Annotated in this window: 53 protein-coding genes, 1 tRNA gene and 1 pseudogene (2 of these 55 running past the window's edge); 19 read left to right on the top strand and 36 right to left on the bottom strand. The window is 68.0% G+C overall.

The window, feature by feature from the left end:
• The 4 genes from J2X20_RS20290 to J2X20_RS20305 form a co-directional block, all read left to right on the top strand.
• Positions 1-228, top strand: partial view of an ExeA family protein gene (locus J2X20_RS20290; RefSeq protein ID WP_310268573.1) — the final stretch only. The gene continues 1434 nt to the left of window position 1, outside the view; only the last 228 of its 1662 coding nucleotides appear in the window; its start codon lies off the left edge, out of view; it ends in the stop codon at positions 226-228.
• Between the two features lie 6 nt (positions 229-234).
• A complete protein-coding gene (locus J2X20_RS20295; RefSeq protein WP_310268575.1) occupies positions 235-924 on the top strand; it encodes a general secretion pathway protein GspB in 690 nt (229 codons plus the stop codon).
• Between the two features lie 115 nt (positions 925-1039).
• Positions 1040-1507: a hypothetical protein gene (locus J2X20_RS20300; protein ID WP_310268579.1), complete on the top strand. Its 468-nt coding sequence runs from the start codon at positions 1040-1042 to the stop codon at positions 1505-1507.
• 8 nt (positions 1508-1515) lie between these two features.
• Positions 1516-2142, top strand: a complete 627-nt coding sequence (locus J2X20_RS20305) for a LysE family translocator (protein WP_310268583.1) — start codon at positions 1516-1518, stop codon at positions 2140-2142.
• A 19-nt stretch (positions 2143-2161) separates the two neighbouring features.
• On the opposite strand, the gene J2X20_RS20310 is transcribed toward J2X20_RS20305, so the two are convergent.
• From J2X20_RS20310 to J2X20_RS20320, 3 genes are all read right to left on the bottom strand, one after another.
• Positions 2162-2917, bottom strand: a complete 756-nt coding sequence (locus J2X20_RS20310; RefSeq protein ID WP_310268586.1) for a hypothetical protein — start codon at positions 2915-2917, stop codon at positions 2162-2164.
• Between the two features lie 139 nt (positions 2918-3056).
• Positions 3057-3923 (bottom strand): DMT family transporter, encoded by an 867-nt coding sequence (locus J2X20_RS20315; RefSeq protein WP_310268589.1) that lies wholly within the window; start codon positions 3921-3923, stop codon positions 3057-3059.
• 66 nt (positions 3924-3989) lie between these two features.
• Positions 3990-4679, bottom strand: coding sequence for a helix-turn-helix domain-containing protein (locus J2X20_RS20320; RefSeq protein ID WP_310268592.1), 690 nt, complete (start codon positions 4677-4679; stop codon positions 3990-3992).
• Between the two features lie 180 nt (positions 4680-4859).
• Here J2X20_RS20320 and J2X20_RS20325 point away from each other — a divergent pair, with 180 nt between their 5' ends.
• Positions 4860-5648, top strand: coding sequence for a carbonic anhydrase (locus tag J2X20_RS20325; RefSeq protein WP_310268594.1), 789 nt, complete (start codon positions 4860-4862; stop codon positions 5646-5648).
• 59 nt (positions 5649-5707) lie between these two features.
• On the opposite strand, the gene J2X20_RS20330 is transcribed toward J2X20_RS20325, so the two are convergent.
• Positions 5708-7561 carry a M3 family oligoendopeptidase gene (locus J2X20_RS20330; protein WP_310268597.1) on the bottom strand — a complete coding sequence of 618 codons (1854 nt, stop codon included), beginning with the start codon at positions 7559-7561 and terminating at the stop codon, positions 5708-5710.
• 268 nt (positions 7562-7829) lie between these two features.
• On the opposite strand from J2X20_RS20330, the gene J2X20_RS20335 reads away from it, so the two are divergent.
• On the top strand, positions 7830-8156 hold the full coding sequence (locus J2X20_RS20335) for a hypothetical protein (protein ID WP_310268600.1): 327 nt from the start codon (positions 7830-7832) through the stop codon (positions 8154-8156).
• Positions 8153-9172 (top strand): hypothetical protein, encoded by a 1020-nt coding sequence (locus J2X20_RS20340; protein WP_310268603.1) that lies wholly within the window; start codon positions 8153-8155, stop codon positions 9170-9172. The genes J2X20_RS20335 and J2X20_RS20340 overlap by 4 nt, the downstream gene beginning before the upstream one ends.
• A 383-nt stretch (positions 9173-9555) precedes the next feature.
• Here the strand turns inward: J2X20_RS20340 and J2X20_RS20345 are convergent, their stop codons facing one another.
• From J2X20_RS20345 to J2X20_RS20360, 4 genes and pseudogenes are all read right to left on the bottom strand, one after another.
• Positions 9556-10467, bottom strand: a complete 912-nt coding sequence (locus J2X20_RS20345) for a PEP-CTERM sorting domain-containing protein (RefSeq protein ID WP_310268606.1) — start codon at positions 10465-10467, stop codon at positions 9556-9558.
• 142 nt (positions 10468-10609) lie between these two features.
• Complete coding sequence (locus tag J2X20_RS20350; protein WP_310268608.1) at positions 10610-12181, bottom strand: M20/M25/M40 family metallo-hydrolase; 1572 nt, start codon at positions 12179-12181, stop codon at positions 10610-10612.
• A gap of 169 nt (positions 12182-12350) precedes the next feature.
• Positions 12351-13415 (bottom strand): hypothetical protein, encoded by a 1065-nt coding sequence (locus tag J2X20_RS20355; RefSeq protein ID WP_310268611.1) that lies wholly within the window; start codon positions 13413-13415, stop codon positions 12351-12353.
• Between the two features lie 259 nt (positions 13416-13674).
• Positions 13675-13945: pseudogene (locus J2X20_RS20360) on the bottom strand (CoA transferase); the annotation flags it as partial.
• A 223-nt stretch (positions 13946-14168) separates the two neighbouring features.
• Between J2X20_RS20360 and J2X20_RS20365 the strand changes: the two are divergent.
• From J2X20_RS20365 to J2X20_RS20380, 4 genes are read left to right on the top strand one after another with little or no spacing between them, the layout of a single operon-like run.
• Entirely contained in the window at positions 14169-14684 is a 516-nt protein-coding gene (locus J2X20_RS20365; RefSeq protein WP_310268614.1) for a hypothetical protein, read from the top strand.
• Positions 14623-15006: a hypothetical protein gene (locus J2X20_RS20370; protein WP_310268617.1), complete on the top strand. Its 384-nt coding sequence runs from the start codon at positions 14623-14625 to the stop codon at positions 15004-15006. Before J2X20_RS20365 ends, J2X20_RS20370 begins: the two co-directional genes overlap by 62 nt.
• A complete protein-coding gene (locus tag J2X20_RS20375) occupies positions 14999-15466 on the top strand; it encodes a protein kinase domain-containing protein (RefSeq protein ID WP_310269980.1) in 468 nt (155 codons plus the stop codon). Before J2X20_RS20370 ends, J2X20_RS20375 begins: the two co-directional genes overlap by 8 nt.
• A gap of 9 nt (positions 15467-15475) precedes the next feature.
• Positions 15476-16630 carry a hypothetical protein gene (locus J2X20_RS20380; RefSeq protein WP_310268620.1) on the top strand — a complete coding sequence of 385 codons (1155 nt, stop codon included), beginning with the start codon at positions 15476-15478 and terminating at the stop codon, positions 16628-16630.
• Between the two features lie 75 nt (positions 16631-16705).
• On the opposite strand, the gene ureC is transcribed toward J2X20_RS20380, so the two are convergent.
• From ureC to apbC, 19 genes are all read right to left on the bottom strand, one after another.
• Complete coding sequence (gene ureC, locus J2X20_RS20385) at positions 16706-18424, bottom strand: urease subunit alpha (protein WP_310268623.1); 1719 nt, start codon at positions 18422-18424, stop codon at positions 16706-16708.
• Positions 18421-18726, bottom strand: coding sequence for an urease subunit beta (locus J2X20_RS20390; RefSeq protein ID WP_310269984.1), 306 nt, complete (start codon positions 18724-18726; stop codon positions 18421-18423). Before J2X20_RS20390 ends, ureC begins: the two co-directional genes overlap by 4 nt.
• The gene (locus tag J2X20_RS20395; RefSeq protein ID WP_310268625.1) at positions 18726-18893 is read right to left on the bottom strand and encodes a hypothetical protein; all 168 of its coding nucleotides are present in this window, start codon (positions 18891-18893) and stop codon (positions 18726-18728) included. The genes J2X20_RS20390 and J2X20_RS20395 overlap by 1 nt, the downstream gene beginning before the upstream one ends.
• A 7-nt stretch (positions 18894-18900) precedes the next feature.
• Positions 18901-19203 (bottom strand): urease subunit gamma, encoded by a 303-nt coding sequence (gene ureA / locus J2X20_RS20400; protein WP_310268629.1) that lies wholly within the window; start codon positions 19201-19203, stop codon positions 18901-18903.
• An 84-nt stretch (positions 19204-19287) separates the two neighbouring features.
• The gene (locus tag J2X20_RS20405; RefSeq protein ID WP_310268632.1) at positions 19288-19869 is read right to left on the bottom strand and encodes a nitroreductase family protein; all 582 of its coding nucleotides are present in this window, start codon (positions 19867-19869) and stop codon (positions 19288-19290) included.
• Positions 19866-20621 (bottom strand): phosphonate ABC transporter, permease protein PhnE, encoded by a 756-nt coding sequence (phnE, locus tag J2X20_RS20410; protein WP_310268635.1) that lies wholly within the window; start codon positions 20619-20621, stop codon positions 19866-19868. Before phnE (J2X20_RS20410) ends, J2X20_RS20405 begins: the two co-directional genes overlap by 4 nt.
• Positions 20622-20795: 174 nt before the next feature.
• Positions 20796-21605: a phosphonate ABC transporter, permease protein PhnE gene (gene phnE / locus J2X20_RS20415; RefSeq protein ID WP_310268639.1), complete on the bottom strand. Its 810-nt coding sequence runs from the start codon at positions 21603-21605 to the stop codon at positions 20796-20798.
• A complete protein-coding gene (locus J2X20_RS20420; RefSeq protein ID WP_310268642.1) occupies positions 21602-22408 on the bottom strand; it encodes a phosphonate ABC transporter ATP-binding protein in 807 nt (268 codons plus the stop codon). The genes phnE (J2X20_RS20415) and J2X20_RS20420 overlap by 4 nt, the downstream gene beginning before the upstream one ends.
• Positions 22405-23274 (bottom strand): putative selenate ABC transporter substrate-binding protein, encoded by an 870-nt coding sequence (locus J2X20_RS20425; protein WP_310268644.1) that lies wholly within the window; start codon positions 23272-23274, stop codon positions 22405-22407. Before J2X20_RS20425 ends, J2X20_RS20420 begins: the two co-directional genes overlap by 4 nt.
• Before the next feature lie 19 nt (positions 23275-23293).
• The gene (locus tag J2X20_RS20430) at positions 23294-23674 is read right to left on the bottom strand and encodes a DsrE family protein (protein ID WP_310268648.1); all 381 of its coding nucleotides are present in this window, start codon (positions 23672-23674) and stop codon (positions 23294-23296) included.
• Positions 23671-24108, bottom strand: coding sequence for a glycine cleavage system protein H (locus J2X20_RS20435; RefSeq protein WP_310268651.1), 438 nt, complete (start codon positions 24106-24108; stop codon positions 23671-23673). Before J2X20_RS20435 ends, J2X20_RS20430 begins: the two co-directional genes overlap by 4 nt.
• 12 nt (positions 24109-24120) lie before the next feature.
• Positions 24121-24216, bottom strand: a tRNA-Sec gene (locus J2X20_RS20440).
• 4 nt (positions 24217-24220) lie between these two features.
• Positions 24221-26089 carry a selenocysteine-specific translation elongation factor gene (gene selB / locus J2X20_RS20445; RefSeq protein WP_310268654.1) on the bottom strand — a complete coding sequence of 623 codons (1869 nt, stop codon included), beginning with the start codon at positions 26087-26089 and terminating at the stop codon, positions 24221-24223.
• A complete protein-coding gene (selA, locus tag J2X20_RS20450) occupies positions 26086-27522 on the bottom strand; it encodes an L-seryl-tRNA(Sec) selenium transferase (protein ID WP_310268657.1) in 1437 nt (478 codons plus the stop codon). The genes selB and selA overlap by 4 nt, the downstream gene beginning before the upstream one ends.
• On the bottom strand, positions 27522-28520 hold the full coding sequence (fdhE, locus tag J2X20_RS20455) for a formate dehydrogenase accessory protein FdhE (RefSeq protein ID WP_310268660.1): 999 nt from the start codon (positions 28518-28520) through the stop codon (positions 27522-27524). Before fdhE ends, selA begins: the two co-directional genes overlap by 1 nt.
• Positions 28517-29140: a formate dehydrogenase subunit gamma gene (locus tag J2X20_RS20460; RefSeq protein WP_310268663.1), complete on the bottom strand. Its 624-nt coding sequence runs from the start codon at positions 29138-29140 to the stop codon at positions 28517-28519. The genes fdhE and J2X20_RS20460 overlap by 4 nt, the downstream gene beginning before the upstream one ends.
• Before the next feature lie 12 nt (positions 29141-29152).
• Positions 29153-30079 (bottom strand): formate dehydrogenase subunit beta, encoded by a 927-nt coding sequence (fdxH, locus tag J2X20_RS20465; RefSeq protein ID WP_310268666.1) that lies wholly within the window; start codon positions 30077-30079, stop codon positions 29153-29155.
• A 115-nt stretch (positions 30080-30194) separates the two neighbouring features.
• Positions 30195-33266 (bottom strand): formate dehydrogenase-N subunit alpha, encoded by a 3072-nt coding sequence (fdnG, locus tag J2X20_RS20470; protein ID WP_310268670.1) that lies wholly within the window; start codon positions 33264-33266, stop codon positions 30195-30197.
• Positions 33267-33410: 144 nt separating this feature from the next.
• The gene (gene apbC / locus J2X20_RS20475) at positions 33411-34505 is read right to left on the bottom strand and encodes an iron-sulfur cluster carrier protein ApbC (protein ID WP_310268673.1); all 1095 of its coding nucleotides are present in this window, start codon (positions 34503-34505) and stop codon (positions 33411-33413) included.
• Between the two features lie 116 nt (positions 34506-34621).
• Here apbC and J2X20_RS20480 point away from each other — a divergent pair, with 116 nt between their 5' ends.
• The 3 genes from J2X20_RS20480 to J2X20_RS20490 all read left to right on the top strand — a co-directional run bounded on the left by J2X20_RS20480 (position 34622) and on the right by J2X20_RS20490 (position 38289).
• Positions 34622-35515: a DUF3034 family protein gene (locus J2X20_RS20480; protein ID WP_310268675.1), complete on the top strand. Its 894-nt coding sequence runs from the start codon at positions 34622-34624 to the stop codon at positions 35513-35515.
• Positions 35516-35536: 21 nt separating this feature from the next.
• Entirely contained in the window at positions 35537-35983 is a 447-nt protein-coding gene (locus J2X20_RS20485; protein ID WP_310268677.1) for a group I truncated hemoglobin, read from the top strand.
• Between the two features lie 62 nt (positions 35984-36045).
• Complete coding sequence (locus J2X20_RS20490) at positions 36046-38289, top strand: TonB-dependent receptor plug domain-containing protein (protein ID WP_310268680.1); 2244 nt, start codon at positions 36046-36048, stop codon at positions 38287-38289.
• 646 nt (positions 38290-38935) lie between these two features.
• Here the strand turns inward: J2X20_RS20490 and J2X20_RS20495 are convergent.
• Both J2X20_RS20495 and J2X20_RS20500 read right to left on the bottom strand, forming a co-directional pair.
• Positions 38936-40855, bottom strand: a complete 1920-nt coding sequence (locus J2X20_RS20495; protein ID WP_310268683.1) for a bifunctional diguanylate cyclase/phosphodiesterase — start codon at positions 40853-40855, stop codon at positions 38936-38938.
• Between the two features lie 13 nt (positions 40856-40868).
• Positions 40869-41456, bottom strand: a complete 588-nt coding sequence (locus J2X20_RS20500; RefSeq protein WP_310268685.1) for a transglutaminase-like cysteine peptidase — start codon at positions 41454-41456, stop codon at positions 40869-40871.
• Between the two features lie 253 nt (positions 41457-41709).
• On the opposite strand from J2X20_RS20500, the gene J2X20_RS20505 reads away from it, so the two are divergent.
• Positions 41710-42606, top strand: coding sequence for an HDOD domain-containing protein (locus J2X20_RS20505; protein ID WP_310268688.1), 897 nt, complete (start codon positions 41710-41712; stop codon positions 42604-42606).
• Positions 42596-43168 carry a hypothetical protein gene (locus J2X20_RS20510; RefSeq protein ID WP_310268692.1) on the top strand — a complete coding sequence of 191 codons (573 nt, stop codon included), beginning with the start codon at positions 42596-42598 and terminating at the stop codon, positions 43166-43168. The genes J2X20_RS20505 and J2X20_RS20510 overlap by 11 nt, the downstream gene beginning before the upstream one ends.
• On the opposite strand, the gene J2X20_RS20515 is transcribed toward J2X20_RS20510, so the two are convergent.
• The 3 genes from J2X20_RS20515 to J2X20_RS20525 all read right to left on the bottom strand — a co-directional run bounded on the left by J2X20_RS20515 (position 43165) and on the right by J2X20_RS20525 (position 45887).
• Positions 43165-43377 (bottom strand): hypothetical protein, encoded by a 213-nt coding sequence (locus tag J2X20_RS20515; protein ID WP_310268693.1) that lies wholly within the window; start codon positions 43375-43377, stop codon positions 43165-43167. The genes J2X20_RS20510 and J2X20_RS20515 overlap by 4 nt on opposite strands.
• Positions 43378-43461: 84 nt before the next feature.
• Positions 43462-44568 (bottom strand): NAD-dependent epimerase/dehydratase family protein, encoded by a 1107-nt coding sequence (locus tag J2X20_RS20520; protein ID WP_310268696.1) that lies wholly within the window; start codon positions 44566-44568, stop codon positions 43462-43464.
• Positions 44565-45887 (bottom strand): NTP/NDP exchange transporter, encoded by a 1323-nt coding sequence (locus tag J2X20_RS20525; RefSeq protein WP_310268699.1) that lies wholly within the window; start codon positions 45885-45887, stop codon positions 44565-44567. The genes J2X20_RS20520 and J2X20_RS20525 overlap by 4 nt, the downstream gene beginning before the upstream one ends.
• Positions 45888-46145: 258 nt before the next feature.
• On the opposite strand from J2X20_RS20525, the gene J2X20_RS20530 reads away from it, so the two are divergent.
• The gene (locus tag J2X20_RS20530; RefSeq protein ID WP_310268702.1) at positions 46146-47495 is read left to right on the top strand and encodes a YXWGXW repeat-containing protein; all 1350 of its coding nucleotides are present in this window, start codon (positions 46146-46148) and stop codon (positions 47493-47495) included.
• Between the two features lie 28 nt (positions 47496-47523).
• On the opposite strand, the gene J2X20_RS20535 is transcribed toward J2X20_RS20530, so the two are convergent.
• Complete coding sequence (locus J2X20_RS20535; RefSeq protein WP_310268705.1) at positions 47524-48453, bottom strand: LysR family transcriptional regulator; 930 nt, start codon at positions 48451-48453, stop codon at positions 47524-47526.
• 97 nt (positions 48454-48550) lie between these two features.
• Here J2X20_RS20535 and J2X20_RS20540 point away from each other — a divergent pair, with 97 nt between their 5' ends.
• Complete coding sequence (locus J2X20_RS20540) at positions 48551-49186, top strand: FMN-binding negative transcriptional regulator (protein ID WP_310268709.1); 636 nt, start codon at positions 48551-48553, stop codon at positions 49184-49186.
• A gap of 43 nt (positions 49187-49229) precedes the next feature.
• On the opposite strand, the gene lpdA is transcribed toward J2X20_RS20540, so the two are convergent.
• From lpdA to aceE, 3 genes are read right to left on the bottom strand one after another with little or no spacing between them, the layout of a single operon-like run.
• A complete protein-coding gene (gene lpdA, locus J2X20_RS20545; protein ID WP_310268712.1) occupies positions 49230-51026 on the bottom strand; it encodes a dihydrolipoyl dehydrogenase in 1797 nt (598 codons plus the stop codon).
• 12 nt (positions 51027-51038) lie between these two features.
• Entirely contained in the window at positions 51039-52697 is a 1659-nt protein-coding gene (aceF, locus tag J2X20_RS20550) for a dihydrolipoyllysine-residue acetyltransferase (protein WP_310268716.1), read from the bottom strand.
• Positions 52698-52717: 20 nt separating this feature from the next.
• On the bottom strand, positions 52718-55429 hold the full coding sequence (gene aceE, locus J2X20_RS20555; protein ID WP_310268718.1) for a pyruvate dehydrogenase (acetyl-transferring), homodimeric type: 2712 nt from the start codon (positions 55427-55429) through the stop codon (positions 52718-52720).
• A 183-nt stretch (positions 55430-55612) separates the two neighbouring features.
• Here aceE and J2X20_RS20560 point away from each other — a divergent pair, with 183 nt between their 5' ends.
• On the top strand, positions 55613-55881 hold the 5' end (the start) of the coding sequence (locus tag J2X20_RS20560; RefSeq protein ID WP_310268720.1) for a PAS domain S-box protein. It continues 2332 nt past the right edge of the window; 269 of the gene's 2601 nt are visible here — the first part of the coding sequence; the start codon lies at positions 55613-55615; its stop codon lies off the right edge, out of view.

Below are 55881 nucleotides of genomic sequence, written 5' to 3' on the forward strand. Positions count from 1 at the left end.
AACATCGGCCCGCTGCGCAGCTGGCTGGCCACCCAACTGGCCCAGGCGCAGGGCGGCACCGCGGCCTCCGCCGTGCCGGGCTGGCCCGAACTGAGCCGCCAGGTCCAGGCCTTCCAGGCCAGCCAGGGCCTGCAGCCGGACGGCCGCGTCGGCCCCATCACGCTGATGCAGATCAACCGGGCCACCGGTGTGGCCGAGCCGCGCCTGGACGCGCTATCGACCGACTGAACCGCCATGTCCTACATCCTCGACGCCCTGCGCCGTGCCGAAGCCGACCGCGAACGCGAGCGCGGCCAGGTGCCGGGCCTGCATACCCAGCCCCTGTCCGCCAGTGAGGCCTCCGGGCCGCGCCGCTGGTTGCCCTGGGCCGGTGGCGGCCTGCTGCTGCTGGCCGGCATCGGCGCCGGCAGCTGGTGGGCAAGCGGCCAGCACGACACCGCCTCGCCAGTGCCGCAAGCAGCATCCGCTCCGCTGACCGCCGCGCCAGCGCCGATCGCCTCGGCGCCGGTGGCCGTGCCGCCGGCAGTCAGCGCGACGACGCCGCAGCCGGCGTCGTCCGGCTCGCCTTATCTGCCGCCCGCGCCGCCACCGGCCGCGGTGGTTGCCGCCCCGGCGCCCGCGCCCGTGGCGGCCGCGATGCCGGCACCGCCGCCCGCTGCAGCGCCCACCCCGGCCCCCGCGCCGGCGGCCGAAGCGCCCCTCCCGCGCCTGGCCGAGCTGCCCGAAAGCATCCGCCGCGACGTGCCCCGGCTGGTCATCAGCGGCTCGGTCTATTCGGAGGAGCCGTCCGGCCGCTTCGCCATGATCAATGGCGAGGTGCTGCGCGAGGGCGCCCAGCTGGGCCCCGACTTCGTGCTGGAGCAGATCCGCCCGCGCGAGCTGGTGCTGCGCTTCAGGGGCCAGCGCTACCGGCAGCCGGTCTGAGGCAAGGCTGAAAGCCGTCCGGGCGTCACGCCCCTGCCAAGGGCATCCCCGGGTATGACATCCAAGGCGGCTTCATAAGATCCTGCGCTTTCCTCACCCGGCCCTTGGGAGGCGCATGCGCAGGATCCAGACCGTCATCCTGGCCGGACTCGTGTCCGGCGCCCTGGACATCCTGGCCGCGTTTGCCAGCTATGCCTCCCAGGGCGCCACCGCCGAAGGCATCCTGAAATACATCGCCAGCGGGCTGCTGGGCGCAGCGGCCATGCAGGGAGGCATGGGGACGGCAGGGCTGGGCCTGCTGTTCCACTTCCTTCTCACCACCGGCATGGCCGCGGTCTTCCTGCTGGCGGCGCTGAAGCTCCCGGCCCTCACCCTGCGTCCCTGGCTCTGGGGCGCCCTCTACGGCGTGCTGACCTGGGTGGCCATGGTCTATATCGTCGTGCCGCTGTCCGGCGTGACGGGCTGGAAGCTGCCGCAGGGCTGGAACATCGTCAGCGGCCTGCTGTCGCACATCTTCTACGTCGGCGTCCCCATCGCCCACATCACGCAATACGGACTGCGCGGCAGGCCGCGATTTGACTGACCCGAAACATGCTGACCACGCCCCAGATCCTCGCCTTCCTCGCCACCGCCCTGGTGCTGACCGCCACACCCGGGCCCGACAACCTGATGGTGCTCAGCATGGGCATGTCGCGCGGCCGCCGCGCCGGCATGGCCTTCGGCCTGGGCTGCGCCCTCGGCTGCCTGAGCCACACCCTGCTGGCCGTCATCGGCATCAGCGCCCTGGTGGCGGCGTCGCCACTGGCCTTCACGCTGCTGAAGGTGGCCGGCGGCGTCTATCTCGTCTGGATGGGCGTGCAGGCCTGGCGGCACGCGGGCGCCGTGCGGGTGAGCAGCGAAACAGCTGAAGCCACGCCGCTGCGCCAGCTCTTCGTGAAGGGCCTGATCGCCAACGCCATCAACCCCAAGGTGGTGCTGTTCTTCCTGTCCTTCCTGCCGCAGTTCGTTGTCGCGTCGCAGGGTCAGGTGGAGTGGCAGCTGGGGCTGCTGGGCCTGCTGTTCACCGCACAGGCGGCCCTGCTGTTCGGGCTGCTCGGCTATTTCTCTGGCGGTGTCGGCGCGTGGTTGAACCAGCGGCCGAGCGCGGGCCAATGGCTGGACCGGCTCGCCGGCACCGTGTTCATCGGCCTGGGGGTGCGGATGATGGCGGCGCGCTGAGCCTCCCGTCCAGCCCGCTTCAGCGCAGCTGATAGCGGCTGCCAGTCGGCACGCCGTCCCAGGGCTCCAGTTCGGCACGGCGGACGTGGCGCACGCTGTCCGCCCCGAAAAGCAGGTTGTCGAACTGGACCTGCACCAACTCACCGTCCACGCGAACCACGAGACCCGTGCCGATGAATCCGGACGTCGGCTCCCTCCACTTCACCCGCGTGGCCGGTTTCAGCCCGGCGCGGAAAGGCTCCAGCGCCGCCAGATAACGCTCCCGCGCTTCACGCCGCGCCAAGTCGTCGCGTCGCTGCGCTTCCGCCTCGGCCTGGCGCCGGGTCTCGGCCTGCTCACGGGCAGCCGCGAGGTCGGCCGCGGCGACGAACTGCGTCCTCAGCGTCAGCCAGGCCCAGCCGCCGTTCTTGGCGGTGTCGAGATCGAGGGGGCTGTAGCGCACCGTCACGCCCCACAAGGCCCCCTGGGGCGCCTCGCAGGTGACGGCCGACGGCAGCTTCTGGCCATTGACCCGCGTGGTGGCGACGGCCACCACGCCCCGCTCGCGCGCGCAGACCGATGCCAGCGGCTGGAAGACCGCGCGCAGCCCCTCGTAGCCATAGTCCTCATCCGGCCGCCCCGATTCGATGGGCGCCTGCTTCTGCGGGCCTACATAGAAGCCGTAGCGCTTGCCTGCCAGCTGCTGCGCGAACTGCGGCGCTGAATCCACCACCGGCGGGGGCGGGTTGGCGCAGCCCACCGCCGCCAGCACGAGCCCATAGATGGCGCGTTTCATGACGTCTCCCTGATCCTGAGCGCGGCAGTCTAGAAGCCGGTCGCGGGCCGTTTGCCCCCGGTTTTCGGGACCGCGGGGCCCCGGTTTGTGGTGGCCGTCGGGGGCGAGCGTGGCGTAGCGGCCGTGCTAGGGATCCTCTTCAGGCCGCGGGCTCCCGGCTGCCCCAGATCGCCGCGCCGACGATCATCAAACCGCCCAGGATCAGCGAGGCCGACAAGGCCTGCCCCGTCGTCGCCATCACCACGGCGGTGGACAGCAAAGGCGTCAGAAAGGCCAGCAAGCCGATGCGCCGCGGGTCGCCGGCCTTCAGCGCGGCGTCCCACAAAAAGAAGGCGCCGCCCAGCGGCCCCAGGCCCAGTGCCGCAATCAGCGCCAGGTCGCGCGCGTTCAAGGCCACGGCCGGTTCCCACAGCGCATGGCAGCCCAGCGACAACAGCCCCGACACGGCCGCGAAGCTGCCCACCGCGCAGGTCGGGAAGGCCGGCACGCGGCGCGTGGCCAGCGAGTACGTGCTCCACACCAGGGCCGAGCCCAACGCCAGCGCGTAGCCCGGGTGCCAGCCGCCATCCAGCGCGCCGCCCGGGCCGCCGCGACCGAGGATGAGCACGGCCGCACCCGCGAAGCCCAGCAGCGCCGCGCCGATCTGTGCCGCGCGCCAGCGCAGGCCGGGCAGCAGCAGCGGGGCCAGCACCACCATGCCCAGCGGCCACAGATAGTTGATCAGATTGGCCTGCAGCGCCGGCGCGGTGCGCAGTGCGACGAAGAGCAGCAGGTGAAAGCCGAACAGGCCGTAGACGCCCAGCGCCAAGGTCGGCAGCGGCACCTGCCAGGCGCTCAGCTTGAAGCGCGACAGCGGCAGCGCCAACGCGCTGCCCACGAGCAGGCCCAGGCCCGTCAGCAGGAAGGGCGGCACATGCGCGAGCGACACGCCCAGGGCTGCGAGCGAGGCCCACATCGCGATGGCGCCCAGGGCCAGCAGGTCGGCTTTTCTTTCGGTCGTCTTCATGCCGGCAGTCTCGGACCGGCGTCGTCGCGCAACGACGGGCCGTCGTCGCGAATCAGCGGTCGACGATCAGGGCTCGCGGCCAGCGGCGCGGCGCAGCGCGGCGGTCAGCGCCGAGGGCGAGTCATAGCCCACGCGCCGGGCCACCAGCGCCACGGGCAGGCCAGCGGTCCGCAGCAGACGAGCGCGATCCAGGCGCTGGGCGCGCAGCCATTGCATCGGCGTGAGGCCGGTGGCTGACAGGCAGCGGGCGCGGAACTGGGTTTCGGCCAGGCCCGCGCGTGCGGCGAGGTCGGCCACCGTCAGCGGTGCTGCCAGCCGGGTCTGCGTCCAGCGCCGCAGGTCGGCCCAGTTGACGGCACGGCGACCCGCACTTGCCGCGCATGCCTCACCCGGCCCCCAGGCCTGCGCCAGCAACTGTGCGCCCAGTTCCTGCGACACCGGCAACCCCTGGCCCAGCGACGCCGCCAGGAAGCGCGCAAGGTGATCCACGGACGGCGCATGCCGCGGCCGCGCCGCACACTGCAGCCAGGCCGGGTCGGCGGTGTCCAGCACCAGGCACCGGCTGCCCTGCGGCGCCTCGAAGTCATGCAGTTCGCCGGGCGGGATCAGCAGCCCTTGCCCAGCCGCCAGCCGTTGGCCGCGGCCATCGACCTCCAGCTCCAGCGCCCCCTGCAGGGTCCACAGCACCTGCACATGCTCATGCGCATGGCTGCCGCGAGAAGGGCCGTAGTGGCGCAAGGCGAACGAAGGCGTCATGGTGCCGCAAGCGTACACGGCGCCGACGTACACAGATCGCTGTCAGCTGGCTGAGTAAAGCGCGAGTAAATCGCGGGCAAAGCGTCCCGCCCCTCCATGGGTCCAAAGATATGCTGAACCAGGCCCGCGGCCCCGTGGCCGATGGGTTCTCAACCACTGCACCCCTGCTTGAACAACGCCATGAACCTCACGTTCGCTCCACTCCCTCGCCGTCAGACCCTGGCGGGTCTGCTGATTGCGGGCCTGGCTGCCCTGCCAGCTGCCGTCCTCGCGGCCGACGGCCACGCGCCGCATTGGGAATACAGCGGCAAGGCCGGCCCGGCCCAGTGGGGCAAGATCGCTCCGGAGTTCGGCACCTGCGCCACGGGCCACGCCCAGACGCCGATCGACGTCAAGGGCGCCACCCCCGCCGACCTGCCGGCGCTGCAGTTCAGCTACGGCAGCATGCCGCTGAACCTGGTCAACAACGGCCACACCGTCCAGGTCAACGCCAGTGGCGAGAACAAGCTCAATGTCGGCGGCCGGGAGTTCAAGCTGCTGCAGTTCCATTTCCACACCCCTAGCGAAGAGGCCATCAACGGCAAGCGCTTCGCCATGGTCGCCCACTTCGTCCACAAGGACGCCGACGGCAAGCTGGGCGTGGTGGGGCTGCTGCTCAAGCCCGGCAAGCCGAATGCGGCCTTCAAGGCGGTGTTCGACAACCTGCCCACCCAGCCCAACGCTGATGCCCCCGCCACGCCGGCCGGCCTGAGCCTGGACCTGGCCGCCTTGCTGCCCGCCAAGCTCAGCTACTACAGCTTCGACGGTTCCCTGACCACACCGCCCTGCTCCGAGGGTGTGAGCTGGATGGTGCTGCGCGAGCCGGTTGAGTTGTCGCCGGCGCAGATCAAGCAATTCCGCCGCATCTTTGCCCACAACGCTCGCCCATTGCAGCCGCTGGGTGACCGCAAGGTGCTGGCCAGTCCCTGACGCGACCCCCACCCTGACAGGCCGCTGGCCTTCACGCTGTTTGAAGGCGGCCGGTCATCTCACTTGGCCGCCAGCAGCGCCTCCATCTCGTCCATGATGCTGTCCATGCGCTTGACCACGGCCTGGTAGGGGGCGGGGCTGGCCATGTCCAGGCCCGCGTTCTTCAGCGCCTGGTAGGGCGCCACCGAGCCACCACCGGCGAGCAGCTTCAGATAGTTGTCGCGCGCGCCGGGCTTGGCCGCCAGGATGTCCTCGGCGAAATGCAGGGCCGCAGTGACCGACGTGGCGTACTGGTACACATAGAAGGGCCGGTAGAAGTGCGGGATGAAGGCCCACTCCTGGCAGTAGGCCGGGTCGATCTTCATGACCCCCGCGGCATCGCCGTGATAGTCCTTCAGCAGCTTGCAATAGATCTCCGTCATGCGCTTGCCGTTGAGGGCCTCGCCCCGGGCGGCGGCGTCGTGGGTGTTGAGCTCGAACTCGCCGAACATGGCCTGGCGGAAGAAGGTGCTGCGCAGGCGCTCCAGCGCATAGCCCAGCTGGTAGAGCTTCTCTTCCTTGCTGGCGGCCTGGCCGCGCATGTAGTTGCTGAGCAGCACCTCGTTGGCCGTGGACGCGATCTCGGCGATGAAGAGCGAGTAGTTCGCCGTCTCGTAGGGCTGGACGCGGTTGGCCATGGCCGTGTGCATGGCATGGCCCCACTCGTGCGCGAAGGTGCTGACCGATTCGAAATCGCCCTGGTGGTTCAGGAACACGAAGGGCGGTGCGCCGTAGACACCGTCCTGGTAGGCGCCGCCGCGCTTGCCCGGCGCCGGCAGGGCATGCATGGTGTTGGCCTTGAAGCCGGTCTTCAGCAGGGCCTGGTAGTCGTCACCCAGCGGCTGGGTCGCCGCCAGCGTCAGCGCGGCAGCATCGTCCAGGCTGTAGTGCCTGGTCTGCGTGACCAGGGCCGGGTAGATGTCGTAGTAGTGCAGGTCCGGCAGGCCCAGCATCTTCTGGCGCAGCTTGAAGTAGCGGTGCAGCGTGGGCAGGCCCTTGTGCACCTCGGCCACCAGGGTGCGGTAGACGGCCTCCGGCACCTCTTCGGCGCCCAGGCTCATGGCCACGGCGCTGGGGTGGTGGCGCAGCTTGGCCATGGTGGTGTCGTCCTGCACCACATTGCCCAGGGTCACGCCATAGGTGTCCTCGTACTGGCCGATGGCGCCGAAGAAGCTGTCGAACACCTGTTTGCGCACCGCACGGTTGGGGTGCTGGCGCAGCAGGCCGTACCTGGTGTCGTCCAGCCTCTCGGTCTTGCCGTCGATCGTCAACTCAGGCCATCGGGTGTTGGCGTTGAACAGCAATGTGCGCACCTCGCCGGTGGCGCCGCGCACCGGACCCAGCGCCGCGATGACGGCCTCGCTTTCGGCGCTCAGCGTGTGCCTGGCCTGGCGCAGGCTGTTGCGCAGATGCTCGGCATGCTTCTTCAGCCCCGGCTCGGCCTTCAGGAAGGCCTTGACCTTGGCCTCGCCCAGCGACTGGATCTCGGGCTCCAGCCAGGCGATGGTGCTGCCGTACTCACCGTCGAACTGGGCGGCCAGGTTGCTGCGCTCCTGGTTCTTGGTATCCCGGTTGTCGGTGGACTGCTTCATGCTGGCGTACACACGCAGGCGGTCGGCCCGCAGGTTGGCCGCGCTGATGGCATCCAGCCCGGCACGCAGGCTCTTCGCGCTCTTGCCCAGCGTGCCTTTCAAGGCCGCCAGCTTGGGCAGGTCGGCCAGCAGGGCCTTGCGGGCGGTTTCCCAGTCGGTGTCGCTGGCGTAGAGGGGGGTCAGGTTCCAGACGGCGGGAAGGGGCTCGGCATGCAGGGCTTGGCCGCCCACGGCCAGAGTCAGGCTGAGCATGAGGGCGCGGGGGAGGGGCAGACGCTTCATGGGAAGAGAGGTGAATGGTCAGAAGCCGGCAGTGTCGCGGCGAAGGGGGCCGCTGACCGAAGTGACGGCGGGAAAACCCGATAGTGCTGGATGCGGCCAGCGCCCACTCCAGGCCACTGCGGGAAGCCCGCATGGCGCCACGGCCCGTTGCGAACAACCTGCCTGAAAAGCGCAGCGGCAGAAGCACGCCATCTCCACAGAATTCATGACGCGAGTCACGTTGCGTGCGGCTAGATTGGCTCGCCTGCCACAGCTGACGAGGACCACGATGGGAACCCAAAACAAGAAGGCCGCCGCGACCGTAGCGGCGCCTTCGCCTGAGCCTCAATGGAAGACGGAGTTGCTCGAATTGATGGACAAGCAGACGGTCGTGCCGCTGGTCGATCAACTCAAAGAGGGTGTCATCACCGAAGACGTCCTGCTCTTCCTCAACCTTGGCATTCCGACCGAGCGTGTACAGGCACTAGCGCTGCGGTTCAACAAGATCATCAAGAAGCATTCCTCGAAGACGAAGCCGAAGTTCGTCTCGACCAACGAACTGGCGGAGTGCGAGAAGCTCTCGGACCTGATCAAACTCGTCGGGAGCCGGATGTGAAGCGCCTGCCTGCCTGCCTAATGCTCGCCGCATCAACAGCAGCAACTGCAGCCGATTGCGTGCGCATCGACGACGATGCCCTGCGGCTCGCGTGCTACGACAAGGATGCAGGGCGTCCTCCTGCGCGGACATTGCCCGTTGCAGCGACTCCGCGAGAGCCTCAAAAGGTACCGGCTGCGGTACCCCCGCCTGCTGCCGCGTCCTCCGCGGAGGAAGAGCCATCATGGCTGATGTCAAACCTCAAGATCCGGGACGCCCTCGAAGGCAGCAAGAAGGGGGCGTCGCTGACCGCAACTCGCGAGCACGGCACGACGATCTACAGCCTCAAGGCCGCGGCACTGCTTGATCTTGGAAACCGCTTCCTCCCCGAGGTGGCCGCCATGAATGGATGGTCCTGGAATCTTGGGGCCCAAGCCACGAAGGACACGTCTCAAAAGAAGCCTGTCGATGGCCGGGTCTTCAAATTCGGATCGACCGGTGATCTCTTTGGCGGGAGCCCGTTGGTTCTGCTTTCGTCGATTGATGCCGAGTCGGTGGTGGATCACATCGCGAAAACGCGGGATGTGGGGCTGCGTTATGCCGGCATGGTCGTGTTGCCCGACTCTCAAATCCTGCAAGGAGGAACACCGTACAGCCGCGTGCGGTCTGGACATTACATCCTCCCCGTCGTGGGGTTGCATCTGGACCGTCATCGCGAGGATGGCGCAAGCAGCCGGATGTACGGCGGGCATGTTGGCGTCGGACTTTCGTACTTCCCTGGCGGTCCACTGTGGCGACTGCACTTGTTCGGTGACGCGGTGAGGGCGCGGGACTTCCACAGCAATGCCAGTACCGGGAAGCGGGCTTCGACGTACTACGACGCAGGTGTGGAGTACGCATTCATCGACCCGCTGGCGCCGACGCAGAGCGGCGTCATACCAACGCTTTCATTGAAGCGGACGCTGGGGGCCAATTTCCTCACGGGCGAAGCAGAGACCGCCAAGACCGTGCTCACCCTGACCTTGCGTTTGAATTGATTTCACGCGCACCGCTGAAGAAAGGGCGGCGCGGCGCACATTGCTATCGCTGGCGTGCTGCCGTTCATCCCGGATCGTAGCGGCTGGCGATTTTCGGCGCGTCGGCTCGTGGCGTCAGTGCTCTCAACACCGACAAGTTGCGCGGGGGGCGCCACGCTGGCGTTCAGCTGCACGGTCGTGTGTTTCTGCAATAGCGCCAGGGCAGCATCGCCCAGACTGATATTGACCTTCTCCCGAATGCTGGCCCGCCGTCAACAACCGAGGGTGCCCTGCTCTTCGGTCGGGCCCTCCAAAAGCAAGCACGGCTCTTGCACCGCTAATGCATCATGGCCGCGCACCAGCACTACGGAGCCACAGGGACGCGACTGCGTACCGAAGCTGGGTCAGCGAATACTGATGCAGCGCCGACGCCGCGCCAGCGCCAGCAGGCCGCCGCTCAACAGCAGCGCCACCGAGGGTTCGGGCACCGGCGCATAGGGGACGTTCCAGTCGATGCCGCTCTGGCTGCTGAGGGTGTAGGCAATCGCATTGCCGCCCACGGTGACGCCGCTGACGCCCTGCCAGGTCAGGGTGCTGGCGAAGTCGCTGCTGGCCTCGCTGAACCAGTTGGGCCCGGCGCCGGCCGTGCCCGCGGATGCGCGCGAGAAGATGCCCAGCTCGAAAGGCGTGCCCAGCTGGACGGTGACGCTGAAGCTGACATCCTGGTCGACCACCTGGTGGAAGGGAAATCCGCCCTGCCCTTGGCCCTGGACGCGAAAGGTCTGTCCCCCGGCCGCCGCGTTGTTGAGCCAGACCTGGGTGCCGATACGCGTATAGCTGTTGCCGGTGGGCAGCCCGTCGAGCACGCCGTCGAGATGGATGCTGAAGCTCAGCACGGCGTTCTGGCCGATCTGGGCCGAGTTGGCCGGCATCAGCGTCCAGGTGTCGGTCCAGCCCGCCGTACTCTCGGCCGCCGCGAAGCCGGCGCTGGCATTGGCGCGGAAGTGGGCGTACATGCCGACCGAGCCGTAGCTGGCGCTGCCATGCGAATCCGCTTGAACGGACGGCGTCGCCTGGTCGTAGGCGCCACTGGTCGCCAGCTGTTGCCCCGGCGTGGTGGTCGAGGCGGCGTTGCAGTTGGACTTGCCGGGCAGCCAGTCGAACAGATCGCCTTCGATCGGGAAGGCGCCCGTGGCCATGCCGGCACAGCTCGACACCAGAGCGCCCGTGGCACCGAGGTTCTGTTGGCCCAGTTCGGCGGCGAGGGCGGGCAGGCCAACCAGGGCGAGGGGTAGCAGGGCGAGGCGATGGCGCATGGCGGGCTCCTTGTGCGGTGGCCCGACGCTACGCGCCCGCCCCGCGGCCGTCAGCCCCTACAACCGTTGATCCCTGGGCAGCCCGAAATACGTCTGCACACCGAAGGTGTCACGTCTGGGCCCGACCGATCCGGCCGACGCCTCACTGCGGCCTGTAGGTCACCGTGAGGTTGTAGCTGCCGGCGGTATAGCCCTTGAGCAGCACATAGACGTCCCCGTTGACGGTGACGCTGATGCTGCAGCTTTCCGTCGCGGTGCCGCCGTCGGACTTGCAGTCGTAGCTGCTGGTGCTGGGCACCGTGCCGCGCCGTGCATACAGGTCGATGTCGCCGGTCCCGGTGATGCTGGCCCTGAACGTGCCCACGCCGGCCTTGAAGGGGCCGAAGCTGCGCGTCTGGCTGCGCGTGAGGCTGCCGCTGAAGGTCTCGGTCTTGTCGGGGATGCCGCTGCTGCCGTCGCTGCCCAGCTCCACCATATAGGCCAGGGCCATGCGGGCGAACTTCAGCGAGTTGTCGGCCTGGCTTCCGGTGTTGGCATAGGTGTCGTTGGCGGTGTGGATGTAGGGGTCGTCCTCGCCCATCGCCGCCTCGAAGGGCATGGTGGCGTAATAGCCCTTGGCCGTCCACGAGGCATGGTCGGAGCAGGCATAGCCGCAGCGATCGGTGCCGATCTTCAGCGTCGGCAGATAGGTCTTGATGAGGTTGGTGACGAAGCTGTTCTGGGCGCCGTCGGTGTAGTCGGTGTAGATGTAGATGTCGTTCACCGAGCCCTTGTAGTTGGTCATGTCCAGTTGCATCACGCCCACCACGTTGACGCCGGCATTCGAGAAGCTGGTGGCAATCTCCTGCGAGCCGCGCAGCCCCACCTCCTCGGCGGCATAGGCCATGAACTTCAGCGTGCGGCGCGGCTTGTAGCCGTTGGCCGCCAGGGTGCGGAACACCTCGGTGAGGCTGGCCACGCCCGACGCATCGTCGTCCGCGCCCGGCGCGCGGGTGGTCTCCGTCGTGCCGGCCTGGTTGATCGAGTCCAGGTGGCCGCCCAGCACGACGACCTCGTTCGGGTTGTCGGTGCCCTTGATGGTGGCGATCACCGACTTCTGCTTCCAGCTCGCGTGGGTGAACTGCTCCACCGTGATGTCGCTGCGGCCGGCGGCCAGCGTGGTCCAGCGCTGCTTCAGCCAGTCCGACGCGGCGACACCGGCGCTGGTCTGGTAGTAGCGGTTGACGTTGTTGGACAGGTCGATGATGGTCTGGCCGATATTGCTCGCCTGCATCTGGTTGAGCAGCGGCGTGACGACGGCCTGCTGGTCGATCACATAACTGGGCCGTGTGACGGCAGCGGCCGCGGCCAGCCTGGCGGCGCCCGACTGGCGCTGCAGCGTTGCCAGGCCTTCCGCCTGGCTGGGGTGGAACATGAAGCCGCCGCAACGGTGCAGCTCGCGGTGCACCGCGGCCGACAGGTGCAGCAGGTCGTCTTCGTCGATCTGCACGAGGTGGATGTTTTCGGCGCGACGGCTTGCGCGGGCCGTGCTCTCGGCGCCGGCCAGTTGCGCGGCCGGCACCACGCTGGCGCTGGGCGTCACGGTCGTGTGCTTCTGCAGTTGCGCCAGGGCCGCATCGCCCAGGCTGATCCAGACTTTGTCGCCGGCATGGGCGCAGGAGGCGCTGAGCGCCAGGAGGCCGGCAAGGGCCAGGGGCTTGAGTTGAAAACGCATGGTCGGATTCCCTTGATCAGGTGGATGGACTCGGGAGTCCGGCCGGCCGGCTCGTGGCTGGCGGGCGCAGTGGTCCCGAACGCGTGCTCGCCGAACGACTCACGCGGCGAGCGCGGCGATGCTCGGACGGCGGCACGCCGACAACAACCGGTGTTGGCCTGTCCCTGGATCAGGGGCCTTCAAAGCAGGTCGGGGTTCGCGGCGCTCGCCCCAGGCTGCGCATGCTGGACGAGCCCGACTCGGATGGTTCTTGCAGGCTGCCGCGAAAGTCAGCCGTGCCCTGGTAGCACCAGGCACCTGCTGCCGCAGTGCCATTGCGGCAGCCGGCCGAGAGGCCACCGGCCGTATCGTTGGCGTTCAAGGCATAGCCGCTCGAAGAGAAGGTCAGCTGAACGTCAGCGAAGCCGCCGACGGCATCGGGAATGACGTTGGAATTGAACGCGAACTTGACGCTGGACATGCCAGGGCCCGCCAGATCCACGTCGAACAGTCCGGCGCCGAGGCGGTTCACCACGGCACCCGACAACGAACTGAAGGCCGTCAGAACGGTCGAGTTGCTCACGCCGCCGCCCAGATTGCCGTGGCCGACCAGTGTCAACCAGGGTGTCATGCTCCGTATCGTTGCGAGGTTCGCCGTCGAATTTCGAGAGAGCAGATTCGCGGCCGCGTCGGCGTAGTACAGGGAAATCGTGGCTCCCGTGAACTCGACACCGTGGTTGGCAACCTGCTTCGAGTTCTTGAACGACGCCACGTAATACAGAGCGCAGCGGCCTCCACCCCCGCAATAGTTGCCGACGCCGTTCACTGCCAGTACCTGGCCATAGGCCGTGGCATCTTGGCCGTTGCCGGTCACCAAGGTCTGCGCCATGGTGGCCGTCTCGAGATGGGCCTGCGCCAGGCCTGAACCGAAAACGATGCCACCGACGACGAAATCTTTGGAGCTTCCGTTGCGACGATCGGTCGTGCGGCGTTGCATGCTTTCGCGCGACGCAGGATCAGCTGCGCTGATGGCGGAGCGGCTATCTGGCACGGCCACGCCTTTCAGCTCGTTCTCAGGTTCGGGCGCGCTCGCTTGTCGGCGCAACGGGTCCGCATCGACACCCTGGGCGCAACACCCTCCCGCGTCGCCCTTGCGGGCGGCGTCGCAGCTGGCATTGGAAGCGGTCAGCATGAGCACCATGCCGACGGCAAGCATGAGCGGGTTGCAGCCGCGTCGCTGAGGTATCAAAAGCATGGCCACTCTCTCGTTTCGCTTCACGATCAGTGTCAGCTTTGTCTCACGCTTTGCATTCCGCAGGGCAGGACCGCCCGGCGGCCACGGGCCGGCTGGCCGGCTCGATTGCTGACGCGTCGACAAAGCGTCAAAACACCCATTCAGCTGACGATGCCCCGGCTCCTCAGCGCCGCGACCTGCCCGTCGCTCAGTCCCAGTTCCCTCAGCACCGCGTCCGAGTCCTGGCCCAGCGCCGGCGCGTTGCGACGGTGGCCGCCCGGCGAGGCCGGGCGGAAGTTCTCGATCAGCACATCGGCTTCAGCCGCCAGCCGGCGCACGATGTCCTGCCCCTCGGGCGTGCGCAGGTCCAGCGCCAGCGAGCGCTTGTTGCGCGACTGCACCTGCCACCACACCGAGGTGCCGTCCAGCAGCAGACGCCACTTGCGCAGCGGGTCGCCGGCGCCGGGCGGCTCGATCTTGATGACCTCGGCGCCGAAGTTGGCCAGGGTCTTGGCGACAAAGGGGCCGGCGATCAACTGGCCGAGTTCGATGACTTTGAGGCCGGGAGGGCGGCGGGGGGCGTGGGGGAAATGAAGGCGGCGGACATGCCTGGCAGTTTCCGGCGGCGCGGTGCGCGGAGCATGCGGAACTGAAGCGCCGACGCTTGATTGCCGGCGAAGACCAGATCGCGGGTAACCAACCACGCCGTGAGTAGGAAGCGGGCAATATCGCTTGCTAAACTTGCAAAAAAAGCAGCCCGAGAGCAGCGCGCCAATGAACCAAGAGAGAACACGGTCGGGAGGCCATCCTGAGTTCGCGACTGAAGCGGACTTCGTGGAGAGGTTCGTCGATAAGTTGGCCAAAGGCCGGACTGCATTCGGCCGCGTGCAGATCACCACTGAATGGGACCATCGGTCCGGCGTTGTCGATGTGCTGGCACGCCATCGTCGCAAGACGCTGATGGCTTTCGAGGCCAAGCTCGACAACTGGAAGCGCGCTTTCCATCAGGCGTACCGCAGCACGGCGTACGCCAACAAGTCTTACGTCATCGTTCCCGAACACGTGGCCAGCAGAGCCATGCGGGACCGAGAAGAGTTTGAGTTGAGGGGAGTGGGACTATGTTCATTCAACGGATCAGCCGTGCAGGTGCTCATAGAGGCTACGGAGCAGGATGCCCTGCTCAGGTGGTTGCGCGAGCAGGCTCACGAGCATTTCGACACGCTGCCCAATGAGCACCGCGCTGGACCTAAGCGCGGCAGCAGCGGATCTTTGCCAGCAGCGCGGCTTTGAGTTTCACGGCGAGCTTGGGAAGGGGGCGTTCAAGAGCGCTTACCTTGCCAAGAACGGCCAGACGCCGTTTGCGTTAAAGCTGGCGGCCGTAACAGGTAGCCCGGAGCGCTTGATCCGTGAGGCGGTCGCACTGCAAGGATGTTCCCATCCGGCGATTGCGACGCTCTTTGAAGCCTTCCCGCATACATACGGCAGCGTGCAGCTTTGGGTAGTCTGCGAAGAGTATCTTGCTGGCGGCACGCTCGAAGCAAAGCTCAAGGGCGGCCTGCCCCCCGCCAGCCGTTCTTCGAAGCATCGCTGTCACCTTGGCCGAGGTGCTTGAGCACCTGAACGACAAGAAGCTCGTGCACCGAGACATCAAGCCGGCCAACATCATGTTCAGGGCAAATGGGGCGCCGGTGCTCACGGACTTCGGCATCGTGAGGATGCTAGACCAACCCACGCTCACTCAGGCGTTCCTCAACATGGGGCCTGGCACTCCTGCATACGCGGCACCAGAGCAACTGACGAACGACAAAGCCTTAATCGACTGGCGCACAGACCAGTTCGACTTGGCCATCGTGCTGGCCGAATGTCTCCTCGGCCACCATCCCTTCGTCGAGCCTGGTAAGACGATCCACGACGCGATCATGAACGTGGCCGCCAAGCAGGAGATGCCAATCGCCAACGCTCACCGTCTTGAAGCTCTCGGCTTCGGCTCTCTCGCCAAGGCGCTGAAACCTTGGCCCATCGCCAGATATCGCAGGCCTTCCGAGTTCATCGAGTCCCTAAAGCAACCCTGAGAGGAACCAATGGCGTCCTATCTGCAGTTCGGCCACGATTCGTGGAATCTCCTTGAGGAACAGGACATTGGCTCGTACTCGGGGCTCGTCCTCAGCCCGGTCAATGACGGGCCTACAGACGTTCAAACGCGGTTGGCGCGCCTAGGTGAACTGCGCGATGAGCTTGAGGTCATCCTCGACCCGCAGATGTACAACCCAGCGGTCGACAAAGGCAAGATGGATCAGTGGGCCTATTTCTCAGCCGACTTTGCAACGGCCGATCATGCCGACGCGGGGTGGTGGAGCCAGCGCGGTCACGAGATTGTTGAGCAAGGCGCTCAGCTTGGCGTGGACGTGGTCTGCTCACCAGCGCTATTCCCGAGAGCATTTACTGACGACTACTACTCGCTGATGGTGGAGGTCGCCGATGCCACCAAGCGCTACGCAGACGGGCACGGCATCCAAACGATGCTGACGGCCATAGTTAGCCTTCGCGACCTCGCCAACCCCGCCCGGGCAATGGCCATTGCCTCGATCCTCTCCCGAAGTTCCTGCGAGCGGATCTATCTCACCTTCCTCAATGAGGACGTGCCGCCCAGAGAACCTCTTAGAGATGGTGCAGGCATCCCGACGGCGGTGCACCTGATCCGCCTTCTCTCTGCGGAAATGCGGGTGCACGTCGCCTTCGCTAGCCACGACCTTGTTCTGTGGAAGTACGCCGGCGCCACAGACATCTCGACCGGCAAGTTCATGAACCTCCGGCGTTTCTCTCCTGGGCGGTGGCAGGAAGAAGAACCCGGCGGACGTCAGGTCGCGTATTGGAATGAAGGACCGCTGATGGCGCGACTACGCGAAGCGGACGTTGCGTTGCTGCTGCGGCACGGATGGTTCGAAGGCCGGGACACGTCCGACAACCCTGCCGAAGCACGCATCCTGCAGATCATCCGCAGCGGTGCCGGCACACCTTGGCTGAAGTTGTCTTGGATGCAGTACCTGAGATGGGCAAGCAACATGGAAGCCGTTTGGCATGGCAGTCCAGCCGCGGCTGAAGCATCGTTGGACGCCGCGGACCGCAGTTGGGGCGAGGTTGTCGACCGCAAACGCATCCTGTTCCAGGATAGGTTCAACAACGGAGACCATGTCCGTGCTTGGTTGAACGCACTGCGTGAAGGCGGCGCCAGATAGAGGCGTGCATCGGTTCCAGCGGCGTAGTACCGGCTGGCCGCGTAGCCGGACATCGCACCTTGCCGGTCGACGGTGTTAAAACAAGAAATACCTCTGCGCCATCGGCAACTCCTTTGCCGGTTCGCAGGTCAGCAGCACGCCGTCCGCCCTCACCTCGTAGGTCTGCGCGTCGATCTCCATCGTCGGCAGGTAGTTGTTGAGCAGCATGTCGGCCTTCCTGACCGTACGGCAGCCCTTCACCGGCACCAGGGTCTTGGCCAGGCCCAGCTTCTCGACGGCGCCCTGCCCTGCCTGACTCACGAAGGTCAATGAGCCCTGCTGAAGCGCCGCACCGAACGAGCCAAACATCGGCCGGTAATGCACCGGCTGCGGTGTCGGGATGGACGCATTCGCATCACCCATCGCGGCGGCGGCAATGAAGCCGCCCTTGAGGATCAGCGACGGCTTCACGCCGAAGAAGGCGGGCTTCCACAGGACCAGGTCGGCCCACTTGCCGACCTCGATCGACCCCACCTCGTGGCAGATGCCATGGGCCAGCGCGGGGTTGATGGCGAGTTTGGCGAGGTAGCGCTTCACGCGGGCGTTGTCGTTGCCGGCACCGTCGCCGGGCAGCGATCCGCGCTGCACCTTCATCTTGTGCGCAGTCTGCCAGCAGCGCAGGGAGACCTCGCCCACGCGGCCCATGGCCTGGCTGTCGGACGAGAACATGCTGATGGCGCCGAGGTCGTGCAGGATGTCCTCGGCGGCGATGGTCTCGCGGCGGATGCGGCTTTCAGCGAATGCCAGGTCCTCGGCGATGCCCGCGTCCAGGTGATGGCAGACCATCAGCATGTCGAGGTGCTCGTCCAGCGTGTTGACCGTGAAGGGCCGCGTCGGGTTGGTGGAGCTGGGCAGCACATTGGCCTCGCCCACCACACGCATGATGTCGGGCGCATGGCCGCCGCCCGCGCCCTCGGTGTGGAAGCTGTGGATGGTGCGGCCCTTGAAGGCGGCAATCGTGTCCTCGACAAAGCCGCTCTCGTTGAGCGTGTCGGTGTGGATGGCGACCTGGGTGTCGGTCAGCTCGGCCACGTTCAGGCAGTTGTCGATGGCCGCCGGCGTGGTGCCCCAGTCCTCGTGCAGCTTGAGGCCGATGGCGCCGGCGTCGATCTGCTGCATCAGGCCTTCGGGGCGCGAGGCATTGCCCTTGCCCATGAAGCCGAGGTTCATCGGGAAGGTCTCGGCGGCCTTCAGCATCGTCGCGATGTGATGCGGCCCCGGCGTGCAGGTGGTGGCCAGCGTGCCGGTGGCGGGGCCGGTGCCGCCGCCGATCATGGTCGTCACGCCGCTCATCAGCGCCTCTTCGATCTGCTGCGGGCAGATGAAGTGGATGTGGGTGTCGATGGCGCCGGGCGTCACGATGAAGCCCTCGCCCGCGATGATCTCGGTGCCGGGGCCGATGACGATGTCCACGCCCGGCTGCACGTCGGGGTTGCCGGCCTTGCCGATGGCCGCGATGCGGCAGCCGCGCAGGCCGATGTCGGCCTTGACGATGCCCCAGTGGTCGAGGATGACGACGTTGGTGATGACGGTGTCGACCGCATCGCCCGGGCCGGGGCCGTTGGGGCGCTGGGACTGGCCCATGCCGTCGCGCACGGTTTTGCCGCCGCCGAACTTGACCTCTTCGCCATAGCCGCCGGAGCGCAGCGTCAGGTCCTGCTCGATCTCGATGACGAGGGCGGTGTCGGCCAGGCGCAGCCTGTCGCCGACGGTGGGGCCGAGCATCTCGGCATAGGCACGGCGGGAAATCTTCATAGCTTGCCCTGCACCAGGCCGCGGAAGCCCCAGACGGCGCGGTCGCCGCCGAGATCGACCAGCTCGACGGTGCGCGTCTGCCCAGGCTCGAAGCGCACGGCCGTGCCGCTGCAGATGTTCAGCCGCATGCCGCGCGCGGCCTCGCGGTCGAAGCCGAGGGCCGCATTGGTCTCGGCGAAGTGGTAGTGGGAGCCGACCTGGATGGGCCGGGTGCCGGTGTTGGCGACCTTCAGCGTCAGCGTGCGGCGGCCGGGGTTGAGTTCATGTTCGCCCTCTCGAGGGATCAGTTCGCCCGGCACCATCACTTGCGGCCCTTGGTGAGCCACCAGAGGGCGACACCGGCCACGGCCACCAGGGCCGTCATGCCGGCGCCATCCCAGCCATGCATGTGGACGGTGGGGGCGCCATGACCGTCATGGGCCAGGGCAGAGGCGCCGATCAGGGGCAGCAGCAGGAGCATCTTGCGCATGGCGGTCTCAAGGGATGGGTTGGTGGACCGTGACGAGCTTGGTGCCGTCCGGGAAGGTCGCTTCGACCTGGATCTCGGGAATCATCTCGGCGATGCCGTCCATGACGTCGTCGCGCGTCAGCACGGTGCGGCCCTCGCTCATCAGCTCGGCCACGCTCTTGCCGTCGCGGGCACCTTCGAGGATGGCGGCGCTGATCAGCGCAACGGACTCGGGGTAGTTGAGCTTGAGCCCGCGGGCTTTGCGCCTCTCGGCCAGCAAGGCGGCGGTGAACAGAAGGAGCTTGTCCTTCTCACGTGGGGTTAGTTCCATCTCGCTCTGCTCGATATCTTTCAGTCAGCACGTGCGGCCGCAAAGGCCGGCCGAACTCGGGGAGTGAGTTCCATAGTTGGACTGTCACTTGCAAGCCGGGTGCCAGTCGATCAGCACCTGCCCGGGGTCGGGCTTGCGGGCCGGGCCTGCGGGCAAGCGCGCCGGCGTGCCCAGCGCAATCCAGCCCAGCAGCGTCTCGCCCGGTTCGCAGAAAGCCGCGGCGATGGAGGGGTTGCGAACCTTGGCGCCGCTGAGCATCTTGCCGCCAAAGCCCAGGGCATGGGCCGCCGTCAGGAAGTTGGCAATGGCCCCGCCCACCGCTGCCCATTGCTCGTGGGCCGGCACCTGCGGGTGGCCGAGGTCGATGCGGGCGACGACGGCGACGGTCATCGGCGGCTTCAGCGCGCGCTCGGCATCCAGGGCGGCGCCCTCCTCGCCCTTGCCGGCCGCCAGCGCCGCGTCGGCAAACAGGGCGGCCATGCCCTGCTTTGCGGCGCCGCGCACCAGCTTGAACCGGTAAGGCACCAACTCGGCGTGGTCGGGTGCGCGCAACGCGGCCTGCACCATCAGCGCCAGCTGCTCGTCGCTGGGGCCGGGCTCAACGAGGTGCTTGGGGCCGACCGAATAGCGGGTCAGCAGGGTTTGCAGCGAGGTCTCGTGGTTCATTGCGTCAGCATTCTGCGCGCGGCCCAGGACAGGGCGTCCACCAGGCCCACCAGCGCAATCATCGCGATCAGCACCGTGCAGGTCTCGTGCATCTGGAAGAGGCCCAGGTGATAGCTCAGCATCTGGCCCAGGCCGCCGGCGCCGACGACGCCCAGCACGCTGGCCGCGCGAATGTTGTTCTCCCAGCGGTAGAGCGTATAGCTGACGAGCTGGGGCAGGGTCTGCGGCAGCGTGGCGAACAGCCACACGCGCCCCGCGCCGACACCGCGCTGGCGCAGGGCCAGCGCCACCTCGGGCGAGGCGTTCTCGAAGCTCTCGGCAAACAGCCGGCCGAGCACGCCGCTGGTGTGCAGGGCCAGGGCCAGGGTGCCGGGCAGCGGCCCCAGCCCGGAGAGGATCAGCAGCAGCGAGGCCCAGACCAGCTCGGGCACGCTGCGCAGCGCATTCAGCACCAGCCGGGCCGCGGCGCGCGCCACGCCCGTGCCGGCGGCGGGCAAGGCCAGCAGCAGGCCGCCGCCCACGGCCAAGGCGGTGCCTATGGCCGACATGGCCAGTGTTTCCAGCAGCGCCCAACCGGTCTTGGCGAGAAAGGCCGGCGCGGTTTCAGGCGGGAAGAAGCTGGACGCAAAGCGGCCCATGCTGGCCAGGGCCTCGGGGCCGAGGAGGGCGGCCCATTGCAGGTCCAGGGACCAGAAGCTGGCGATGACCAGCGCCAGCAGGCCCAGCAACACGGCGAACGTGGACAACCTCATGTCAGCGATCCATTCCGCATTGAGGCAATTCCGCGGGCCGAGCGCCGGGCCGCTCCCTAGCCGGCCCGCACTGGCGATGTCCTTGCGGCTCAATGCCGCAAGCATCGCCGTCCCCGCGGGGGACCGACCGGACTCGCTCGCGTTCAGCGATGCGAGTGTGGGTGAGGGGCATCTTCATGCCAACCTCCCGCGCAGCCAGCGGCTGAAGGCGTCGCTGGCCATGACCAGCGCGATGAAGACCAGCAGGATGGCGCTGACCTCGTTGCCGGCGAACATCTTGGACGCGTTGTCCAGCTGCTGGCCCAGGCCGCCGGCGCCGACAAAGCCCAGCACGACGGAGGAGCGCACGGCGCATTCCCAGCGGTAGACGGTGTAGCTCAGCAGTTCGGGCAGGCAGCTCGGCAGCGCGCCGAACAGCAGGGCCTGCAGACGGCCGCTGCCGCAGCGCAGCAAGGCCTGTGTCGGTGCGGCATCGGCGCTCTCCAGGATCTCCGCATAGACCTTGCCCAGCATGCCGCCGTAGGCAATCGCGATGGCGAGCACGCCAGCTGTGGGGCCGAGGCCGACGACGCGCACGAAGACCAGGGCCCAGACCAGCTCGGGAATGGAACGCAGCAGCACCAGCAGGGCCCGCACCGCGCGGCGCAGCCAACGCGCCGGGCCGGGTAGCCCTTCCAGCGTGCTGGCCGACAGCCGCGATGTCGACACCAGGGCCAGGGGAACGGCCAGCAGCAGCGCCAGGCTCATGCCCGCCGTCGCGATGGCCACCGTGCGCCAGGTGTCGCGGGCCAGCAGGGTCAGGAACTCGCTGTCGGCACGCGGCGTGATGAACTGGGCCAGGAAGCGGCTCGTGGCGCGCAGGCTGCGCTCGTCGAACAGGGCCCAGGGCTTGAATTCGGCCAGCACGAGCAGCGGCCAGGCCAGCACCACCATGATCAGCAGCGTGGCCCAGCGCCGCGCCTGGTCGGGATCGCGCAGCGTCATCGGCACATGGCCTGGGGCAAGGGCACAGGCTGGGGCAAAGGCGCGATCTCAGGCGGTGCCTCGTTCTGGCTGCGGTAGAGCTCTTCCAGCAGTTCCTCGTCCAGGCCCCCCGGCGCGCCGTCGTAGACGACACGGCCCGCGCGCAGGGCGACGACGCGCGGGAAGTGCTTTAGCGCCAGGTCGACCTGATGCAGGCTGCAGACCAGGGCTGCCCCGCTCGCCGCGGCATTGCGGCTCAATACACCCAGGGCCAGTTCGGCGCGGGTCGGGTCCAGCGCGGCCAGGGGCTCGTCGGCCAGCCACAGCCGGGCCTCGGACACCAGCAGGCGCGCCAGGCCGACGCGCTGGCGCTCGCCGCCCGAAAGCCGGTCCACGCGCAGCCAGAGCTTGTCGGCCAGGTCCAGCTGGGCCAGCGCGGCCTGGGCCAGGGGCGCGTCCGGCGGGCTCCACAGCGTGCGCAGGCTGCGCGCCAGCGACATGCGCGGCAGGCGCGCCGCCAGCACGGCCACGGCCACGCGCTGGCGCGGCGGCAAGGGCGGCTGCTGGGGTGCCAGCGCAATGCCGGCGCGCAGGCGCTGGCGCTCGCGACGGCTCAAGGCCCAGGGGTCGGCAGCGTCCAGCGTGAAGCGCCCGGCCAGCGGGCATTGCATCAGCGCCAGCAGGTTCAGCAGCGTCGTCTTGCCGGCACCCGAGGCGCCGATGACGGCCACCTGCTCGCCGGCGGCCAGGCTCAGGCCGACGCCTCGCAACACAGGCGTCACGCCGCCCAGCGCGGCGGCATCGATGCCGCTGAGCTCGATCACTTCAGCAGACCTGCGTTCTCGGCGGCGGCCTTGATGCCGGTGTAGTTCTCGGGTTTGGTGGCGATGAACTTCGTGGCGCGCTGCAGGCCGAGGATCTCCTTGCCCTGGGGCGTGTTCGGGTCCAGGGCCAGGAAGGCCGCCTTGATCTTGTCCTGCAGGGCCTGGGGCATGTCGGCGTGGACCGACCAGTTGTAGTCGTAGTAAGCGGGCGTCGTGAAGAAGACCCTGACCTGGCTGGTGTCGACCTTCTTCTCGGCGACGAACTTCTCCCAGACCGAGATGTTCAGCGCGCCGGCATCGACCTTGCCGCTGGCGACGGCGGCGATGGTGGCGTCATGGGCGCCGCTGAAGGCCACGCGCTTCAAGTCCACGTCGGGGTTGATCTTGGCGGCCAGCAGGAAGCTGCGCGGCATCAGATGGCCCGAGGTGCTGCTCTGCGAACCGAAGGACAGGGTGTGGCCCTTGAGGTCTTCGAGCTTGTTGATGCCGCTCTTGGCATCGGTGATGAAGACGGAGCGGAACTTCTCGTCCTCCTCGCGCTGCACCAGCGGCACGATCTTGCCGCCCGAGCGCACGTTGGCCTGCACAAAGGTGAAGCCACCGAACCAGGCCATGTCGATCTTCTTGTTGACGACGGTCTCGACGGCCGCCGCGTAATCCGTCACCGGCGTCCATTCGACCTTCATGCCCAGCCTGCTCTCCAGGTACTGGCCCAGCGGCGCGAACTTGCGCGCCAGCTCGGTGGGCGATTCGTCGGGGATGGCGGTCACGCGCAGCACCTGCTGGGCCTGGGCCGCCATGCCGGCCAGGGCCAGCGACATCACCACACCGCGCGCCAGACTGGCGACGACACGAGACAGGGCCATTTGATTTCTCCTGAAGGGGTTAGAACACGAGGGCAGCCCACGCCGAGTGGGCGGCGCGGGAGGCGTATTGGACAGCACCGCCGTGGCGGCGGCCGGCGGGGATCAGATCCTCCTGCGTCAGGCCCTGGGCCGCGAGCGCGTCCGAGCAGACGAAGAAGCGCGCGCCATGGTCCAGGGCGTCCTGCATCCAGTCGGCGATGCTCTTGTCAAAGCGCTCCGAGGCGCGCAGCTGCTCGGCCACGCCGGGCTTGAGCAGCAGCACGGCACGGGCGGTGAAATAGACCTCGACCTGCATGTCCAGCGCCGCCGCCGCAGCAGCGTGGGCAAAAGGCGTGGCCAGGCGGACCGGGTCGTCCGGGTCGGCCGCCCACAGCAGGATGGCGAGGCCGGCGCGCTTCATGAGGAAGGGGTGTCCAACTTGTTGAGCCAGGCCCAGTGGGTCATGGCTTCGCGGATGGCCGCTTCGCCGATGGCGAGGCGGGACCTGTCGGCATCAAGATTCGACGGCGCGATCTCGGCCAGCCATCCGTCTTCATAGGGCGATTGGTGGACCAGCTCCGGTCTCTCTTCAAGGGCTTCGTTGACCGCCAGCACGACGCCCGACAAGGGCGACTTCACCGCGACGATGGACTTGGCCAGCTCGACCACGCCGATGGAGCGGCCCTGCTCGACTTCGCACCCCACGGGCTTGGGCCGGCACATATAGATCTCGCCGGAAGCGCGAAGTCCCAGCGCCGTGATGCCGACGCGGACCCGGCCGCCGGGCAGGGGTTGGGCCCAGGTCTGGTCTTCGGCCCAGAGCCAGAAGCCGGTCGGCAGGTCGATGCCGCTCATCGCAGCCCACCGTGGCGGAAAGAGGAGGGAGTCGAACCCACCCGGCGGCGCGTGGCGCCACCCACCGGGTTTGAAGCCCGGCCGACACACCGGTGTCGTTCTCTTTCCATGTTCATGCGTGCGCCGCCTCGGCGAACAGCCCACTGTCCGCCCGCAGCCGGTGCTCGTCGCCCACCCGGCGCAGCAGGCCGACGCGGTCGAAATGTTCCAGATGCTGGATGGCGCGCTTGCGGCCCAGGCCGGTCGCATTGCGAAACGCGGCGGCGGTGACCTTGTCCTGGTCGGCGGCGATCTGGCGCGCGATGGCGGCGAGACGGGACATCGTCGCCGTGTCGCAGTAGAGGTCCTTCACCACCTGGTGCAGCTCGCCCTGCTGAGCCAGGCGCGCGAGCGTCGCGCGCATCAGCGGCTCGGGCTCGGCACAGTCCTTCGCGAGGTCGCGGGCCCAGGCCCCCTCCGCACCGGCAGCGGCCAGGCGGGGCGCGATCTTCTGCGCAATGCGCTCCTCGACGGCCGACAGCTGCACGCCATGTTCGGGCAGATGCACAAAGGCGCCACGCACGGCGATGCGGCCGGCCTGGCGCAGCGCGGCCAGCACCTCACGCCAGAGCGGCTCGGCGATGCGCGGCGCCACAAGGCGGCGCAGGCGGGCGGCATCGGGGCCGAGTTCATCGGGCGACCTGGCATGGAAGTCGGCCAGCGCGGCAAGCAGCCTGGCGGTCAGCGCGTCGCGGGCCGCTTCCCCCAGAGCCCAGCCCTGCAGAGCCTCGGCCAGGCCCTCGGCCTGGGCAAAGCGCGCCAGGTCCAGGCCCAGGGCCGACAAGGCCAGCAGCTGCTCGCGGCGGCTCGCGACTTCGAGCAGCTCGCAAGCCGCCAGCTCGGCCAGACGCTCGGGTGTGCGGCGGTAGCGCGCCGGCGCAAAGGGGTCGAGCACGACGCCGCCCGCCAGGGTGCGCGAGGCGCCGGCGTCGCGCAGCACGAGGCGATCGCCACGCCAGGCGCCCACGGGGGCATGGCAGACCAGTTGCACCCGGGCCGAGGCGCCGGGCTCGACAGCCTCGCCGTCCAACACGGCGACGCTGGCCATCACCGACTGGGCGCCGAGGTGGACATGCACGCGGGTGCCCGAGCGCAGCGGCCTGGCTTCGCCGGGCCACAGCGTCAATCGGGCGTCGAAGCGGTCGGTCGACAGCGCGGCCGCCGGCGCGGTCAGCCAGTGGCCGCGCGGCGCATCCTCCCTGGCGAGGCCGGCGAGGGCGACGGCGCAGCGCTGGCCGGCCCGGGCGCGCTCGACGGCGCGGTTCTGCGCATGCAGGCTCTTCACACGGGCGCGATGGCCCTGGATGAGCAACTCGTCGCCGACGGCGATCTCGCCGGCATGCAGGGTGCCGGTGACGACGGTGCCGACGCCGTCGAGGCTGAAGGCGCGGTCCACGGCTAGGCGGGCTGCCAGGCCCTGCGACGGGCGCGGCGGCGTGTGGCGGGCGGCGTCGAACAGCAGTTCGCGCAGCTCGCAGACGCCCTGCCCCGTCTGGGCGGACACGGTGAGGATGGGCGCGGCATCCAGCCCCGTGCCGGCCAGCAGCGCCCTCACCTCGGTGTGCAGCGCCTCGACGCGGCCGGGTTCGGCGCGGTCGGCCTTGGTGATGACGACGGCGCCGCGCGTCAGGCCCAGCAGGCTCAGCACGGCCAGGTGTTCGCGCGTCTGCGGCATCACACCATCGTCGGCGGCAACCAGCAGCAGCGCGAAATCAATGCCGCTGGCACCGGCCAGCATGGTGTGGACCAGCTTCTCGTGGCCCGGCACGTCGATAAAGCCGATCCGTTCAGCGTGCGCCGGGACGTCAAGGTAGGCGTAGCCCAGCTCGATGCTGATGCCGCGCGCCTTCTCCTCGGGCAGGCGGTCGGTGTCGACGCCGGTCAGCGCACGGACGAGCGTCGTTTTGCCATGATCGATATGGCCGGCCGTCCCGACGATCATGCCAGCGCCTCCTTCAACAAGCCCAGCTGCGAGGTCAGCAGCGCCGGCTCTTCCAGGCAGCGCAGGTCCAGCAGCAGGCGGTCCTCGTTGATGCGGCCAATCACCGGCCGTGGCAGTCCACGCAAGGCAGTCGCCAGGGCTTCCAGCGTGCGGCCCCGGCCATCGACGGCGGTGACGGCCAGGCCCGCGGAAGGCAGGCGCTCGACAGGCAGCGAGCCGGAGCCGATCTGGCTTTGCAGCGCGACGGTCTCGACAGTGAAACGGGGCGACAAGGCCTTGGCGACCTCCGGCAGCAGGCGCTGCGCGAGGTCGGCAATCTGGTTTTGGGGACGCGTCAGCAGCCGCAGCGTCGGCAGGTCCTGCACCAGCCTCTCGGGCCGCAGATACAGGCGCAGCGTGGCCTCCAGCGCCGCAAACGGCAGCTTGGACAGACGCAGCGCGCGCTTCATCGGGAACTTGCGGATCCTGCCGACGGCGGCCTTGCTGCCGACGATGAGGCCGGCCTGTGGGCCGCCCAGCAGCTTGTCGCCGCTGAAGGTCACGACATCGCAGCCGGCCGCCAGCATCGCCTGCGGCAAGGGCTCGGCGGGCAGGCCCCATTTGGACAGATCCACCAGGGCGCCGCTGCCGAGGTCGGTCATCAGCGGCACGCCGGCTGCGTGGGCTATGGGAGCGAGCGTCGCCTCGTCGACCGCCGCCGTGAAGCCCTGCACCTGGTAGTTGCTGGTGTGAACCTTGACGATGAGGCCGGTGCGCGGCGTGAAGGCCTGCTCGTAGTCGCGCGGGTGGGTGCGGTTGGTTGTCCCCACCTCCACCAGCGTCGCGCCGGCCGCGCTCATCACGTCGGGCATGCGGAAGGCGCCGCCAATCTCGACCAGTTCGCCCCGCGACACGATGGCCTCCTTGCCGCGGGCCAGGGCCGCAATGCCCAGCAGCACGGCGGCAGCGTTGTTGTTGACGACGGTGGCGGCCTCGGCGCCCGTCAGCTCGCAGAGCAGGCCTTCGATGAGGTCGTCACGGTCGCCGCGCGAACCAGCTTCAAGATCGAACTCAAGGTTGTTCGGCGAGCCCATCAACGCCAGCACCTGCTGCAGGGCGGCGTCGGCCAGCAGGGAGCGGCCGAGATTGGTGTGGATGACGGTGCCAGTGAGGTTGAGCACGGCGCGCATGGCCGGCTGCATGCGGCCGTTGACGCGGGCCGCCAGCGTTTGCGGCAAGGCCTCCAGTTCGGCACGCGGCAACTCGCCGGCCACGGCGCGCGTGCGCAGGGCGTCCAGCAGCGCCCTCGCCTCGCCGGCGACCAGGGTGTGGCCATGCTCGGCGACCAGCGGCGCGCATTCGCGCAGCAGCTTGTCCAGGGCCGGCAGATCGCTAGGTCTTGCGGGGGGCCTCGCCTTGGAACCGTGGACCACGGACTCGTCGGGCGCGTTCATCAGGCTTCTCTTCCTGGCGGCGGCGACTCGTCGGGCTCGCCAAACAGCAGCAGCAGGTTGACGCCATGGCGCTGCAAGCCAGACTCGCTGACGAGCAGGTCCAGGGTCAGCGTGGCGAGATCGTCGGCCAGGGGCTCGATGCCGTTGTCACGCACCGGGTGCATCAGCTTCAGGTAGTGGCCGCATTCGCTGCAGCACTCGGCCTGCACGGCGGGCTGGGCCTCGGGCATGCTGCCGTCCGCGGCGACGAGGTTCTGCAGCGAGATGCCCTTGGTGCTCTGGCAATGGGTGCACTTGACGCGCACATAGTGCCATTGCGCTGCGCACAGGCCGCAGGCCAGATAGCGGGCGCCCTCGCTGCCCAGGCGTTCCAGTGATGCGACCGGACGCGAGCCGCAGCAGGGGCAGGCGGTGGGGTCGTCGATGCGGCCGAAGGCGGCGACCGGGCCGGCCACTCGCGCCGCCGTCTGCCGCACCAGGCGCACCCAATGCAGTTGCAGGCCCGCGGCGATCAAGGGGGCGGTGGCCAGGTCCAGGCCCAGCATGACGCCGGTCAGCAGGCGGCCGGCCTGGGTCTCCAGATGTTCGTCGCTGGCGGCGGCCAGCTGCAGCACCGTGGCCTTGGCCGGGCTTTCGAGCAGCCGTCGCGCCAGGTCGGCCAGCAGCGCCCGCAGTGACTCGCGCCAGACGGCGGTGCGCGGCCAGGTTTCAGCAGGCAACAGCGGCAGGCCGGCACGGGCGGCGGCGTCGACCTGCTCGTGTGTCGGCAGCGGCACTTCGGTGCCGGCGGACAAGGCGCGGTGCTGGGCCTCGGCGAGTTCGGCGACGAAGAGCAGGAAGTCGCGCATCGCATGGCCGGCGGCCAGCTCGCGCAGGCGCAGGGCCCGCTCGGCGAAGACGCCAGCCTCGGGCAGGTGCAGAAAGGTCAGCTGCTCGCCGGCGCGGACGGCGATCTCTTCGGGGCTGAGGAGCTTCTGAGTCGTGCTGCTGGCGGTCACTGCTTTCCTGTCATTTCACGATGCCATTGCGCGTGATTCTGACGCGCCCAGCCCTCGGTCACAGTGCCGCGCGTCATGGCCCGCAAGGTGCCCCTGACCCAGATGGCTGCGTAGACATGCACGATGACGGTCAGGATCAGCACTGTGGCCGACAGCGCGTGCAGCACGACGGCGATGCGGCGGGCCAGGATGGGGAAGCTGTCGGCGAACCAGGGCTGCCAGAAGATGAAACCGGTCAGCACCAGCACGAAGAGGCTCACCACCATCAGCCAGAACACGTATTTCTGGCCGGCGTTGTAGCGGCCGGCGTCGGGCATATGGCTCTTGTCGCCGCGCAGCATCTCGCCGCTGTGCTGCATCCATTGCCGGTCGATGTCGGTCATCACGTTGTGACGCCACATCTTCAGGAACATCAGGACGAAGCACACCGCCATCAGCAGCCCCAGGAAGGGATGCAGGATGCGCGCCCAGGTGCCGCCACCAAACAGAGCCGTCAGGAAATAGAAGGCGGGGTGGAAGAAGGCCAGGCCGGACAGCCCGGCGCCGAGGAAGAACAGCACGATCAGCCAGTGGTTGCTGCGCTCGCCAGCCGTGTAGCGCTGCAGAAAGCGTGTACCCATGGTGCGCTCCTGTCAGACGGTGGGATGGTTCGCATCGTCGCGGGCGACGTTGCGGTCGGCGTTGATGTCAGACTCTGGGTCGTCCGGGTCCTCGATGGGCCCGACGCGCGTGTAGTGGAAGAAGCCCGCAATCGCCGCGCCGATCATGGCCGCGACGGCCAGGGGCTTGGCGGCACCCTTCCACAGCGACACCCACGGGCTGATCTTGGGATCGGCCGGCAGGCCGTGATAGAGCTCGGGCTTGTCGGCGTGCTGCAGCACATAGACAACATGGGTGCCGCCCACGCCCGGCGGGTCGTAGACGCCCGCGTTGGCATAGCCGCGCTCCTTCAGGTCATTGATTCGCTCGGCACCGAACTCGAGCATGTCCTCCTTGGTGCCGAAGCGGATGGCCCCGGTCGGGCAGGCCTTGACGCAGGCCGGCTCCAGGCCCACGCCGACGCGGTCGGAGCAGAGGGAGCACTTGTAGGCCTTGGTGTCGACCTTGGAGATGCGCGGCACATCGAAGGGGCAGCCCGTCACGCAGTTGCCGCAGCCTATGCAGTGCTCGGAGATGAAGTCGACGATGCCATTGGTGTACTTGACGATGGCTCCGGGGGCCGGGCAGCTCTTCAGGCAGCCCGGGTCCTCGCAGTGCATGCAGCCGTCCTTGCGTATCAGCCACTCGAGCTTGTCCTTCTCAACCTCCACTTCGGAGTAGCGCATGACCGTCCAGCTCTGCGGCGTCAGGTCGCGCGGGTTGTCGTAGGTGCCGTGGGTGTCGCCGACCTCATCGCGCAGGTCGTTCCACTGCATGCAGGCCACCTGGCAGGCCTTGCAGCCTATGCAGGAGGACACGTCGATGAGCTTGGCGACCTCGGCGACATGGGTGCGCGCCTGCGTGGACGGCGTCGTGGTGGCCGAGCGCTTGGCGATATCAAGGGATTGGAGGGAGCTCATCAGATGCCTCCTTGCGTCGTGCATTTCCGCGCGACTGCCGTGGAGCCGGCTTTGCTGGGCCACTGGCAGTGCCCCCTTGAGGGGGCGCGCGAAGCGCGTAGGGGGCGGACCACGTTCATGCCTTCTCCAAATTCACCGTGAAGCTCTTGAACTCCGGCGTCTGCGTGTTCGCGTCGCCCACGAAGGGGGTCAGCGTGTTGACCAGATAGCCGGGCTTGGCCACGCCGACGAAACCCCAGTGGTTGGGCAGGCCCACGGTGTGCACGCGCTTGCCGTCCACGTCCAGCGAGGCGATGCGCTTGGTGACGACGGCCACGGCCTTGATGAAGCCGCGGTTGCTCGTCACCTTGACCCAGTCGCCGTTGGCCACGCCCTTTTCCTTGGCCAGCTCCTCGCCGATCTCGACGAACTGCTGGGGCTGGATGATGGCCGAGGTGCGCACGTTCTTGGTCCAGTAGTGGAAGTGCTCGGTCAGGCGGTAGCTGGTGGCCACATAGGGGAAGTCCTTGGGCTGGCCGAAGGCCTCCATGTCGCCCTTGAAGACGCGCGCCGCCGGGTTGGATTTGGCCTTGGCGTTGCCCGGGTGCATGGGGTTGGCCATCAGCGGCGTCTCGAAGGGCTCGTAGTGCTCGGGCAGGGGCCCGTCCACCATGCCGCTGGGCGCAAAGAGGCGGGCCACGCCCTCGGCGGTCATGATGAAGGGGCGTACCGCATCGGCATCGGTCGGGTTGGCGTCGGGGCGGATGTCGGGCACGTCGGAGCCGCCCCAGCGCTCGCCGTTCCAGCTGACGAGACGGCGCTTGCCGTTCCAGGGCTTGCCGGTCGGGTCGCAGGAGGCGGCGTTGTAGAGCACGCGCCGGTTGGCCGGCCAGGACCAGGCCCAGTTCAGCGTCTGGCCTATGCCCCAGGGGTCGGCGTTGTCGCGCCGGGCCATCTGGTTGCCGGCCTGGGTCCAGGCGCCGGTGTAGATCCAGCAGCCCGCCGCCGTGCTGCCGTCGTCGCGCAGCAGGCCGAAGCCGCTCAGCTGCTCGCCGGCCTTGGCCAGCACCTTGGTCGTGTCCTTGGGATCGGTCACGTCGGCCAGGGCCTTGCCGTTGTACTCCTTGGCCAGCTCCTCGGCCGAAGGCTTGGTGGGCTGCAGATAGGGCCAGGTCAGGTTGACGATGGGGTCGGGGAAGCTGCCGCCTTCCTTGGCATAGGCGGCCTTCAGGCGGGTGAAGAGCTCGGCGATGATTTCCGGGTCGCCCTTGGCCTCGCCCGGGGGCTCGGCGCCCTTCCAGTGCCACTGCAGCCAGCGGCCGGAGTTGGTCAGCGCCCCGTCCTCTTCGGCGAAGCAGGTCGACGGGAAGCGGAACACCGTGGTCTGGATCTCGGCGCTCTTGACGTCGTTGTGCTCGCCGTAGTTCTTCCAGAACTCCGCCGTCTCGGTGTTGAGCGGGTCGATGATGACGAGGTACTTGAGCTTGCTCAGGCCCGCGACGATCTTCTTCTTGTTGGGGAAGCTGCCCACCGGGTTGAAGCCCTGGCAGATGTAGCCGTTGAGCTTGCCCTGGTTCATCATCTCGAAGGCGCGCAGCACGTCGTAGCCGACGTCCCACTTGGGCAGCCAGTGGTAGCCCCAGCCGTTCTCGGCCGTCGCCGCCTTGCCGAAGGTCGCCTTCATATAGCTGACGAAGAACTTCGGGTAGTTCTGCCAGAAGCTCATCTGGCCGGGGCGCAGGGGCTTCAGGGCGCGCGACTTGTAATAGGTCTCCAGGTCCTGCTCGGCGTCGCGCGGCAGGCTCATATAGCCCGGCAGCGACGTGGACAGCAGGCCCAGGTCGGTCAGGCCCTGGATGTTGCTGTGGCCGCGCAGCGCGTTCATGCCGCCGCCCGGCACGCCGATATTGCCCAGCAGCAATTGCACGATGGCGCCGGTGCGGATCATCTGCGAGCCCATGCTGTGCTGCGTCCAGCCCAGGGCATACATGATGGTCATGGTGCGGTCGGGCGTGGACGTGCTGGCGATGTACTCGCAGACCTTGAGGAACTTGTCCTTGGGCGTGCCGGTGATCTTGCTGACCTGCTCGGGCGTGTAGCGCGAGTAGTGCTGCTTCATCACATTGAGCACGCAGCGCGGGTGCTCCATCGTCATGTCGACCTTGGCGAAGCCCTTGTCGTCGAGCTCATAGCCCCAGGAGGCGGGGTTGTAGCTGCGCTTGGCCTCGTCGTAGCCGCTGAAGATGCCGTCCTCGAACTTGTAGGCCTCGCCGACGATGAAGGTCGCGTTGGTGTAGTTGCGGACGTACTCGGTCTGGATCTTGTTGTTGGAGAGCAGGTAGTTGATGACGCCGCTCAGGAAGGCGATGTCGGCCCCCGCGCGGATGGGGGCGTAGTAGTCGGCCATGGCCGCCGAGCGCGTGAAGCGCGGGTCGACGACGACCAGCCTGGCCTTGTTGTGCTGCTTGGCTTCGATGACCCATTTGAAGCCGCAGGGGTGGGCCTCGGCGGCGTTGCCGCCCATGATGAGCACCAAGTCTGCGTTCTTGATGTCCACCCAGTGGTTGGTCATCGCGCCGCGGCCAAACGTCGGGGCCAGACTGGCCACCGTCGGGCCGTGTCAAACACGGGCCTGGTTGTCGAATACGAGCATTCCCAGGCTGCGCATCACCTTGTGCGTGATGTAGCCCGTTTCATTGGACGAGGCCGAGGCGGCCAGCATGCCGGTGCTGAGCCAGCGGTTGACGGTCTGGCCGGCGGCGTTGGTGGCCTGGAAGTTGGCGTCGCGGTCGGCCTTCATCAGTTTGACGAGGCGATTCATGGCCTCGTCCCAGCTGACGCGCTTCCATTCCGTGGCGCCCGGCTCGCGGATCTCCGGGTACTTCAGCCGGTTGGGGCTGTGCACGAAGTCCAGCAGGCCCGCGCCCTTGGGGCAGAGGGTGCCGCGGTTGACCGGGTGGTCGGGGTCGCCCTCGATGTGGATGATGGACGAGGTGACGTTCTTCGCCTTGTCGCCCAGGCTGTACATGATGATGCCGCAGCCCACCGAGCAGTAGGGGCAGGTGTTGCGGGTCTCGGTCGCCCGGGCGAGTTTGAAGTTGCGCGCTTCGGCGAGAGCCGCCGTCGGCGAGAACCCCAGGGCCACCAGACTGGACGCCGCCAGCCCTGCCCCGCTCACCCGGAAGAATTGCCTCCGGTCCATGTCCATTCGACTGTCTCCTGCGGGCAGCGCCCGCTCTTGTGCAGGAACGAATCAGCAAGCGGCCGTCGCTGGCCGCCGTGACCTGATTTCTTCACAAAGGAGAGGCCTTGTCCAGGGCGGGCAACCCTGGGGGACTGGATCAGTCGGGTATCAGGTGGACTTGGAGATCGAGATGCTCGGGAACTTGGCCGAATAGTCCTTGCCCTGGGCCGCGATCTTGGCCGCGACCTTGCGGGCCAGCGCCTTGTAAAGCCCAGCCACCTCGCCCTCGGGCTCCGCGGCGACGGTCGGCGTGCCCGAGTCGGCCTGGGCGCGGATGCTCATGGCCAGAGGCAGAGAAGCCAGCAGCTCGGTGCCGTACTGGGCGGCCATCTTCTGCCCGCCTTCGGCGCCGAAGATATGTTCGGCATGGCCGCAGTTCGAGCAGATATGCACGGCCATGTTCTCGACGATGCCGAGGATGGGGATGCCCACCTTCTCGAACATCTTCAGGCCCTTCTTGGCGTCAATCAGCGCGATGTCCTGGGGCGTCGTGACGATGACGGCACCGGTCACCGGCACGCGCTGCGACAGCGTGAGCTGGATGTCGCCGGTGCCGGGCGGCATGTCGACGATGAGGTAGTCCAGCTCCTGCCAGCGGGTCTGGCGCAGCAGCTGCTCCAGGGCCTGGGTGGCCATGGGGCCGCGCCAGATCATGGCCTGGTCGTCCTCGACAAGGAAGCCGATGGAGTTGACCTGCAGGCCGTGCGCGATGTGCGGCTCCATGTTCTGGCCGTCCAGCGTCTCGGGCCGGCCGCTGGCGCCCAGCATCAGCGGCTGGCTGGGGCCGTAGACGTCGGCGTCCAGCACGCCCACGCGGGCACCTTCGGCCGACAAAGCCAGGGCCAGGTTGGCGGCCGTTGTGCTCTTGCCCACGCCGCCCTTGCCGGAGGCCACGGCGATGATGTTCTTGACGCCCGGCAGCAATTGCACGCCGCGCTGCACGGCATGGGCGACAACCTTGGTGGAAATGGCCACGCTGACATTGCCGACGCCGGCCAGGCCCTTGGCCGCGGCGATGACGGCGGCGCGCAGGGCCGGGTGCTGGCTGGCGGCCGGATAGCCCAGTTCGATGTCGATGGCGACGTCGGCGCCGTCGACCTTGACCGCCTTGACCGCCTTGGCCTCGCCCAGCGGGCGGCCGCTGCCGGGGTCCACCACGGCTTGCAGCAGGGGTTGCAGCTGGACATCGGAGATCGCGGTCATGGCAGGGAACAGTTCACGGCAAACGGGGCAGGCAGTCTAGCTGGCGGGCGGTTTGCATCCAGTTCATGGGCTTTGTGCGTAGAGTGGGACGGCCTCGCACTGCCGCCGGAGAATCCATGCGCCGACCCGTCCTTCTGCTCACCGCCGCCCTGCTCAGCGCCCCGGCCCTGGCCCAGTCCGGCGGCAAGCTGTTGCTGACCGGCGGCGTGTCCAGCATCGACGGCGCGGCCGGCGGCGGCCTGACGCCCTGGGCCATCACCGGCAGCTACGCCACGGCCGGCGAGTTCGGCGCCACCGCCTTCATCACCCGCGCCAAGACCGGCAACTACGGCCTGCTGACCTATGGCGCGGCCGCCGCCTTCCATGACCGCGTCGAGGTGTCGCTCGCCAAGCAGGATTTCGACACCGAAAGCAATCTCGCACCGCTGGGCCTGGACGGCCTGCACCTGAAGCAGGACATCCTGGGCGTCAAGCTGCGCCTGACCGGCGACGCCGTGCTGGACAGCGACACGCTGATGCCGCAGATCGCCATCGGCCTGGAGCACAAGAAGACCCATGCCGGCAACCTCGGCCCCACGCTGTTCGGCCCGCTGGGCGCCAAGGATTCCGGCACGGACTTCTATGCCAGCGCCACCAAGCTTTTTCTGGCCGAAGGCGTGCTCGTCAACCTGACGCTGCGTGCCACCAAGGCCAACCAGAACGGCCTGCTGGGCTTTGGCGGCGCCCAGGGCAAGGGCTTGCGGTTGCAGCCCGAGTTCTCCATCGCCAAGCTGCTGGCCAAGAACCTGGCCATCGGCTTCGAACTCCGCGCCAAGCCCGACAACCTGAACAACTCCATCCTCGGCGCCGGGGCGCTGAAGGAGGACGATTGGAAAGACGTCTTCGTCGCCTGGGCGCCGAACAAGCATTTCTCGCTGACCGCCGCCTGGGTGGACTTGGGGTCCATCGCCCCGGCCGTGCAGCCCAAGCGCCAGACGGGCAGCTATCTGTCGGCGCAATTTGCGCTGTGACTGCGCTCTGAAGGAAACGTCATGCGCCTCATCGCCCTTGCCTGCCTGCTGCTCTGCTCGACGGCGTTCGCCCAGACGCCGCCGGCCAACGACAGCGTCTACCAGGCCTGGGGCGGCAAGGCAGGCATCCGCGCGGTGATGGACGATTTCGTGCCCCGCCTCGTGGCCGACCCGCGCACGGCGCCCTTTTTCAAGGACGTCAACCGCGAGAACCTGACGAAGCAGCTGACCGAGCAGCTCTGCCAGGAGGCCGGCGGTCCCTGCACCTACCAGGGCGCGCCGATGAAGCTGGTGCACCAGGATCTGGAGATCCGCCGCCGCGACTTCAATGCGCTGGTGGAAATCCTGCAGCAGTCCATGGACGCCAAGGGCATTCCCTTTGCCGCCCAGAACGGCATGCTGGCGCGTCTGGCGCCCATGCACCGCGAAATCGTCACGTCGGTGAGCGATTCGCAGCAGGGTCGGTAAAGAACTTTTTCGTTAACGGCTCGGCCACAAGCCTGCGCGGGCGGCGCGGCACACTGCCGGCCATGCAACTCACCCGCGTTTGCGCGGCCGCCCTGGTGGCGGCCTGCGGCAGCTTTTCCGCTGCCGCCCAGACTCGCCCGGTCCCGCCCGACGCCGCAGCCTCAGCGCCCGCGGACAAACCGACGCCCAAGTCCGAACAGCTCAAACGCGTCGAGATCAGCGGCACGGCCAGCGACGACTCCATCCGCAAGGCCTCGACGGCCAGCAAGATCGTCATCACGCGCGAGGAGATCGAGAAGTTCGGGGACTCGACCCTGGGCGAGATGATCAAGCGCCTGCCCGGGGTGACCACCGGCGGCCGCCCGGGCCGCGGCGGCGACATCCGCATGCGCGGCATGGGCGGCGGCTACACCCAGATCCTCGTCAACGGCGAGCGCATGCCGCCCGGCTTCTCGCTGGACCAGTTGCCCCCCGAGCAGGTCGAGCGAATCGAAGTGCTGCGCGCGCCGACGGCCGAGTACGGCACCCGCGCCGTGGCCGGCACCATCAACGTCGTGCTGCGCGAGGCGCTCAAAAAACGGCTCAACGAGTTCCGCGCCGGCTTCGCCACCGAGCGCGGCAAGATCAGCCCCGGCATCAGCTGGACGCGCAACGACAACTTCGGCGACGGTCACGCCTACAACCTGACCGTCAACGCCATGCGTGGCGAGCGCATCGACAACATCATCAACGACACGCTGACCCACACGGTGGCGAGCAACAGCGACAGCCTGCTGGTCTCGCGCGGCCGCACCGAGGATGAGCGCAGCGCGCTGAACCTGACCGGCCGCGTGCAGTTCAAGCTCAACGCGACCGACAGCCTGGCCATCCAGCCCTTCATCGTATCCACCAAGTCCAGCAGCAACACCCCGCTGCTGCAGACGACGACGCCCCAGCCCAACCCGACGCCGCCCGGCTTCTTCGACCAGGCCGACAGCGACGGCGACAGCCGCTTCACGATGGCGCGGCTGAATACGCAGTGGCAGAGCAAGCTCAGCGCCGACACCCGCGTGGAAGCGCGCGGCGGCATCGGCCGCGCCCGCGGCGAGAGCCACAGCGTGCGCCAGGAGCGCCTGGCCGGTGCGGCCACACGGCTGCAGGACGACAGCAACACCAGCCGCGACAGCAACTGGAGCGCCCTGGCCAAGGTCTCGCACAACCTCGGCGGTGACCACAGCCTGGTCTCCGGCATCGAAGGCGAAGGCACGAGCCGCCACACCAACCGCATCACCCTGGTCAACGGCGCGCCCCAGCCGGGGCTGGACGATTTCGGTGACGACCTCGATGCCTCGTCCACCCGCGTTGCGGCCTATGCCCAGGACGAGTGGAACGTGGGCAAGCAGTGGGACTTCTATGCCGGCCTGCGCTGGGAGGGCATCACGACCCGGTCCAGCGCCGCGAGCTACGACGCACGCAACAAGTCCAGCGTCTTCACACCGCTGGCCCATGCCCGCTACAAGCTCAACGACAAGGGCCGCGACATGATCCGCGCCAGCCTGACGCGCAGCTACCGCAGCCCTCAGCTGCAGGACCTGATCGCGCGGCCCACCATCAACAGCCAGGTGCCCCACCAGGCCAACACGCCCGACCGCGCCGGCAACCCCGACCTCAAGCCCGAGTTGGCCACCGGCTTCGAGGTGGGCTACGAGCACTACCTGACCAAGGGCGGCCTGCTCAGCGCCAATTTCTTCGCCCGCCGCATCACCAATCTGATGCGCAATGTCACGTCGCTGGAGACCGTGCCCTGGGCCGCCACCCAACGCTGGGTGGCCCGGCCGCAGAACATCGGCAAGGCCTCGACGGCCGGTGTCGAGCTGGAAGCGCGCTTTCGCCTCGACGAATATTTCGAGGACGCCCTGCCCATCAATGTGCGCAGCAACTTCAGCGTCTTCACGTCGCGGGTGGACGGCATTCCGGGGCCGAACAACCACATCGACGGCCAGCCCAAGGGCACGGCCAATCTGGGCGCGGACTACCGGCTGCGGTCTCTGCCACTGACCCTGGGGGCTTCGCTGAACTGGACGCCATCGACGACCACCCAGCAGACGCTGATCACCGAGACGACGGCCAGCCGCAAGGCGGTGGTGGACGCGTTCGCGCTGTGGGCCATCAACACCGAGCAGTCGCTGCGGCTGTCGGCGACGAATCTGTCGGCGCTGGATTACTTCACGGGCAGCTTTATCAATACGGGCGATCAGCAGATCACGTCGCGCAGTGGGGGGCCGAGTTATACGCAGTGGCAGATCAGGTGGGAGATGAAGATTTAGTTGTTCGGATGTCTTTGCCTGCGTCCTCATGACTCGCGTGCAGTGCCGCGGGAATCCGCCCCGCGATGGCGGGTAACTTTTCTCTGACGCGCCAGAGAAAAGTCACCAAAAGAGGAGCGCTCAATGCAATCCGCACTCGAGCGGTGGCATGCGCTCGCGATGCTCGGAACTGCGTCGTGCCTACACGCGACCCGCTGCGCTCTCGCTGCTGTCCCTATGACGGGCATCATGGATCGCCACTTCACCACCGTTAACGCCGGCTGCACGCCGGGCTCATCAGGAAATGCCGCGTCGCTGGGGCGACGTGTCGAACGGTAGTGCTCGTCGCGTCGCCCGAGCGACGCTGCCTTTTGGTTTTCTGGTGAGCCCGGCGTGCAGCCGCGCGTTCAGCGGCCCTCTGTTGCGGTGATTGGTGCTGGTGATAGGGACAGCAGCGAGAGCGCAGCGGGTCGCGTCTGGGCGGAATGCCGCTGGCCGTTTTCGCGCGCCGTTCATGGCGTCGTGGTGCTCGTGTGCGGTTCAGGGCCTCTTCTTTGGTGACTTTCTTCTGGCCCCGCAGAAGAAAGTTACCCGGCCGCCGGGACGGACTCCCGGCAATGCATCGATCAGTGGTGCTCGTCGCACAACCAACCGACCAACCAACAACTCACCCCCTCCAGTTCGTCACCCACGGCCCCGTCAACCCATCCAGCTCACAGTCCCACAACGCCTGCGCATCCATCTCGTCCACGACGCCCTCGCCATAGACCTTCAGCGCCAGGCTGCGCAGCATGATGACCATGCCGCGCACAAACGCCGCACGGCCTGCCTCGCCGGCCACGCCGAGCAGCACCGAGGCGTCCAGCTTCACATAGTCCAGCCCGGCCTGATAAAGCTTCTCGACCTGCGCCAACCCGGCGCCGGCGTGCTCCAACCCGAGCTTGACGCCCAGCGGCCTCAGCTGACGACCGAACTCCAGCAGCCGCTCGAAATGCTCGGTCGCCGCCGCCTCGGCCAGGTCCAGCAGCAGCGAGCGCGCCGCCTGCGGCCACTGCGCCAGCAGCTCGCGCAGCTGAGGCAGGAAGGCCGCATCGGCCAGCGACACCGGTGCCACATTGATGCAGCGGGCCTTGCCATCTGCCGCAATGGCCTTCAGGGCCAGGCCCACGGCCAGCAGGTCGACCTGGGCCGTCATGCGCGCCCGCACTGCCAAGGGCAACCAGGCCGTCGCCGGCTCGAACCCGGCATCGAGCTGCAACTGCAGCGGGCATTCAAGATGCAGCACGCGGCCGCCCCGGTCCCGCACCGGGAACTCGACCAGGCGACCCCGCTGCTGGTTGACGGCCTCTTGCAACTGGGCTCGCCACAGGCTCTCGCCCTGTTCGCGGCCAATGCCGGGGTCGGCCACGACCTCGACCACGAAGCCCCCGCGGGCCTCGCTCTGATGCTCGGCGCGAGCCAGCGCAGCATCCGCCTCGCCCAGCCAGACGCTGCTGGGCCTTTCACGCGGCAGCTCGATGGCACCCAGGGCCACCTGCACGCCCGGCCCGAAGGCCGGCAGGCTGGCGCGCAATGCATCAGCCAGCGCATGCGCCGTCTCGGCGGCCACACCTTCGGCGGGCAACCACAGGGCGAAATCGCCACCATTGAGCCGGCCCACGCGACAGCCGGCCACCGATTCCGGATAGGCCTGCAGGGCCGACACGACGGTCAGCAGCACATCATCAACGGCGCCTCGGCCCAGCCGGGAGTTCAGGCCGGACAGGTCACGCAGGCGCACGAGGACGAGGCCGGCGATGGCCGGGCCATCGTCGCGGCGCAGGGCGGCGTCCAGTTCGGCCATGAAATGCTTGCGCGCGGACACACCCGTCAGCGGGTCGTGGTGGACCTGCTCGCGCAGCACCAGCAGCTGGCCGGCCTGGGCCTCGAAGAGGTCGCGCACGCGCTGCACCATGGCATTCATGGCGCGGGTCAGACGCTGCAACTCGGGCACGCGCGGCTCCACGACCTGGCCATAGCTGCCGGCCAGCACGCCCTCGGCCTGGGCCACGGCCGCATCCAGCGGGCGGCGGATGCGCCTCAGGCCCGCCCAGGCGATGACGGCGGCGACGATACCGACGACGAGCAGCCAGGCCAGCAGGCGGCGCGAAGCCAGCCACAGTGTGTCATGGGCATAGCTGGAATGGCTCTTCAGCTCGACGGCGCCGATGGCGTTCCAGCCATTGGACAGCTGGGCCACGCCGGGCGCGGCCTCAATGGGCAACAGATTGCGAAACCAGGACGGCGCCTGGCCCGGGCGCGGCGCCTCGGCGCGCTCGAACAGGGTCTCGCCCTTGGCGCTGCGCCAGCGCACGAACTCGTAGGCGCCGGTGTCGAACTGGGCCGACACCAGCAGCTTGATCAGCTCACGGTCGCCCTGCTGCTGGGACAGGGCCAGGGCCAGGGCCTGGGCGTTGTCGGCGTTCTTGAGCTCGAGCTGGGTGCGCATCAGCTGGCGCGCGGAGACCATGGACAGGCCGACCGCGCCCACCAGCGCGGCCAGCACCACGCCGAGCACGAGCCAGGCGATCTGCCGCATCAACGACATGTCTCAGTCTCCATCATAAAAAGCCTTCCGCCCTGACCTTGGCCACCAGCTCGCGCCACAGCGACAGGCGCGCCAGCGGGTCACCCGCCGTCACCTGGCCCACGCCCTGCCACAGGCCTTCGGTATTGAAGCTGAACACCGGCGTCAGGTCGGTGCGCTGCGACGCGGGCAACACCTCGGGACGCAGGTTGTCCAGGATCAGCGGCTCGGCGTCCGGTTGGGCATAGTAGGCCAGCACCATATGCGCCAGCGACTGGCCCTGCAGCCGCGCCCGCACATAGACCATGCGCAGCTTGGCCGTCGGCACGCCGGTGGCGGCCAGGCTGAAGTATTTGGCGATGGCGTAGTCCTCGCAGTCGCCGGCGCGCTTTTCCAGGCTTTCCAGCGGCGCGGCCCAGTAGTCAGGCACCCCCCAGGTGACGGCATCGTCCCTGAAGGCGAGGCGGCGATTGAAGAAGTCGTTGATGTCCTTGAGACGCTGCAGCTCCTCGCCGGCGCCGCTGCGGTCGATCTGCTTCACCAGGGCCTGGGCCTGCTCGACGACGCGGGGCCCGCGAGCCGCGGCGGCTTCCAGCACGCGCGCCGCGTCGTAGGCTGCCATCGCCAACACCGGCCCCAGCACCAGGACGACCAGCCACCACCGGCTCGGGCGGAGAGCAAAAGCGACGCGAGGCGTGGAAGTGGGCAAGATTGACGGCGGGCAGCGGTTGAATTCACTGTACCCGGCCGGCGCGGGCCTCCAGCACCTCTAAGATTTTTGAGGGTCCTTCGCGCGTGAACTCATGACGCGCAGGAGCCTGGACACTCCGACCATTCCCATTGGCAAGAGACAACGCGCCAAGAACCTAGTCGCTATGCAGAACCCGGCACCTTCCCACGCCCCGCGCGAGCGCACGCAGCAGATTCGCGACGACATCGACCAGTCGCGCCGCCGCGGCCCCCTGCAGCACATCCAGATCCCGCCCTGCCCCGAGCTGCTGGCCCAGCTGCAGCAGGCCATGAGCCAGCCCGAGCCCGACCTCAACCTGGTCTCGCGCATTGCCTCCAGCGACGTGGCCATGGCCGCCACGCTGCTGCGCATCGCCAATGGCCCGCTGTTCAAGCCCGTCGGCCTGCCCTGCACCACCGTCGGTCAGGCCATGACGCGCATCGGCCTGCGCGAAAGCGTGGCCGTCATGACCGGCTTCCTGGCCCAGCACGCCATCCCCGTCAACGCGCCGCAGCTGGCGCGCTTCTGGGAGCGCAGCACCAAGCGCGCCATCGCCATGGCCGTCATCGCCCAGCAGCTGCCGGGGCTGTCGGCCGACCTGGCCCACAGCTTCGGCCTCTTCCTGCATGTGGGCATGCCGGTGCTGATGCAGAGCGTGCGTGGCTACGCGGCCACCATGGTGGAGGCCGGTGCGCGCATCGACCGGCCCTATATCGCCACCGAGAACGCCAATCACAAGACCGACCATGCCGTCGTCGGCGCCCTGGTGGTGCGGGTCTGGAATCTGCCAGCGCCGCTGATGTCGGCCATCCGCCTGCATCACGACTTCGGCGCCCTGGGCCACGACGGCATCGAGCCCGAGATCCACACGCTGATCGCCGCCGGCCTGATCGCCGAGCATCTGATGCGCCGCCACGAGGGCCTGCCCGAGGATGCCGACTGGGCCGGCCACCACCAAGCGGCCATGGACTGGCTGCACATCGGCTGGGACGAGCTGGCCCAGTGGGAAGAAGCCATCACGGCCCAGTTTGATGCGGCTTGAGCTCCCGCGGCTGCGCGTCGTCGTCCTCGCCGCCATGGTGGCGGGGGCGCTGGCCACGGTCGGCTGGTGGGCCTTCGGCCCCGCTGGCGTCGCCGTCGAGCTGACCCAGCGCAGCTGGCGCATGGAAATCATCGTCGAGCGCCTGCGCTTGGAGAGCGGCTCGGACTGGTGCGATGAACTGCCCGAAGGCGCCTTCGACATCAGCCGACGCACCATCGTCGACCCGACAGGAAAGCGTACCGAACCCAGCGAACATTGCCGCTACAGCCTGCTGGCGTGGCGGCGCAGCTGGATCGTCAAGAGCGAGGGCGGGCCGGACGACCGCCCCGACTGGCCGCGCCCGCCACTGCGCATCGCCCCGCCCGGCCAGCCCGGCAGCGAGCGCCTGGGCAAGCGCGAGGCCTATTTCGAGATCGAGCTGCGCGACTGGGAGAACCACGCCTGGGTCTGCCGCCTCGACCCCGAGCATTGGAAGCAGCTGCGCGTGGGCATGCGCTTTCGCATACCCGTGGACCGTTTCGGCACGGCCAACTGCCCGGCGATGTATGCGTCCAGGCTCTAGTGGAACAACTGCCAGGCCGCCACGACGACGTGGCCCCAGAGCGTCAGGTTGAAGACCAGCAGCGTGAAGGCGCGCAGGAAATTCCACAGCTTGCGCGCGCGGTCGAGGGCTTCGTCGGCGCCGGTGAAGACGTAGACGCCCATGTAGAAAGCCGAGGGCAGCAGGGTCGCGGCCATGATCAGCGCCATGAGCCAGTAGAAAAAGGTCATGGCGAGCATTGTCGCGACGCCGCGCGAGCCCCGATCCCGGCATTAGCCCGAGGCCTTGCCTGATTCAGGGCCGGGTCTTGCGCCTCAGCCCGCCTTGGCCGCCTTCCAGCGCTTCAGGATCTCGGCCTCCTGCTCGGGCGTGAAGGCCATGCGGGTGCGGCCCTTCTCTTCCTTCAGCTGGCCCTGATACCAGGCCAGGGTGTCGCCCACCGTCTGCTCGACGGGGCGAAAGCGCAGGCCGGCCTTCACGGCGCGGCCGTTCTGCCAGGTGTGGAAGCCCTTGCTGTCGCCGACATAGGGCGCCCAGATCGGGAAGCCGATGTCCTCCTGCTTGGCGACGAACTCACCGGGGATCCAGGTGATCGTGCCGGCCGCGGGCGTGGCCTTCTGGCAGGCCGTGATGACGCGGCCCCAGTTCATCGGCTTGTCGGGGCCCAGGGCATTGAACTTGCCCATGGTGCGGTTCTCCACCATCAGCACCAGCCATTCGGCCAGGTCGCGCACATCGATGAGCTGCAGCGGATCGGTCGGCGCGCCGGGCACGGCGATCTCGCCGCCCTTGTCGAAGCGGGCCGGCCAGTAGGTGAAGCGGCCGGTCGGGTCATCGGGCCCGACGATGAAGCCGGGGCGCACGACGGTGGTGCGGCCGGGCAGCGCGGCTTCGGCGGCAGCCTCGCAGGCGGCCTTGAGCCCGCCGTAGTTCTCGAAGTTCTTGCCCATCTCTTCAACCTTGGGGTCGGCGAGCACGGCCAGCGGCGTGTCCTCGTCGCCGCCTATGGGGCTGGGCTCCTTGTAGCAGCTGATGCTGGAGATGTAGATGTACTGCTTGACGCGCGGCGCCAGCAGCTGGGCCGAGGCGCCCACCATGCGCGGGTAATAGCCCGAGTCGTCGATGACGGCATCCCACTCGCCCGTCTCCAGCGACTTGATGCCCTCGCCCTTCAGCGGGTCGCGGTCGCCCTGGCGCTTCTCGATATGGGGGAAGAGGCCGGGGCGCGTCTTGCCGCGGTTGAAGAGGGTCAGCACGTGGCCACGCTTCTCGGCCGCCTCGACGATGGCCGGGCCGAGAAAGCCCGTGCCGCCGAGGATGAGGATGCGCTTGGGCGCGGGTGCGGCCGCCGCGAAGGCGGCGCCGGGCAGCAGGGTGGTGCTCATCTGCAGGACCTGTCGGCGTGAAACGGTGATCTTCATGTGAGAGTCTCCTTGTGATGGAAGGGCAGCGCAGCGGCGTCGGCATGCTCGCGATGGCGGCGGTTGACGAGGCGTCCCAGCCAGCCCGCGACGGCAACCCAGGCGCCGGCACAGCCCAGGGCGGCGAGCGAGACGGGCACGAGCAGGGCGCCGAACACGGTCGGCGCCCACACGCCGAGGAAATCGCCGCCGCGAAAGACGAAGGTGTCGATGAAGGCCTTGGACTTGTAGCGCTCCTCCGGCCCCAGCGGGATGTAGAGGATCTCGCGCGCCGGCCGGTCGACCGCGTAATGGATGCCACGTCGCAGCACCTGCACCAGGGCCAGCGCCAGGAAGCTGGGCCACAGCGCCAGCGCGCCGAAACCGACGGTGGTCAGCAGCGGCAGCACCAGCAGCACGCCCGATACGCCGATGCCACGCAGCAGTCGGCTCGTCAGCAGCAGCTGCACGGTCAACGTCAGCACATTGGTCCAGAAGTCCAGCTTGGCAAAGGCCGCCGTGCGCTCGGCGGGGCTGGCAAAGCTCCTGGCCACGATGTCGCCCTGCATCAGGTAGAGGAAGGTGGAGGCGACCGTGAACAGCAGCATGTAGGCGCAGATCAGCTGCAGATAGCGCGAGCCTGCAATGGCCAGCACGCCGGCCTTGAAGTCAGGCCCCGGCTCGCGCGCCTGCTGGGCTTCGCCCGCCGACAGCCCGAAGTGGGCGGCCAGGCGCAGCATGAAGAACACCGCCAGCTCCAGGCCCAGCACGGCCAGCAGCATCAGGCCGGCGACCGACACCTTGAAGCCCCAGCTGCCGCTGCTGGCCACTTCCGTCACCGCGGCGCCGACGACGGCGCCCAGCGTGCCGCCCATGGAGATCATGCCGAACAGGCGCTTGCCCTGGTCCTCGCTGAAGACATCGGCCATCAGGCTCCAGAACACAGACACGACGAAGAGATTGAAGACGCTCAGCCACACATAGAAGGCATAGCCGAGCAGGCTGCCGCCGTGGCCGGGCAGCGTGTGGAAGAGAGCGGCAAACACCAGCAGATTGGCGGCGAAGAAATGCGCCACCCACGGGATGAAGCGCTTGCGCGGCAGGCGCGACACCAGGGCCGCGTAGATGGGGTTGACGACGAGCATGACGACCAGGGTCGTCGTCATCAGCCAGGGCAACCAGTCGGCCCCGCGCGCAATGCCCATGGCCTCGCGCACGGGGCGCAGCAGGTAGAGGCTGAGCAGCAGGAAGAAGAAGTAGGCCGCCGCACACAGCAGGGCGCGGCCTTCGCCGGGGCGCAGCAGCACCAGGCTTTGCAATCTCGAGATCAGGGCCGTCATGCCGCGATTTGCGCACCGGCTGTTGACTGCTGCGATTCGTCACGGCGGGTAATCCCGACGCACCGCGGCAAAACCGCCGGAGTGTCGAAAGCAACAGGCGGCAAAAGGGACTCCCCGAAGCCATGCCAGGCGACTCCACGCTGGCGCATTTGCTTACTCGCTTGCAGGAATCCGTCTCGCCTGCCGTTCCAGCGGATCGGGGTCAACCTGAAGGCGGCGCACGGCATTGAAAAGGCCCCTCGGCTACCCGTTCCCGCCATGTCACTCAAATCCACCCTCGCTCCATTGGCCGCCGCACTCGTGGCGGCCTTGCTGGCCGGCTGCGCGCAACCGCACCTCGTCGCCGTTCGCGCCGACGTCGGCATGAACGCTCCGGCGCCCGCATGGACAGCCCCGCCACCGCAGCCTGCGATCAGCGTCTACATCGAGCCCCCGCTGGTCCAGCCGGCCCCCGTACTGGTGGACGTGGCACCGCCACCGATGCTGGTCGAGGCGCCGCCGCCACAGCCCATGGCCGAGGCCGTCTGGGTGGGTGGCTACTGGGGCTGGCAAGGCCGGTGGGTGTGGTGCGCCGGCCGCTGGCTGCCGCCGCCGCAGCCGGGCTACCACTGGACCCAGCCCTACTACGAACACCGTGACGACGCGGTGGTCTTCGTCGCCGGCCACTGGGCCGCAGCGGGCGTGAACTTCACGCCGCCAGCGCCGGGGCTGCACCTGTCGCTGCAGGTCTCGATCGGCGGCGGCGACCGGCCCGTCGGCCCGCCCGGAGTGTTCGTGCCGCCGCCTCCCGGCTCGCGCCCGGGCCTGGTCATCCCCGCCCCCATCGGCACGCCGCCCGCCGTGGTCGTCAGCGCGCCGCCGGTCGTCCATGTGGGCATGCGCGTCACGAACAACATCACCCGCAATACGACGACGGTCAACAACATCAGCAATGTCACGAACATCACCAACGTGACGAACGTGACCGTGGTGGCCCCGCCGACCGCGACGGCCAACGGCAAGGCCTTCCAGACCAATGTGCCGGCACAGGCCCACCTTGCGGCCGCGCTGCCGGCCCAGGTGCATGCCCAGGCACCGCGACCGGCCAGCCTGACCCCGGTGGCCAGCTTCAGCGCCGGTCATCCGCCGCCGGCCTTGCCTGCGGCACAACCCGTTCGCCTGGAGGCTGCTCAGCACGCCGCAACGCCCGAGCCGCATGCAATGCCCCCGCAGCCAAAGGCCGTCCAGGGCGCGGATTTTGCCCAGCCGGCCGCCGCTTCGCCCCGCGCGGCAGCAGAGACGCCGCACGCCATGCCCGCGTTCGAGCCTCCGCGCCCGAGACCTCAGGAGGATAGGCCGCCGGAGCCCCCTCACCCGCAGCAGCCCAGGCCGAAGGACCTGCATCAGCAGTCGCCGCACCCGGAGCCGGCGCGCGAGACCTTCAGGGACGAGGCGGCACGTTCGCAGCACCACGATGCGCCTGCGGCGCCGCCTCACCCGCCACAGGCCAAGCCACCGGCCAAGGCGGCTCCCCATCCGGAAGGCCGCCACGACGAAGACCGCGGCGAACACAAGCCGCATCGCAAGGACGAGGAGCGCCGCGAGTCCCGCAGCGAGGAAGCGCGCTGAAAGACAAAGGCCCGCCGCCGGATCACCATCATGTCGCGGGTCGGCGTCTGTCAGCCTGCGGGCTGCGCCCTTCGATCAACGGCATTAACGCCCGCGTGCCCTCGTAGAGATGCTCGAACAGCTTCTTGACGCGCGGCACCTGGCGCAGCTCGACGCGGGTCAGCAGCCACAGCTCGCTGCGCCAGTCGCGCGGCGGATCGATGACGCGACGCAGCTCGGGATCGGCATCGCCGAGATAGCAGGGCAAGGCACCCAAGCCCATGCCGGCTCGCACCAGCTGACGTACATGGGCCAGGCTGTTGGTGCGCACCGCGACCTGACGGCCCAGGCCCTGGTTCTCCAGCCAGCGGGCCGAGGCCAGATGCGCCAGCTCCTCGTCCACCCCGACCCAAGGCTGCAGGTCCAGGGTCTGGGCACTGACGCCACCGAGCTTGCGCGATGCGTAGACCGTGGCCTCGACCCGTGCCAGGCGACGCCCGACCAGCGGCTCGGGCGGCGGGCCGCCGGAGCGCAGCGCGACGTCGGTTTCGCCTTGCTGCACGTCCAGCAGTGCATTGCCGCTGCGCACCTGCAACTGGACCTGATGCCGCGCCTGATAGCTGGCCAGCAGCGGCGGCAGCAAGTCCTGCATCCAGGTGTCGGCCGCGCTGAACCTCAGCAGGCCGCCGGGCCAGGCCTCCCGCCCCCGCAGGCTCTCGGTCACGACGTGCAGCTCGCGCGCCATGCGGCGCGACAGCTCGACCAGTTCGGCCCCGGCGCGCGTCGGCACATAGCCACTGCGCAGGCGCTCGAACAGGCGCAGGTCCAGTTTCTTCTCCAGGGCCCGCAGGCGGCGGAACAGCGTGGCATGGCTCAGGCCGCCAGCGTCAGCGGCCTTGGCCAGACCGCCATGGCCGGCGATCAGCTGCAGCAGGCGCAGATCGTCCCAGTTCAGATCGTGTGGGGTGGGCGATGTCATGGGCAGCAATTTTGCAATGCTTGTTTGCAAATTCGCTCATGAGATGGGCGCGAACGATTTCTAGACTGAGGCCCTCTGAACACAACCCGACGCTGCCATGTCGATGTACGAACAACTGCCCTTCCAGCCCGCCAACCCGGGTGAGATCGACCGCCTGGTGGCCGACTTCCCGCTGGCCACCCTGGTCAGCGCCGACGAAGGCCGCATGCTGGCCACGCCTTTGCCGCTGATCCTGCAGCGCGACGCCGCCAGTGGCGAGGCGCAGCTGATCGGCCATCTGTCGCGCCACAACCCGCAGTTCGCCATGCTGCAGCGCCAGCCGCGGGCACTGGCCAGCTTCACCGGCGCCCAGGGCTATATCGCCAGCAGCTGGATGAACAACCGCCGCTATGCGCCGACCTGGAATTACGAATTCGTCCAGTTCGAGCTGGACGTAACCATCGAGGACAGCCCGGAGCAGCTGCTGCGTGCCCTGGACCTGCTGAGCGCCCACGTCGAGGCGCCCTTCCCCAAGCCCTGGCAACCCAGCGAGATGGGCCCGCGGCTGGAGCAGTTGGCCCGGTACATCGTGCCCTTCAGCGCCCGCATCCTGGAAACGCGGGCCCAGTTCAAGCTGGGCCAAGGCGACCCGGCCGACGCGCGAGCCGACGCCTATGCCGGCCTGTCCCGCTACGGTAACCACCAACTGGCCGCGGCGATGCGGCGGCACGAAGAGTTGCTGCGGGAGGCATGAAAAAGGGCCGGCAATGCCGGCCCTTCTGGTGGTCGCGCTGCGCTTACTTCTTGCGCACCGGCGGCACGTCCGTGCAGGAGCCGTGCGCCACTTCCGCGGCCATGCCCAGGCTCTCGCCCAGCGTCGGGTGCGGGTGGATGGTCTTGCCGATGTCCACCGCGTCCGCGCCCATCTCGATGGCCAGTGCGATCTCGCCGATCATGTCGCCGGCATGGGTGCCGACGATGCCCCCGCCGATGATGCGATGGCTCTCGTCGTCGAAGATCAGCTTGGTGAAGCCCTCGTCGCGGCCGTTGGCGATGGCGCGGCCCGAGGCCGTCCAGGGGAACAGGCCCTTGGTGAACTTGATGCCCTTGGCCTTGGCCTCGTCCTCGGTCATGCCCACCCAGGCCACCTCGGGGTCGGTGTAGGCCACGCTCGGGATCACGCGGGCGTCGAACTGGCTCTTCTTGAGCTGGTCGTCGCCCAGGATCTCGCCGGCGCAGACCTCGGCCGCCACATGGCCCTCATGCACCGCCTTGTGGGCCAGCATGGGCTGGCCGACGATGTCGCCGATGGCGAAGACGCTGGCGACATTGGTGCGCATCTGCACGTCGACCGGGATGAAGCCGCGGTCGCCGACGATGACACCGGCTTTCTCGGCACCGATCTTCTTGCCATTGGGCGTGCGGCCCACGGCCTGCAGCACGAGGTCGTAGCGCTGCGGCTCCTTGGGCGCGCCCTCGCCTTCGAAGGTCACCCAGATGCCGTCAGGCTTGGCCTCGGCGCCCACCGTCTTCGTGTTCAACATGATGTTGTCGAAGCGGTGCTGGTTGAACTTCTGCCAGACCTTGACGAGGTCGCGGTCGGCGCCCGTCATCAGCGTGGGCAGCATTTCGACGACGTCCAGGCGGGCGCCCAGGGTCGAGTACACCGTGCCCATTTCCAGGCCGATGATGCCGCCGCCGACGATGAGCATCTTCTGCGGCTTGACGCCCATCTCCAGCGCGCCGGTCGAGTCGACGATGCGCGGGTCCTGGGGCAGGAAGGGCAGGCGCACGGCCTGCGAGCCGGCCGCGATGATGAGGCGCTTGAAGCCCACGGTCTGGGCCGCGCCGGTCTTGGCCTGGCCCACGGCGCCTTCGGTCGCCTCGACCTTGAGGTGCTGGGCGTCCAGCACCGTGCCGACGCCGCGCAGCACGGTGACCTTGCGCATCTTGGCCATGGCGTTGAGGCCACCGGTCAGCTTGCCCGTCACCTTGTTCTTGTGGGCGCGCAGCTTGTCGATGTCGACCTTGGGCGGATCAAACGCGACGCCCAGGTCGGCCATGTGGCTGACCTCGTCCATGACGGCCGCCACGTGCAGCAGGGCCTTGGACGGGATGCAGCCCACGTTCAGGCAGACGCCGCCCAGCGTCGCGTAACGCTCGACGATGGCGACCTTGAGGCCGAGGTCCGCGGCGCGGAAGGCGGCCGAATAGCCGCCCGGGCCGCCGCCGAGGACAACGACGTCGAAGGCCTGGTCGGCGCTGCCGCTGTAGGTGGCAGCAGCAGGGGCTTGGACGGGCGCTGCAGCAGGCGCGGGCGCTGCGGCGGCAGGGGCCGGCGCGGGTGCAGCCGCGTCACTGCTTTCCAGGGACAGGATGACCGAGCCCTTGGCGACCTTGTCGCCGATCTTGACCTTGAGCTCCTTCACGACGCCGGCGGCGCTGGAGGGGATCTCCATCGAGGCCTTGTCGCTCTCGACGGTGATCAGGCTCTGCTCGACCTTGACGGTGTCGCCGGCCTTGACCAGCACCTCGATGACGCCGACTTCGTCGAAGTCGCCGATGTCGGGAACTTGAACTTCAACCAATGCCATGTCCGTCCCCAATCAGAGTGCGATCCGACGGAAGTCGGCAAGCAGCGATGCGAAGTACACGTTGAAGCGTGCAGCCGCGGCGCCGTCGATGACGCGGTGGTCCCACGACAGCGACAGCGGCAGGATCAGGCGCGGCTGGAAGGCCTTGCCGTCCCACACGGGCTCGATCGAGCTCTTGCAGACGCCCATGATGGCCACTTCCGGCGCGTTGATGATGGGCGTGAAGTACTTGCCGCCGATGCCGCCCAGGGACGAGATCGAGAAGCAGCCGCCGCTCATGTCGGCCGGCCCCAGCTTGCCGTCACGTGCCTTCTTGGCCAGCTCCGACATCTCGGCGCTGATCTGGAAGATGCCCTTCTTGTCGGCGTCCTTGATGACGGGCACGACCAGGCCGTTGGGCGTGTCGGCGGCGAAACCGATGTGGAAGTAGTTCTTCAGCACCAGGGTGTCGCCATCCAGCGAGCTGTTGAACTCGGGGAACTTCTTCAGCGCCGCGACGGCCGCCTTGATCATGAAGGCGAGCATGGTCACCTTGATGCCAGCCTTCTCGTTCTCCTTGTTCAGCTGGACGCGGAAGGCCTCGAGCTCGGTGATGTCGGCATCGTCATGGTTGGTGACGTGCGGGATGACGACCCAGTTGCGATGCAGGTTGGCGCCCGAGATCTTCTTGATGCGGGACAGCTCCTTGCGCTCGACGGCACCGAACTTCTCGAAGTCGACCTTGGGCCAGGGCAGCAGGTTGAGGCCTGCGCCACCACCACCGGCGGCAGCGGCCGGAGCCACTGCCTTTTGCGCGGCGGTCTGCACCGAGCCCGACATGACGGCCTTGACGAAGCCCTGGATGTCGCTCTCGACGATGCGGCCCTTGGCGCCGCTGCCCTTGACTTCGGCCAGCGGCACGCCGAGCTCGCGGGCGAGCTTGCGGATGCTGGGCGAGGCGTGCGGGAGCTGGCCCGTGGGAGCCGTCGGCTGGTGGGTCGGCAGCGCGGCGGCAGCGGGTGCAGCAACCGGAGCGGCGGCCGCGGCCACGGGGGCGGCAGCTGCAGGCGTTGGCGCTTGAGCGGGCGCGGCAGCGGCAGGCGCCGGCGCACCACCCGTGGCGGCCACGCGGGCCAGCGGCGAACCCTTGCTGACCTTGTCGCCGACCTTGACCAGCAGTTCCTCGACGACGCCGGCATGCGATGACGGGATCTCCATCGAGGCCTTGTCGCTCTCGACGGTCACGAGGCTCTGCTCGACCTTGACGGTGTCGCCGACCTTGACCAGCAATTCAATGACGGCCACTTCGTCGAAGTCGCCGATATCGGGCACTTCGATGGTGACGGGGCCACTGCTTTGGGCAGGCGCTGCAACCGGAGCGGCTTGCACCGGTGCGGGTGCGGCAGCAACCGGCGCCGGTGCGGCGGCAGCAGGAGCCGGAGCCGCGGCAGCGCCCTCGCCTTCCACGATCACCAGCACGCTGCCTTCCTTGACCTTGTCGCCGACAGCGACCTTGATCTCCTTGACGACGCCGGCCTGCGAGGACGGAATCTCCATCGACGCCTTGTCGCTTTCCACTGTGATCAGGCTCTGCTCGACCTTGACGGTGTCGCCGACCTTGACCAGCACCTCGATGACGCCGACCTCGTCGAAATCGCCGATGTCGGGAACCTTGACTTCAACCAATGCCATGTTTGTGTCTCCCCCGGGGCTCAGGCGTAGAGCGGGTTGATCTTGTTGATGTCGATGCCGTACTTGGCGATGGCTTCGGCCACCTTCTCGACCGGGATCGCGCCGTCATCGGCCAGAGCCTTCAGTGCGGCGACGACGATGTAGTGGCGGTTGACCTCGAAGTGCTGGCGCAGCTTGGAGCGGAAGTCCGAGCGGCCGAAACCGTCCGTGCCCAGCACCTTGTAGGACCGATCCTTGGGGATGAAGGCGCGGATCTGCTCGGCGTAGTTCTTCATGTAGTCGGTCGACGCGATGACCGGGCCCTTGGTATGGCCGAGCTGCTGCGTGACGAAGGGCACGCAGGCCAGCTCGGTCGGGTGCAGCAGGTTCCAGCGCTCGGCGTTCTGGCCGTCGCGGGCCAGCTCATTGAAGCTCGGGCAGCTCCAGACATTGGCGCCAATGCCCCAGTCCTCTTCCAGCAGCATCTTGGCGACCTGGCTTTCGCGCAGGATGGTGCCGGAGCCCAGCAGGTTGACGCTCAGCGGCTTGGACGCATCGGCCTCTTCCAGCAGATACATGCCCTTGAGGATCTGCTCCTCGGTGCCGGCCTTGAGGCCCGGCATCGGGTAGTTCTCGTTCAAGAGGGTGATGTAGTAGAAGACGTTCTCCTGGTCTTCCACCATGCGCTTCAAGCCGCGCTGCATGATGACCGCCACTTCGTGCGCAAAGGTCGGGTCATAGGAGATGCAGTTGGGGATGGTGTTGGCCAGGATGTGGCTGTGGCCGTCCTCGTGCTGCAGGCCTTCGCCATTCAGCGTCGTGCGGCCGGACGTGCCGCCCAGCAGGAAGCCACGGGCCTGCATGTCGCCGGCAGCCCAGGCCAGATCGCCGATGCGCTGGAAGCCGAACATCGAGTAATAGACGTAGAACGGGATCATGACCCGGTTGTTCGTCGAGTACGACGTGGCCGCGGCGATCCACGAAGCCATGCCGCCCGCTTCGTTGATGCCTTCCTGCAGGATCTGGCCGGCCTTGTCCTCGCGGTAGTACATGACCTGGTCCTTGTCGACCGGGGTGTAGAGCTGGCCCTTGGGGTTGTAGATGCCGATCTGGCGGAACAGGCCTTCCATGCCGAAGGTGCGGGCCTCGTCGACGAGGATGGGCACGACGCGCGGGCCGATCTCCTTGTCGCGCAGCAGCTGCGTCAGGAAGCGCACATAGGCCTGGGTCGTCGAGATCTCGCGGCCTTCGGCGGTCGGGTCCAGCACGGCCTGGAAGTGCGAGAGATCGGGCGCCTTGAACTGCTCGTCGGCCTTGGCACGGCGGCTGGGCAAGTAGCCGCCCAGGGCCTGGCGGCGCTCGTGCAGATAGCGCATCTCCGGCGTGTCGTCGGCCGGCTTGTAATAGGGGATCTTGGCCAGCTCGCTGTCCGGGATCGGGATGTTGAAGCGGTCGCGGATGTACTTGATGTCCTCGTCGGTCAGCTTCTTGGTCTGGTGGACGGTGTTCTTGCCTTCACCGGCCTTGCCCATGCCATAGCCCTTGACGGTCTTGACCAGCAGCACGGTGGGCTGGCCCGTCTTGTTGTTGTGGGCCTTCTCAAACGCGGCGTAGACCTTCTCGGGCTCGTGGCCGCCACGGCGCAGCTCGAAGATCTCTTCATCGCTCATGTGGGCGACGAGCTTGGCCGTCTCGGGATACTTGCCGAAGAAGTTCTTGCGGACGAAGGCGCCGTCGTTGGCCTTCATGGCCTGGTAGTCGCCGTCCAGCGTCTCCATCATCAGCTGCTTGAGCTTGCCGCTCTTGTCGCGCGCCAGCAGCTCATCCCAGCCCTTGCCCCAGATCAGCTTGATGACGTTCCAGCCGGCGCCGCGGAACTCGCCTTCCAGCTCCTGGATGATCTTGCCGTTGCCGCGCACCGGGCCGTCCAGGCGCTGCAGATTGCAGTTGACGACAAACACCAGGTTGTCGAGGTTCTCGCGCACGGCCAGGCCGATGGCGCCCAAGGACTCCGGCTCGTCCATCTCGCCGTCGCCCATGAAGGCCCAGACCTTGCGGTTCTCGGTGTTGGCGATGCCGCGGGCATGCAGATACTTCAGGAAGCGCGCCTGGTAGATCGCCATCAGCGGGCCGAGGCCCATGCTGACGGTCGGGAACTGCCAGAAGTTGGGCATCAGCTTGGGATGCGGGTAGCTGGACAGGCCCTTGCCGTCGACTTCCTGGCGGAAGTTGTCGAGCTGTTCCTCGGTCAGGCGGCCTTCCAGGTAGGCGCGGGCGTAGATGCCGGGCGCGCTGTGGCCCTGGATGTAGAGGCAGTCGCCGCCATGGTCTTCGCTGGCGGCATGCCAGAAATGGTTGAAGCCGGCGCCGAACATGCTGGCCACCGACGCGAAGGAGCCGATGTGGCCGCCCAGGTCGCCGCCGTCCGCCGGGTGCAGCCGGTTGGCACGCACCACCATGGCCATGGCGTTCCAGCGCATATAGGCGCGCAGGCGCTTCTCGATCTGGATGTTGCCGGGGCAGCGAGCTTCCTGGTCGGCCTCGATGGTGTTGACATAGCCCGTCGTGGCCGAGAACGGCAGGTCGATGCTGTGCTGGCGGGCATGCTCCAGCATCTCCTCGATCAGGAAGTGGGCACGCTCGGCACCTTCCCTGTCGATGACGGCCGAGAGGGCGTCCAGCCACTCCTTGGTTTCCTGCGGGTCCTGGTCGTTCGCGGCGGCGCCGAGAAACTCTTGCGGCTGGGCTGACATGGCCTGTCTCCTGAAGATTTCCGCCTCTGCGGGCGAAAGGGGGCTGTTCTGAGGGGTGCAAGACACGGGACCTTAGCCCGCGAGCGGCGGCAGTGTCTCATAAGCCATCGCAATTCCCAAATGGTGCGAAACGATTTCTTAATGTGAAATCTTCATGCCCAAGCCGACCCGGATAATTTGCCGATGTCCGCCGAATCCCCTGTTCCCGAGATCCGCTCCCGCGGCCAACGCTGGGTGGCGCCGCTGCGCCGCCTGGTCGCCACCTGGTGGTTCCGGCAGTCCCCCTCCCGCCAGGACCGCCTGGCCACGCTGGGCCCGCTGATCTCGGTGCTGCTCTTCCTGGCGGCCATCATTTCGGCCTTCTGGTACTTGCGGAACGAGGAAATCGAACGCGAGACCGAGTCGGTCAAGCGCGACACCGAGATCGCCCAGCAGCAGATCCGCCTGCGCCT

The organism is Roseateles saccharophilus, from assembly GCF_031458095.1.
Lineage (GTDB): Bacteria > Pseudomonadota > Gammaproteobacteria > Burkholderiales > Burkholderiaceae_C > Pelomonas > Pelomonas saccharophila_A.

Coding starts and splice junctions, on each gene's coding strand:
- J2X20_RS20390 (WP_310269984.1), bottom strand. CDS start 18,726: ATGGTGCCGGGCGAACTGATCCCTCGAGAGGGCGAACATGAACTCAAC.
- ureC (WP_310268623.1), bottom strand. CDS start 18,424: ATGAAGATTTCCCGCCGTGCCTATGCCGAGATGCTCGGCCCCACCGTC.
- lpdA (WP_310268712.1), bottom strand. CDS start 51,026: ATGGCATTGGTTGAAGTTCAAGTTCCCGACATCGGCGACTTCGACGAA.
- J2X20_RS20365 (WP_310268614.1), top strand. CDS start 14,169: ATGAACCAAGAGAGAACACGGTCGGGAGGCCATCCTGAGTTCGCGACT.
- J2X20_RS20490 (WP_310268680.1), top strand. CDS start 36,046: ATGCAACTCACCCGCGTTTGCGCGGCCGCCCTGGTGGCGGCCTGCGGC.
- J2X20_RS20540 (WP_310268709.1), top strand. CDS start 48,551: ATGTCGATGTACGAACAACTGCCCTTCCAGCCCGCCAACCCGGGTGAG.
- J2X20_RS20520 (WP_310268696.1), bottom strand. CDS start 44,568: ATGAAGATCACCGTTTCACGCCGACAGGTCCTGCAGATGAGCACCACC.
- selB (WP_310268654.1), bottom strand. CDS start 26,089: ATGATCGTCGGGACGGCCGGCCATATCGATCATGGCAAAACGACGCTC.
- ureA (WP_310268629.1), bottom strand. CDS start 19,203: ATGGAACTAACCCCACGTGAGAAGGACAAGCTCCTTCTGTTCACCGCC.
- selA (WP_310268657.1), bottom strand. CDS start 27,522: ATGAACGCGCCCGACGAGTCCGTGGTCCACGGTTCCAAGGCGAGGCCC.
- apbC (WP_310268673.1), bottom strand. CDS start 34,505: ATGACCGCGATCTCCGATGTCCAGCTGCAACCCCTGCTGCAAGCCGTG.
- J2X20_RS20480 (WP_310268675.1), top strand. CDS start 34,622: ATGCGCCGACCCGTCCTTCTGCTCACCGCCGCCCTGCTCAGCGCCCCG.
- J2X20_RS20425 (WP_310268644.1), bottom strand. CDS start 23,274: ATGGCCCTGTCTCGTGTCGTCGCCAGTCTGGCGCGCGGTGTGGTGATG.
- J2X20_RS20460 (WP_310268663.1), bottom strand. CDS start 29,140: ATGGGTACACGCTTTCTGCAGCGCTACACGGCTGGCGAGCGCAGCAAC.
- J2X20_RS20370 (WP_310268617.1), top strand. CDS start 14,623: ATGAGCACCGCGCTGGACCTAAGCGCGGCAGCAGCGGATCTTTGCCAG.
- J2X20_RS20485 (WP_310268677.1), top strand. CDS start 35,537: ATGCGCCTCATCGCCCTTGCCTGCCTGCTGCTCTGCTCGACGGCGTTC.
- aceF (WP_310268716.1), bottom strand. CDS start 52,697: ATGGCATTGGTTGAAGTCAAGGTTCCCGACATCGGCGATTTCGACGAG.
- J2X20_RS20295 (WP_310268575.1), top strand. CDS start 235: ATGTCCTACATCCTCGACGCCCTGCGCCGTGCCGAAGCCGACCGCGAA.
- J2X20_RS20430 (WP_310268648.1), bottom strand. CDS start 23,674: ATGAAGCGCGCCGGCCTCGCCATCCTGCTGTGGGCGGCCGACCCGGAC.
- phnE (WP_310268639.1), bottom strand. CDS start 21,605: ATGACGCTGCGCGATCCCGACCAGGCGCGGCGCTGGGCCACGCTGCTG.
- J2X20_RS20505 (WP_310268688.1), top strand. CDS start 41,710: ATGCAGAACCCGGCACCTTCCCACGCCCCGCGCGAGCGCACGCAGCAG.
- J2X20_RS20325 (WP_310268594.1), top strand. CDS start 4,860: ATGAACCTCACGTTCGCTCCACTCCCTCGCCGTCAGACCCTGGCGGGT.
- J2X20_RS20525 (WP_310268699.1), bottom strand. CDS start 45,887: ATGACGGCCCTGATCTCGAGATTGCAAAGCCTGGTGCTGCTGCGCCCC.
- J2X20_RS20310 (WP_310268586.1), bottom strand. CDS start 2,917: ATGAAACGCGCCATCTATGGGCTCGTGCTGGCGGCGGTGGGCTGCGCC.
- J2X20_RS20395 (WP_310268625.1), bottom strand. CDS start 18,893: ATGCGCAAGATGCTCCTGCTGCTGCCCCTGATCGGCGCCTCTGCCCTG.
- J2X20_RS20300 (WP_310268579.1), top strand. CDS start 1,040: ATGCGCAGGATCCAGACCGTCATCCTGGCCGGACTCGTGTCCGGCGCC.
- J2X20_RS20345 (WP_310268606.1), bottom strand. CDS start 10,467: ATGCGCCATCGCCTCGCCCTGCTACCCCTCGCCCTGGTTGGCCTGCCC.
- J2X20_RS20435 (WP_310268651.1), bottom strand. CDS start 24,108: ATGAGCGGCATCGACCTGCCGACCGGCTTCTGGCTCTGGGCCGAAGAC.
- aceE (WP_310268718.1), bottom strand. CDS start 55,429: ATGTCAGCCCAGCCGCAAGAGTTTCTCGGCGCCGCCGCGAACGACCAG.
- J2X20_RS20305 (WP_310268583.1), top strand. CDS start 1,516: ATGCTGACCACGCCCCAGATCCTCGCCTTCCTCGCCACCGCCCTGGTG.
- J2X20_RS20535 (WP_310268705.1), bottom strand. CDS start 48,453: ATGACATCGCCCACCCCACACGATCTGAACTGGGACGATCTGCGCCTG.
- J2X20_RS20320 (WP_310268592.1), bottom strand. CDS start 4,679: ATGACGCCTTCGTTCGCCTTGCGCCACTACGGCCCTTCTCGCGGCAGC.
- J2X20_RS20315 (WP_310268589.1), bottom strand. CDS start 3,923: ATGAAGACGACCGAAAGAAAAGCCGACCTGCTGGCCCTGGGCGCCATC.
- J2X20_RS20380 (WP_310268620.1), top strand. CDS start 15,476: ATGGCGTCCTATCTGCAGTTCGGCCACGATTCGTGGAATCTCCTTGAG.
- J2X20_RS20500 (WP_310268685.1), bottom strand. CDS start 41,456: ATGGCAGCCTACGACGCGGCGCGCGTGCTGGAAGCCGCCGCGGCTCGC.
- J2X20_RS20335 (WP_310268600.1), top strand. CDS start 7,830: ATGGGAACCCAAAACAAGAAGGCCGCCGCGACCGTAGCGGCGCCTTCG.
- J2X20_RS20495 (WP_310268683.1), bottom strand. CDS start 40,855: ATGTCGTTGATGCGGCAGATCGCCTGGCTCGTGCTCGGCGTGGTGCTG.
- J2X20_RS20355 (WP_310268611.1), bottom strand. CDS start 13,415: ATGCTTTTGATACCTCAGCGACGCGGCTGCAACCCGCTCATGCTTGCC.
- J2X20_RS20330 (WP_310268597.1), bottom strand. CDS start 7,561: ATGAAGCGTCTGCCCCTCCCCCGCGCCCTCATGCTCAGCCTGACTCTG.
- J2X20_RS20510 (WP_310268692.1), top strand. CDS start 42,596: ATGCGGCTTGAGCTCCCGCGGCTGCGCGTCGTCGTCCTCGCCGCCATG.
- phnE (WP_310268635.1), bottom strand. CDS start 20,621: ATGAGGTTGTCCACGTTCGCCGTGTTGCTGGGCCTGCTGGCGCTGGTC.
- J2X20_RS20515 (WP_310268693.1), bottom strand. CDS start 43,377: ATGACCTTTTTCTACTGGCTCATGGCGCTGATCATGGCCGCGACCCTG.
- J2X20_RS20405 (WP_310268632.1), bottom strand. CDS start 19,869: ATGAACCACGAGACCTCGCTGCAAACCCTGCTGACCCGCTATTCGGTC.
- J2X20_RS20350 (WP_310268608.1), bottom strand. CDS start 12,181: ATGCGTTTTCAACTCAAGCCCCTGGCCCTTGCCGGCCTCCTGGCGCTC.
- J2X20_RS20530 (WP_310268702.1), top strand. CDS start 46,146: ATGTCACTCAAATCCACCCTCGCTCCATTGGCCGCCGCACTCGTGGCG.
- fdxH (WP_310268666.1), bottom strand. CDS start 30,079: ATGAGCTCCCTCCAATCCCTTGATATCGCCAAGCGCTCGGCCACCACG.